We start from the raw sequence: 57,671 nt of genomic DNA on the forward strand, positions 1-57,671 counted from the left end.
ACATTGGCATTAGAAGATACACCGAATAAACCAGAGTTTGTAGAAATCGGATTTGAAGCAGGAGTACCGACTACTTTAAATGGCACTGCATATTCACTTGCAGAATTAATTAAAACGTTAAATGCGCTTGCTGGAAAACACGGCGTTGGACGTATTGATCACGTAGAAAATCGTCTTGTCGGTATTAAATCTCGTGAAGTATACGAATGCCCAGCAGCAATGACGTTAATCACTGCGCATAAAGAGTTGGAAGATTTAACACACGTAAAAGAAGTAGCGCATTTTAAACCAGTGATTGAACAGAAAATAACAGAACTTATTTATAACGGTTTATGGTTCTCACCTTTAAAACAAGCGCTTCATGCATTTTTACAAGAAACGCAAAAGAATGTAACAGGTACAGTGCGTGTGAAATTATTTAAAGGTCATGCGATTGTAGAAGGACGTAAATCTGAATACTCTTTATACGATGAAAAATTAGCAACATATACTGCTCAAGATGAATTTAATCATGATGCAGCAGTTGGATTCATTTCATTATTTGGTTTACCGACGAAAGTATACAGCCAAGTGAATCAAAAGAAGGTGGAAGCGTGAGCAAACTTTGGGGCGGACGTTTTACAGAAGAAGCGGAAGCATGGGTTGAAGAGTTCGGAGCATCCATCTCCTTCGATCAACAATTAGTAAATCAAGATATAAATGGGAGTATTGCACACGTAACGATGCTAGCAAAGCAAGGCATCGTTACGAAAGAAGAAGCAGAGAAAATAAAGATAGGTCTTCAATATTTATTGAAAGAAGCAAAAGAGAATAAGCTACAATTTTCAGTAGAAGCAGAAGATATTCATTTAAACATCGAAAAGATGCTAATTGAACAAATTGGCGAAGTAGGAGGAAAACTTCACACTGGCCGAAGTCGTAATGATCAAGTAGCGACAGATATGCATTTGTATTTAAAAGAAAAGGTAGAACATATTATAAAAGCTATAAAACAATTGCAAACTGTTCTTGTTCATCAAGCAGAAAATAACATTGAGACAATTATGCCTGGCTATACGCATTTGCAACGTGCTCAGCCGATTTCATTTGCTCATCATATTCTCGCTTACTTTTGGATGTTAGAGCGTGATGTAAATCGTTATGAAGATTCGTTAAAGCGTATTAATATCTCCCCATTAGGAGCAGGAGCGTTAGCTGGAACGACATTCCCGATCGACCGAGAGTATAGTGCGGAGCTTCTTGGATTTAATGGAATCTATGAAAATAGTTTAGATGCAGTAAGTGATCGTGATTTTATCCTGGAGTTTTTAAGTAACTCATCTATGCTTATAATGCACTTATCGCGCTTTTGTGAAGAACTTATTTTATGGAGTAGCCAAGAGTTTCAATTTATTGAAATGAGCGATCAATACGCAACTGGAAGCAGCATTATGCCGCAAAAGAAAAATCCGGATATGGCGGAACTAATCCGTGGTAAAACAGGCAGAGTATACGGTAATTTATTTAGTTTACTTACAGTAATGAAAGGATTACCACTCGCTTACAATAAAGATTTGCAAGAAGATAAAGAAGGAATGTTCGATACAGTAAAAACAGTAGAAGGATGCCTTCATATTATGGCAGGCATGCTAGAGACGATGACTGTAAACAAAGAAAAAATGGGGCAAGCTGTGACGCAAGATTTCTCCAACGCAACAGAAATTGCTGACTATTTAGCGAACAAAGGACTACCATTCCGTCAAGCTCATGAAATTGTTGGAAAGTTAGTGCTACATTGCACACAAAAAGGAATTTATTTATTAGATGTCTCTCTTGAAACATATAAAGAAATGAGCTCCTTATTTGAAGAAGATTTGTATGAAGTGCTGTCACCATATGCAGCTGTAAAGCGTCGTAACAGTGCTGGCGGGACTGGGTTTGAACAAATCAAAAACGCTTTGGAGAAGGCGAAGGGGTTAACGAAAGAAGTTATTAAGAGTTGAGTTGGGAAGTACGCTAGTCTATTAAAGTCTGGCGTACTTTATTTTTTACTAGCATTTAAGTTACAATGTAGTAAAAAATAACAATTTAGGGGAAGTCTATGAAAAAAATAGTGTTGATCATTGTACTGTTAATTAGCTTAATTGCAAATGCTAAAGTGTTTCTTTTGGACAAATATATGTATGTTGGTGAAAAAGAAAAGCGAGAAGAAGCGGTTATCGCAACGATGTGGCATTTGCAAGATAAAGGATATAAAGAAAGTGATATTTTATATATAAAACCGGCCTTTTATAGCAAAATGGATTCGTATGGTATGAATGTACAGTTTAAAGATGAACCAAATGAATCATATACATATAGAGTTTTAAAAGATGCGAAAACAAATAAACTAACTGTACACCAAGATAGCAATGAGCCAGGTGGTATGGGCGGGAAGCATCAAGAGCTTAAATAAAGAAAGAAAACGACTGATGGCATTCGCCTGCAGTCGTTTTCTTTTAATTATACTTATGTCGATCTTCCGTAATTCGAATATACTCTATATCCATCAAATCACGAAGTAATGCACCATTACTTAGTTCAACGCCGTGCTTCTCTTTAAAATGAGTGCGAATCGTATCTAGCATTTCAATTTCTTTGCCGTTCACATCTAAAATAATGCGTTCAGAATCATCCATATAGCATCCTCCTTTTTTACACATATATATATTTTGTCCGTCTATTTCTAAAAAATGTATGTTAACGTAATGTTAGGAAATAAGAAAGGGATGGAAAATGAGACGTATTTATTTTATAGGACTAATTTTGTACACATTCATTGTATTACATGTTGCATTCCCAAATATCTTTTCATTTGAGGATTTAGAAACAGTACACGTTGCGATATTTACTTTTGCTCTATTTGTAGTAGATTGCTTTATTTCTATATGGCTTTCGAAAAGAAAAGATATACAAGGCAAAAAAGAAATGGAACGGAAAAAGAGAAAACGTTCCTTTTGGATGATGACATACTGTTTGTCTTTAGTGCTTACTGCTGCTTTTTTTAGTGAACATATTCCATTAGAAAGAGTAAATATTGGATTTGGAGCATTCGTATTCGCATACTATTTTTTTATGCACTTTCTTCCTTATATGAAAGAAAGGCGAGGAGAAGAGGAAAATTCGCTTGTAGAAGAAGCGAAAGAACAAGAGCATAAGAGAATAGAAGGGGATATAAAGAAACTTGGAGAACAAAAGTGGTATTTAAAATCAAAAATCATATACGTTCTTTGCTTTATTACACCGCCAATTGGTTATTTGTACGTTTTCTTATTTCGTAAAAAAATGACAGAAGGTGCAAGGCGAACTTACTTAACGGTTGCGACGATTATGATGGCATTATGGTCTTTGAAGTTTCTTCCGCCTTATGTGTTGGCAATTACCGTTGTTGTCGTAGCGTGTCTTGTGTTTATAGTGAAGTTTATAAAATGAAAAACACCAAGCCTATGTGGACTTGGTGTTTTATCTATAAATTAAAGCTCACCTTGCTCTTCATCACCACGAACAACAAGGACATCGCATTTCGCATAGCGAATAATATGTTCAGAGACGCTACCAATTAGGAAACGCTCAACAGCATTTAAACCAGTCGCACCACACATAATTAAATCTACTTTATGGTTTGGAGCGATTTCTTTTGAAATTTTTGATTTAGGATTACCGAATTCTAATACAGTTTCAATTTTTTCAAGACCAGCTTCAAGCGCAGTTTTTTTGTAGTCTTCTAATAGGTCTTCTGCAAATAGATTTGCACGTTCCGCAATTGCACGGCTATAGGCTTCTACTGCTGAGTATGCTTTTACATCAACGATATGAGCAATTGTTAATGTTGCATTGTTGCGCTTTGCGACTTGAATTGCTTTTTTAAAGGCTTTTTCTGCTTCTTTAGAACCATCCACCGCGATTAAAATATTTGTATATGTATTATTCATAGTAAATTCCTCCCAATCTGTTTTATAACTGTTTACAACTTAATTATAAAACAAATTTTGGTAACGTGCTTGCCAGAAACGTTACAGAATTTTGAAAACTCTGTTTCAATTCATTTTAGTTGTAATTGGAGCGAGAACTTGTTACATATGAAGTATAGCAATTTAAAAGGGGGCAGTTTTGTGAGACATGCGCTCATTACAGCCGGTACGAAAGGTTTAGGAAAGCAAGTAACAGAAAAGTTATTGGCTAAAGGCTATTCAGTAACAGTAACGTACCATAGCGATATCATGGCTATGGAAACGATGAAAGAAACATATAAAGATGTGGAAGAGCGTCTACAATTCGTGCAAGCAGATGTCACGAAAAAGGAAGATTTACATAAAATAGTAGAAGAAGCGATGAGCCGTTTTGGCAAAATTGACTTTTTAATTAATAATGCTGGTCCATATGTATTTGAACGAAAAAAGTTAGTTGATTATGAAGAAGATGAATGGAATGAAATGATTCAGGGAAATTTAACAGCGGTATTTCATTTATTAAAACTTGTCGTTCCGGTCATGAGAAAACAGAACTTTGGCCGTATTATTAATTACGGATTTCAAGGGGCGGATAGTGCACCGGGATGGATTTATCGTTCAGCTTTTGCCGCAGCGAAAGTAGGACTTGTTTCATTAACGAAAACAGTTGCTTATGAAGAAGCGGAGTATGGTATTACTGCGAACATGGTATGTCCTGGTGATATTATAGGCGATATGAAAGAGGCAACTATTCAAGAAGCACGTCAGCTGAAAGAGCATAACACACCGATTGGTAGATCTGGAACAGGTGAAGATATTGCAAGAACCATTTCGTTTTTATGTGAGGACGATTCCGATATGATTACCGGTACAATTATTGAAGTGACTGGTGCAGTGGATGTTATTCATAGACATCGATAGAATAAAATAAGATGAAGTTTCGAATAATTGGACAGTTTATCCATTGTGCTGAGAGGTGCGGATAATACTGTCCTTTAATATAAAATTAAATCTATCGGAAAACTCGTGTTATTTTTTTGTCAAATATTGAGATATTATGTTAAAATATAAGAGCGTAGAAAGCGCTTTAAAAAATGATTCAGGGGTCATTTCATAACTCAAGGGGGAACTAATCATGCGTATCGGTATTCCAACAGAAATTAAGAACAATGAAAACCGTGTGGCAATGACGCCAGCGGGAGCAGTACATTTAGTACAAAATGGTCACGAAGTTTTTGTTCAAAAAGGAGCAGGTTTAGGATCTGGCTTTACAGATGAAGAATACGTACAAGCGGGTGCGAAACTTGTAGAAACTGCTGAAGAAGCATGGAATCAAGATATGGTTATGAAGGTAAAAGAGCCAGTAGCAAGTGAATACGGCTATTTCCGTGAAGGCTTAATCTTATTCACATACTTACACTTAGCTCCAGAACCAGAATTAACGAAAGCATTAATCGATAACAAAGTTGCATCAATCGCATACGAAACAGTACAATTAGACAATCGTTCTTTACCATTACTTGCACCTATGAGTGAAGTGGCTGGTCGTATGTCTGCACAAATCGGTGCACAATTCCTTGAGAAAAACAAAGGCGGTAAAGGTATTTTACTTGCAGGCGTTCCAGGGGTAAAACGCGGCAAAGTAACAATCATCGGCGGTGGTCAAGCTGGTACAAACGCAGCTAAGATTGCAGTAGGTTTAGGTGCAGATGTAACAATCATTGACTTAAGTGCAGAACGTCTTCGTCAATTAGATGATATTTTCGGTAACCAAGTAAAAACATTAATGTCTAATCCATACAACATTGCAGAAGCTGTTAAAGAATCTGACCTTGTTATTGGAGCGGTATTAATTCCGGGTGCAAAAGCGCCAAAACTTGTAACTGAAGAAATGATTCAATCAATGGAACCAGGTTCTGTCGTTGTAGATATCGCGATTGACCAAGGTGGTATTTTCGAAACAACTGATCGTATTACAACTCATGACAACCCAACTTACGAAAAACATGGCGTTGTTCATTATGCAGTTGCTAATATGCCAGGTGCAGTTCCACGTACGTCAACTCTTGCATTAACAAACGTAACAGTACCATATGCAGTACAAATTGCTAACAAGGGCTACAAAGAAGCTTGCTTAGGCAACACTGCATTATTAAAAGGTATTAACACATTAGATGGTTATGTAACATTCGAAGCAGTTGCGGAAGCTCACGGCTTACAATACGCTGATGCAAAAGAGCTTCTTGAAAAAGCTCCTGCTTTATCATAATAGAAATACATTTGAGACCTTCCTTTTCGTGAGGAGGGTCTTTTTTATATGGAGAAATAACATGTGAATAATTGTTATTTATTGGTGTAAAAAAATTTTTATTATGATAATTTAGAATTATATAATAAAAAGAGGGGATTCGATGGGGAGCAAAAAGAAGAAGAAAAAACAGGCAAAGAGACAAAGGTATATAAAGAAAAAACAGGAACAGAACATACCTTTTTCACAAAAAGTAGTCATTACGATAGAGAAAACATTTCGGTATATTTGTATGTTCTTGTATGTGATTTTTTGCTTGTATTTATGTGGGATATTTAAAAGTTTGGGGATAACCCCCAATGTTATTGAAAGTACCTTAGGCGTTCTACTTGTTATGGTAGAAGGAATCTTATTCTTTATATTATTTGATAAAGTATGGCCTAGTCATGAAAGTAAAAAAGATAGAAAAAGAAGCAAAAAACCTTCATACGCTTCAAGCTCATCAGGTGGATTCGGTGACTACAGTAGCAATGACTGTAGTAGCTCAAGTGATGGTGGAGGAGATTGCGGAGGTGGTGGAGATTAAGTTAGTTTTTTAGAAGAACGACTAATGAAAGGATGGGACGAAAGATGGAGACTGTGAACTTAATAGAATTAACAAAGGATATTAAAGATCAACATAAAAACTTCGTCGTTTCAAATATAAACAGTCATTGCTTACGAATCGCTGTATTTACTGGTGAATATGATTGGCACTATCATTCTAATTCGGATGAATTATTTATTGTGCTAGAGGGAGAGTTACTTATTGATTTTGAAGATGGAGAAACGGCGGTTTTAAAGCCAAATGATTCTATTTTAATTCCAGCATGTACGATTCATAGAACGAGAGCATTAAAGAGAACGGTAAATCTTTGTTTTGAACATATAGAGGCTGATACGATTATAGTGGAGCAATTATGAAAAAATTATCTGTAGCCGAGTATAGAAAAGTTCTTCCGGTTTTAGAAGGTAATACAAGAACGATGACATTTGCTTATGCGGTATGTGATCAAGTGGTAGATGGTGAGGTTTTTGTAAACGGGCAATTAACAGCAGGATTAATTATTACAGCTAACGGTATCTATTATTTATTTGGTGATACTGATGATCAAAATTATAACGAAGAGTTATTTTCATATTTAAAAACGGCTATTGAAAAAACAGAGAAGAGATTTACACTCTTTACTTCAAGTGAAGAGTGGGAAATGATGTTAGAAGAGCGTTTTAGTAATACACTTCGGAACATCCCGCGAATGAAATTTCAAAGGGTAACCTTTGAGGAGAGAAAACGAGATTTTAACAAAAATACATATGAAGTGAAGCGTATTGATAGAAGAGATATAGAGCGAAGCAGTGAATTTAAAGAGGAGTACTATAAAGAATATTGGGGATCAAAAGAAACGTTTTTGAATAGTGGTTTTGGATTTTGTATAGAACAAGATGGGATAATTGTAGCTGAATGTGTCTCAATATTTAGCGGGAATGGTTATGCTGAAATAGATATTGCAACACATGAAGCGTATCAAGGGAAAGGATTAGCTCAAGCTGTTGCAACACGGTTCATTGAACATTGCATGCAAAATGATATTATACCGAGCTGGGATTGTTATGTAGACAATATTCCTTCGCGAAAATTAGCTAGTAAATTAAGTTTTTATCATCCAATAGAATATAGTTTGTTTGTACGTAAGAAAACGTGGGAAGAAAAATGAATGTAGAATTAACGAGATTTAAAGTTAAGCCTGGTAAGAGTCATCGAGTAGATGAATGGATGCAACTTCTTAATGACAATATGAAAGAAGTACTTTTGACATTAAACGACGAAAAGATGTATGTTGAGACAATTTTCCGGGAAATAAGAGATGGAGAAGAGTACTTATATTGGTATTCTGTGCAAGGAGAAGGCGGGGCTCTTGTCGAAAATTCTCATTATGAAATCGATAAAAAGCACTTAGCGTTTTGGTATGAATGTATCGATGAAGAAGCACCGTCTATTGATATGAAAACAGAAGTTGTTATGATTCAAGATGTTGTGAAGGAAGCGATGAAATAATAGAATAGTATTTCAGAGAAAAGCGCATCAAAATGGATGTGCTTTTTATTATGAAAAAATTGATAAAAGCTATATTTGGATATCTTTAAGTGAAAATAAGGAGGGATATCGAGAATATTTTAGGATAAACTATAAAGTGAAACTTTAATCAGTGGGGGGCATCCCCCACTGATTATCAGCCCTCACCAATCGGGCTTTTACGGGCAGTTCGACCCCAACCTAACTTCTTTGCTTCCGCTGAGTTTTGATGTGGGGTCTTACTGCCCGTTAATGCGGGATAAAGAAATAAAAAACACAAAACCAAAAAACTTACCAATATAAGGTGTATTCGTAACAGGAAAAACAGAGGATTTACAAAGTTTACAAGGGTCACCGTATATTAAGGCTGCTGTAAGAGGTGTAACAGTTGAGAAATATTGATTACAAGTAATTAATGTGAATAATCAGAAAATTTATGTTATAATATGGGAAAAGGAGGTTTATATGAGGCAAATACATGGAGCAATTTATATTTACATAACAATGTTTTTCGTGGCGGTATCCTATGGATTGGGGCACGTGTATTCGCATCCTATACTAACTTTTTTAAGCGGAGCATGTATGGCGTTTGCGCTTCTTGTCCACCTTTTCTCGGTTTGGATCGTGAAATTTCAATTAAATATTAGTGAAATAGAAGAAGGCACTTTTTGAGTGGCCTTCTTTTTTAGTAATATTGGCGAAGCCCTGGTAGCAATTTTTCAATTTCACATTCGGTTTCTTTACATATGGAAAGTGTACGTAGTCTGAAAAATAAGCTACGTAAGAAAGATTTTATATTTCCGTATAAAAATTCGTATGATTCAATATGTAGCGTGGATTTTTTTACTTGTAATTGAGCTACTAAATCATGAAGGGCTAATATGAGTACTTCTTCCTTTAGGTCATTTTGCAGCATTGCGACAATCGGATAAACGATACGTTCATCTTCTTCATATTTGTAGTAAATAGAATGAACACAAACTTTGTTTAATAAAGTTTGTAATATTTCTTCGTAATATAAAGTTTCTAGTTTAGGACTATTCACAAGCGCCTCAAATGTATCGGAAGCATGAGCGATACTATGTGCCCAGCCGTGGTCTTGGACATATCCACGGAAATCATGCTCGTTGTTCATATATAGAATTAATTGATCTTTTACAGTTAAAATATCATTCTGTGATAAGAAATTATGATTTGTATCTGCATCTATAATGAGGGCAATTAATAATGTTGTAAATGCTCGGGTAAATACGGCATCTTCGTCATCCGAATGAATCTTATACAATAAATATTTTTCACTAATGCTTTCTAATAATAATTTCTGTAAGTGTGTATGTGAAATGTAGTCTTTTTTGATGAGATGATAAAAAGTAGATTAAATAAGTTTGTCTCTTAAATAGCTATCGGTAACACCGATGTGCTCAAGCATATTGGAACTTAAAGAATCAATGTTAATTGTGTTGTCCAGTATGTAATTATTATTACGAATTTCTTCTAACTGTTGTTGTAACATATAAACCTCCTGTTTTAGAAAATTCTGTATTTTTATAATATAATAAGAGGAAGAAATAGACAATAAATAAGTGCATTTGAATGGAGGGGGCATTATGAAGAGAGCATTATTCTTTTTCATTAGTATTTTCTTTTTAGGAAGCTGTTCCATTTCGTATGTTACTTTTTCTAGCGAGAGCAAAAGTTGGACTGGACAATATAAAGGGCATATTAAGGATGACAGTGAAGATGGGATGTTTACGTTTCAATATAAGGGCGGGGATGGAAAGACAGAATTTAAAAACTTAGAGATTGCTATTAATGGAGCCTTTAGTACAATGACACAAACGTCAGAAGTTCATAGAGGAGCAAAGGTTGAAATGAAGTCTTCTTGTGTAAGTTGCGCGCCTATCTCTAAAGATGAACCAATAGAGATTGTGATTAAATGGGATGATAAGTATGAGGAGAAGATGGTGCTAAATTTGAAATAGCCTAGAGTAAGGAGTTAAAAATGAATAGGCATATGAAAATTGTTATGTTTTTAAGTGTATTTCTAGTCGTATTATCAGCGTGTGATACAAAACAAGTAGAGCAAGTAACGGTAAAAGAAGTACCTAAAGAAGGGTATATCATATTAAGAAATGACACGGTGTTTTTTGCCGATGATAAAACGTTTGAAACAAAAGTAGAGTTGCAACATTATATAGAACAACAAATGAATAAAGAGCATCCAGCACATATAGTCTTGAGCTTTAAGGACAAAGACACATATAAACAGTTAAAAACAGGGGATAAAATAAAAGTATGGTTTTCTCAAATACTTGAAAGTTATCCAGCAAAAATGATTGTAGAGAAATTTGAAATAGTAGGGAAATAGAAAAAGGCAGCACTCCCGCTGCCTTTTTTATTATTTTACAAATTGTAACTCTTTCGGGAATTTCGTTAAAATTTCTGATCCGTCTTTTGTGATGTAAATATCATCTTCAATACGAACGCCACCTACGTTTGGTACGTAAATACCAGGTTCGATTGTGAAGACCATACCTTCTTTTAATGGAGACTCGTTACCAGCTTTTACATCTGGATATTCGTGTACGCTAATTCCAAGTCCATGACCAAGTCGGTGCGGGAAGAAGTCTCCGTAACCTGCATCTGTGATAACAGAACGAGCAGCATTATCGATTGCGCCAAGTGTAACACCTGGTTTACATGCTTCAACTGCTTGTAGTTGTCCAGCAAGTACAGTGTTGTAAATACGAGTTTGCTCTTCAGAAATCTCACCGAATGCTACTGTACGTGTAATATCAGAGCAATAACCATCAATGATTACGCCTAAATCAAATAGTACGAAATCGCCGCGTTTCATTTTGTTTGCGCCAGGAATACCGTGTGGAAGAGCTGAGTTCGCACCTGCTAATACCATCGTATCAAATGACATTTTATGTATGCCTTTTGTTTTTAATTCGTGTTCAATAATTGCTAATACTTCTAGTTCACTACGATCTTCTTTAATTGCATTTACACCAACTTCAACAGCATAGTCCGCCATTTTAGCTGCTTCGCGTAAAATAGAAAGTTCTTTTTCATCTTTAATTAAACGAAGTTCGCGAACTTTCTCCTCAGCTGATTTGAAAGCTGCATTTGGGAATAATTTCGTTAATTCTTCGTAGCGCTCTACGTTTAAATGTTCTTTTTCAATTGCAACTGCATTTGCATTGATGCCGCGGTCTTTAATTGCTTTTGCAATCATATCCCATGGTCTGTCAGTATCAGTAAATCCGATAATTTCATGTGCCCAGCCAGCGTTACGTGCTTGACCTTCTTCCATTTTAGGGCAAATTAAAATAGGTTCTTTTTCTTGGAATACAAACATACCAAGTAATCTTTCGTGTGGTTCACAGTGGAAGTTTGTCATGTAGAAGACGTTTGGTGTAGAAGTTAAGAACGCAGCTTCTACGTTTTTTTCTTTTAGCCATTGCATTAAATTTTCTAATCTAGCATTCATCGATTGGCACCCCCGAGATATTTAATTACAAATATAACTTTAACTCGGAAGAAAGCGTTATGACAAGTAAATAGATGTTAGAAAAGACAGGGAATTGAAAAATCATGTAGAATACAAAGTGAGAATGTGAACAGGGGAGGAATGTAATAATGAAAGTATCTTATCATGGACATTCAGTTGTGAAAATTGAGGCGAATGGAAAAGTTATTTTAATTGACCCGTTTTTAACAGGTAATCCGAAAACAGATTTAAAAACTGAAGATGTAAAAGTGGATGCAATTCTTTTATCGCATGGACACGGTGATCATGTTGGAGATACAGTAGAACTTGCGAAGAAAAATAATGCAGTTGTTGTAGCGCCATTTGAACTAGCAACATTTTTAAGTTGGCAAGGTGTAAATACACACCCGATGCATATTGGTGGTTCACATGAATTTGACTTCGGAAAAGTGAAGTTTACACAAGCATTCCACGGCTCTAGTTATATTGATGAAGAAAATAAGACGATTACATATACAGGTATGCCAGCAGGTATTTTATTTACAGCAGAAGAGAAAACTGTATACCACGCAGGAGATACTGCACTATTCTCTGATATGAAGTTAATTGGGGAATTAAATAAAGTTGATCTAGCATTTTTACCAATTGGTGATAATTTCACAATGGGACCAGAAGATGCTGTACTAGCGGCAAAATGGATTAATGCGAAAACTGTTGTACCGATGCATTACAATACGTTCCCAGTTATTGAACAAGATCCATATCAATTTGTAGAAAAGCTACAAAATTGTACAGGGAAAGTATTAGAAGCTGGAGAAAGTATTACACTATAGAAAAGAAACCCTTCATTTGAAAAGAAAAGTGAAGGGTTTTTTACGTGTGTAGGACAGCTTTTAATGCTTGTATTTGTTTTGGTGATTCTTTTCTTTTGGTACGTGGTTGTTCAGGTGTTTCATTCAATTCCATTGCAACTTTTTTCCCATCTACGAAAGCTAAAAATACAGCACCTACAACCTCTAAAAATTTTTTCATCATGTGTTCGCTCCTTTGTTTTATTTCTTGTCTTAATTGTATAGGCAATTAAGTGGACGAACTATCGAATGAGATGACAATAGCATTACATTGTTGTAATAGAATGACTGGTGGAATGTAAGAGTCATTTTGTTATAAAAAAAATAGTACAGGTATGCAAAGAGAGAGTGTAACAGTTTTGAAAATATAGTATACTGAAAGTACAACACATGAAGAATTTAGGGAAAAGAAAGTATGGTGAAACCATTTGGCTACCAAGCATAACCAAATTTTAGAACATATTAATAGCCTGCCAGTAGGCCATAAAATTTCTGTAAGACAAATTGCGAAAGATTTGAGTGTAAGTGAAGGGACCGCTTACCGTGCAATTAAAGATGCAGAAAATAAAGGATATGTTAGTACAATTGAACGTGTCGGAACAATTCGAATTGAACAAAAGAAGAAAGAGAATATCGAAAAACTGACATATGCAGAAGTCGTTAACATTGTCGACGGTCAAGTACTTGGGGGCAGAGAAGGACTACATAAAACATTAAATAAATTCGTAATCGGAGCTATGAAGTTAGAAGCGATGATGCGCTATACAGAAGCTGGGAATTTACTCATTATTGGTAACCGTACCAATGCACATGAATTAGCGCTAGAAACTGGAGCCGCTGTATTAATTACGGGCGGCTTTGATACGGAAGATCATGTGAAGAAATTAGCAGACGAATTAAAGCTGCCGATCATTTCAAGTAGCTACGATACATTTACGGTCGCAACGTTAATTAATCGTGCAATTTATGACCAACTTATTAAGAAAGAAATTGTACTCGTTGAAGATATTTTAACGCCAATTGAAGAAACGTTATATTTAAAGCCGAGTGATACAGTACAGCAATGGCATGCATATAACGAAGAGACAATGCACGGAAGATATCCAATTGTCGATGAAAGTAACAAAGTACTAGGAATCGTAACTTCAAAAGATATGATCGGAGTAGCGAAAGAAACACCAATTGATAAAGTAATGACAAAACACCCAATTACAGTGAACGGTAAAATGTCTGTCGCAGCTGCGGCACGTATGATGGTGTGGGAAGGAATTGAATTACTTCCTGTCGTTGAGGAAGGAAACAAACTGCAAGGTATTATTAGCCGTCAAGATGTACTTCAGGCACTGCAAATGATTCAACGTCAGCCACAAGTTGGAGAAACCATTGATGATATTGTAACGAATCAATTTATGACACCAAAAGAAGCGAAGAATGAGCATCTATATCAATTTTCGGTGACGCCGCAAATGACGAACTCAATCGGGACGTTATCGTACGGTGTATTTGCAACAATTGTGACAGAAGCGACAAATCGCGTCATTCGTGCGCAAAAGAAAAGCGATTTAATTGTTGAAAACTTAACGATTTATTTCGTAAAGCCGGTTCAAATTGATAATGTTGTATCTGTTCATCCGAAAGTATTAGAAATTGGACGTAAATTTGGTAAGGTCGATGTAGAGGTGCATCATGAAGGTAATGTTGTTGGAAAAGCATTACTTATGGTTCAGTTAATCGATAAATAAAAAGATGGAACAAATCGTTTTGATTTGTTCCATCTTTTTTTGTTGTTTTAAATTTGAAAGGCATGATTTTAGATGGGAGTTTTAGTGAAATATGTATGGGATGGAGTGGAAAAGTAATGTGAGAAAAGACGGAATAATAATTCAATTCAGTTGTATATTGTGTTATGATTATATTGTAAGAAAATGGAATCGTGAGAGGTGGTATGCATTATGTCGTCAGCCGTACTCTTTTTTGGTAGTATCGCACTATTTTACTTTCTTGTAATGATACCGATTCAATATTTATATTTACAAGGTTTACATGAAAAAAAGGAAAAGACAGGATTATCTCAGCGAGAGCTATATGAAAAAATGTCTTTTGGAGAAGAACAATTACATTTTCACGTACAAGGGAACCCATTTAATATACCATCTGCGTTTGTTGCGTATATGATTTTGAAAGTTAAGGGACGTAAAAAAGCATCACAATATTGATGCTTTTTTACGTTGCTTCATAGACTTCAGCTTCTTTAACTGCTAATGGCAAGAAATGTTTGTATTGGCGAAACCCGTTAAATACACTTGCACTACCAAATAGAACGAATAAAACACCAACGATAATACGAGCGGTTGAAAGTTCTAAAAAGAATTGGTTTATCCCGAAAAATAAAACGAATGAACCGAGTGCCATTGCGGATTTTCCTGAGAGCCAACCTTTCTCCATTGGGCGGTTTGTACGAAAGTATTTTGTTTTGTAAAAGAGGTACAACATAAATGAGACGATAATACAGAAGACTAATACTGGCATAATGAACACTCCCATCGCTTTGTGAAAAATAATAGAAAAGAAAAAGAAATATCTAAACTTTCTAACTTTTATTATAAAGCAATTGTTCGCATGTATGAAATACTTTCCGTTATAATGGAGGATAAAGTGAAGAAGTTGATTAAAAAGGAGATTATACATATGCATGAGCAAATTTTAGGAGCAATTAAAGAGTTTGATACAATTATTATTCATCGCCACGTGCGTCCGGATCCAGATGCGTTAGGTTCACAGGGGGGTCTTGGTACAATTCTACAAGAATCGTTTCCAGAGAAAAATATTTATACGGTTGGGTACAATGAACCGTCACTAGCATACTTACGAGTAATGGATGATATTGAAGATAGTGTATACGAAAATGCGCTTGTTATTGTTTGTGATACTGCGAATCAAGAACGTGTTGACGATCAACGCTATACAAAAGGGAAGATGTTAATTAAAATTGATCATCATCCAAATGAAGATCCATATGGAGATATTACGTGGGTAGATACGACAGCGAGTTCTACAAGTGAAATGATTTATGAGTTTTATAACTATGGAAAAGATAAAGGATTAAAAATAACAAAAGAAGCAGCCCGCCTTATTTTAGCAGGAATTGTTGGAGATACAGGTCGTTTCTTATTCCCGAATACGACAGCAAAAACACTTCGTTACGTAAGTGAGCTTGTTGACATGGGTGTGAAATTCACAGATTTATACAATGAGATGTATAAGACAAAAGAAAAAATTGCTCGTTTAAACGGTTATATTTTACAAAACTTTACGATGGTAGAAGAAGGAGCAGCTTACATTAAATTAACGAAAGAAGTATTAGAAGAGTTTGATGTACTTCCTTCTGAAGCATCTGGTGTTGTTGGAGCGCTTGGCAATATTGATGGATTAAAGGCGTGGGTTCTATTTTTAGAGGAAGACGACGTAATTCGTGTTCGTCTTCGTTCAAAAGGACCAGTTATAAACAAATTAGCAATGCAATATAACGGCGGGGGGCATCCGATGGCTTCTGGTGCGAAGGCATCTTCTTGGGAAGAAGCGGATCGTCTTTTTGCTGATTTACGTGAGATTTGTAAATAAGAGACTATATGTTAGAACGAAAAGAAGGAGCGGCGCTAAAGCCCTCCTTCTTTATTTTTCTTTCTCTATAGTAATGCTAATTTCAAGCACTGTATCAAAAGATATTGTATCGACTTTAAAACGGTATAGCCGATCGTAATGTTTGTACGTTTTATTTTCGATTACCTTTTTAAGTAGGTCTTTATTTTTTGCGATACTTTGAATGTTTTTCGTTAAAAGATGTTGGAGGTCATTATGGATAGATGTAGTCATATTTTCGAGTGTGAGATTGTCTAAATCGTATTTTTCTCGATTGATAAGTTTTATTTTAATCTCTTGAATGGTTAAGAGCCGTTTATTTTCAGTGTTCAATTTTTCTTGATCTTCGAGAAGGACGTGGAGCTTTGCTTCTTGTTTTTCTATAATTTCTCTTTGTTCTGCTATTTTACTAGCTTGTTCTTCTTGAAAAACACCGTATATGTACAAAAAAATAAACCAGCTCAACACGCCTCCAACAGCAGCCCCAGCTAATACTAAGTACCATCTTTTTGCTGTATTGGCACTTGGTACTCTCATACATGTTCCTGCGTTAGCCATTTAATAATAATGAGACCTGTTTGCATACCACCAGTTGCGAAAAAAATAAGGAGAATTTGCTTTACGATATCTTTCATATCTCCGCCAAAGAAACTTCTTTCAAAGCTATAAAAGGTATCGAATGTTCCGCCGATTGCTGCAACGAGTGCCCAAATTCTTAAATTTTGGGCGAATTGATTAATGTAAGTTAGAGCTGGTTTTCCGATAAGAAACGCACCAAATCCACCAATTAATGAACCGCCAAGTATAACCCCAAAGGCAATAAAATAACTAATAATAAGCAGAGAGAAAAAAGTATGTTCTCTTACATCCATCGTCATTCCCCTTTCTTCTTCATATATATGGACAAAGTATAAGAAGTATGTTTTGATTTCCGCTTTCCTCATCACCTATAATAAAAGTAGTCAAATAGGTAAAGAGAGGGTACAACAGTGAAGTTTGTGCATTTACAATGTCAAACCGTTTTTAGTTTATTAAAAAGTGCTTGTAAAATTGATGAGCTTGTAGTCAGGGCGAAAGAACTCGGTTTTTCATCGCTGGCTATTACGGATGAAAATGTTATGTATGGCGTTATTCCGTTTTATAAAGCATGTAAGAAACATGGTATACAGCCTGTTATTGGATTAACCGCTTCTATTTTTAGTGAAGAAGAAGAAAGGTCTTATCCGCTTGTATTACTTGCTGAGAATGAAATAGGCTACCAAAATTTATTAAAGATTTCTAGCAGTATTATGACAAAGTCCAAAGAAGGTATTCCTAAGAAGTGGCTTGCGCATTATGCGAAAGGATTAATTGCAATTTCACCAGGTAAAGATGGCGAAATTGAGCAATTATTACTAGAAGACAATGAGAGTCAGGCTGAAGAAGTAGCTCGCACGTATCAAAATATGTTTGGCCATTTTTATATGAGTTTGCAGCATCATGCGATTCAAGATGAGTTGCTTTTACAAGAGAAACTACCTGAATTTATTAGTAGGGTTAATATTCCGGTCGTTGCAACAAACGATGTGCGCTATATCAATCAAAGTGACGCGCTTGTTCACGAATGTTTACTATCTGTTGAAAGTGGAACGAAAATGACTGATCCAGATAGGCCGAGGCTGAAAACAGATCAGTATTATTTAAAGTCATCGGATGAAATGGAAGCACTATTTTCCCACGCGCCGGAAGCAATCCAAAATACAATAAAAATTGCAGAGCGTTGCCAAGTAGAAATACCGTTCCATGTAAATCAACTTCCGAAATTTCCTGTTCCGTCTAATGAAACGAGTGATATATATTTGCGTCGTGTTTGTGAAGAAGGTTTGCGGAAACGATATGGTGAACCGAAAGAAGTGCATATAAAGCGTTTGGATCATGAATTAAATGTTATTTCTCGTATGGGATTTAGTGATTATTTCCTCATCGTATGGGATTTTATGAAGTATGCACATGAAAATCATATTCTAACAGGACCAGGTCGTGGATCGGCAGCTGGTTCACTCGTTTCATACGTATTAGAAATTACAGATATTGATCCAATTGAATACGATCTATTATTTGAAAGGTTTTTAAATCCTGAACGTGTGACGCTTCCCGATATTGATATTGATTTTCCAGACGTAAGACGTGATGAGATGATTCGCTATGTGAAAGATAAATACGGTCAGCTCCGTGTTGCGCAAATTGTAACGTTTGGTACGCTTGCAGCAAAAGCGGCAATTAGAGACATTGCCCGCGTAATGGGGCTTCCGCCGCGAGATATTGATATATTTTCAAAACTTATCCCATCAAAGCTTGGTATAACGTTAAAAGATGCATATGAAGAATCACAATCACTTCGTGAGTTTATACAAGGGAATCTTCTGCATGAGCGTGTATTTGAAATCGCAAAACGTGTAGAAGGTTTACCACGTCATACGTCTATTCATGCGGCTGGTGTTATTATGAGTCAAGAACCGCTAACAGGAAGTGTAGCAATTCAAGAAGGACATAACGATGTTTATGTTACGCAATATCCAGCCGATGCGCTAGAAGAACTTGGTTTGCTTAAGATGGACTTTTTAGGATTACGTAATTTAACGTTACTTGAAAATATTATAAAATTTATCGCGAACAAAACAGGGAAAGAAATCGATATAAGAAACTTACCTCTTCAAGATGAAAAGACGTTCCAATTATTAGGGAGAGGGGATACAACAGGTGTATTCCAGCTTGAGTCGGGTGGTATGCGAAATGTACTTCGCGGGTTAAAACCGAATGAGTTTGAAGATATCGTAGCTGTTAACTCGTTATACAGACCAGGACCGATGGAACAGATACCGACTTTTATTGAATCGAAACATGGAAAAAGAAAAATTGAATATTTACATCCGGATTTAAAGCCAATTTTAGAAAGAACATACGGCGTCATTGTATACCAAGAACAAATTATGCAAATTGCATCGAAGTTAGCTGGTTTTTCGCTCGGAGAAGCAGATTTACTGCGCCGTGCGGTGAGTAAAAAAAATCGTGATATTTTAGATCAGGAACGTAAGCATTTCGTCCAAGGATGTTTGCGAAATGGTTATGATGAGACATCCGCAGAGAAAATTTATGATTTAATTGTAAGATTTGCGAATTACGGTTTTAACCGAAGTCACGCTGTAGCTTACAGTATGATCGGATATCAGCTTGCCTATTTGAAAGCGAATTATACGCTGGAATTTATGACGGCATTATTATCAAGCGCAATTGGAAATGAAGATAAGATTGTACAGTATATACGAGAAACGAAGCGGAAAGGTTTTCACGTTTTGCCACCGTCTCTTCAGAGGAGTGGCTACAACTTCCAAATAGAAGGGAATGCGATACGTTACAGTTTACTTTCGATCCGAAATATTGGAATGGCTACAGTGACGGCATTATTAGAAGAACGAGAGAAAAAAATGTTCGAAGATTTATTTGAATTTTGTCTTCGTATGCCGTCAAAGTTCGTAACGGAGCGTAATTTAGAAGCTTTCGTCTGGTCGGGATGTTTTGACGATTTTGGTGTTTCGAGAACGAATTTATGGAAAAGTATTAAAGGGGCGTTAGAGTACGCGAATCTCGCACGTGATTTAGGAGATGCTGTTCCAAAATCAAAATATGTACAAGGAGAAGAGTTATCTTTTATTGAACAACTAAATAAAGAGAAGGAAGCGCTTGGCTTTTATTTATCAAGTTATCCGACAGCGCAATATGTGAAGTTAGCAAAAGAATTAGAAATTCCATCTCTCGCTCAGGCGATGCGACACAAGAAAAAAGTACAAAGAGCTATTGTGTATATAACAAGTGTGAGAGTGATTCGTACGAAAAAGTTTCAAAAGATGGCATTTATTACATTCTGTGATCAAAATGATGAAATGGAAGCAGTCCTCTTCCCGGAAACGTATATACATTTCTCGGATAAGTTGCAAGAAGGAGCAATTGTTTTAGTTGACGGTACGATTGAGCTAAGAAATCATAAGCTGCAATGGATTGTAAATGGACTATATCCGCTAGAGGAAATGGATGTTTATGAAGAAAAGAAAGACGCATCTGTTTACGTGAAATTGCCGTCTCAGTATGAGAAAAAGCTTTTAAATCAGGTTACGAAAATATTGTTCGACTATTCAGGTTTTGCGAAAGTACTAATTTATTATGAAAAGGAACATAAAATGGTACAATTATCTCGGAGTTTATCGATTCATCCAAGTGAAGAATGTTTAGGAGCACTTCGTGAAATTGTCGGGGAAGAAAATGTAGTTGTGAAAATATAATGGACAATTTCCCTACACTTCGATTATTATAGTAGTAGTGTTCGTGGTCAGACCACTTGGAGAAATTGATATCAGCAAGAATAATTTGAGGAGAGTGGATAGTTTGTCAACACTTCGTGAAGAAGCACTTCACATGCATAAAGTGCATCAAGGAAAATTAGAAACTGTATCAAAAGTAAAAGTAGAAAATGCAAAAGATTTAAGTCTTGCATATTCTCCAGGGGTTGCAGAACCTTGTAAAGAAATTTATGACGATAAAAGTAAGGTATATGAATATACGATGAAGGGAAATATGGTAGCAGTTGTGACAGATGGAACAGCTGTACTTGGTCTTGGTAACATTGGACCTGAAGCATCTCTTCCAGTAATGGAAGGTAAAGCTGTATTATTCAAGAGCTTTGCTGGTGTAGATGCATTCCCAATTGCCTTAAATACAAACGATGTAGATAAAATTGTTGAAACTGTAAAATTAATGGAGCCAACTTTTGGCGGCGTTAACTTAGAAGATATCGCAGCACCAAACTGCTTCATTATTGAAGAGCGTTTGAAAAAAGAAACAAATATTCCTATCTTCCATGATGATCAACACGGAACAGCTATTGTAACAGTAGCAGGTCTTGTAAATGCACTGAAATTAGTTGGAAAGAAAATGTCTGACATTAAAGTTGTCGCAAATGGCGCAGGTGCAGCAGGTATTGCAATTATTAAACTTTTATATCGCTATGGTGTACGCGACATTATTATGTGTGACCGTAAAGGCGCAATCTATGATGGTCGTCCTACAGGTATGAATCCGGTGAAGGATGAAGTTGCAAAATATACAAATAAGAATCGTATAGAAGGTTCTTTAGCTGATGTTGTACAAGGTGCGGACGTATTCATTGGTGTATCTGCAGAAGGTGCATTAACAGAAGAGATGGTTCGTACAATGAATGACGATGCGATTATTTTTGCAATGGCGAATCCAGTTCCAGAAATTATGCCAGAATTGGCAAAAGCAGCGGGCGCAGCTGTTGTTGGAACAGGTCGTTCTGACTTCCCGAACCAAGTAAATAATGTACTGGCGTTCCCTGGTATTTTCCGCGGTGCACTTGACGTACATGCGACACAAATTAACGAAGAAATGAAGATGGCAGCTGTACAGGCTATTGCTGAGCTTGTAGCAGAAGATGAGTTAAATGCAGACTATATCATTCCGGCACCATTTGACGCGCGTGTAGCGCCTCAAGTAGCGGCTTACGTTGCAAAAGCAGCAATGGAGACAGGAGTAGCTCGCCGTCAAGTAGATCCAAATGAGATCGCTGAAAAAACAAAACAATTAGCGCTGATTGGTAAAGAATAAGCGAGGAATTTCCATTGACATCATCAAATACAAAAGTATATCTCGAAATTGTAAAAAAAATCCGTTCCATTATGGAAGAGGATGGTTTGGTGGCGGGGGATCGTTTGCCGTCTGAGCGTGAGTTAAGTTCACGCTTAAACGTAGGACGTTCCTCTGTAAGAGAAGCATTGCGTGCTTTAGAACTGGTAGGATTGATTGAAACGAGACGTGGTGAAGGGACGTTTATTCGAAACTTTTATGATAACGGTCTTGTACAATTAATTGCTCCGTTCTTATTGCAAGATGAGAAAACAATTCGTGATTTATTACAAACGAAACGATTACTTGAGAAAGATATGATTCGAATTGTATGTAATTTACCGAAAGAAACGTTTTCTAAAGTACTAAGTAGATTACACCAAGTACTTGAAGGAAATGAAAGCTCAGTCCCAACGCTTCATCAAACGTTCTTTAAAACACTTATTGAACAAGTCGATAATTATTTACTATATCGCATTTGGATGATCGTAAATGATTACGTAGCAACTCTTTCTTGTAAAGTTTCAAGAGATTCTATCGATATGTATAGAAAGCTTTATGCTACTTTGGAAGAAAAACAAGAAAATGATGCACTAAAAATTTACGATGAATTAGTAGAGAATATACAGTTTCACTCGTAATGTATAAAATTTGTCGAAATGACCATGACACGTTATGACAAACATTCTACCGCGTAGCGGTTAAAGTTAAACGTAAAGAGTGAGGTTATTAGACAGATTGAGAAGATAAGGCTAACATCAAACTTTGGTGTTAGCCCCATTTTCTTCTTACGCTAACCTTAGCTCTCAACGAAGGGGGTCAAATTGTGCTAAGAGATTTATTCGTGAAAAAGAAAAAGTACGCTGCAATACCTTCAGAACAAGTACGAAAAGATGTACCAGATGGCGTTATGACAAAATGTCCGGAATGTAAAAAAATCATGTATACGAAAGAACTTCTAAAAAATTTAAAAGTATGTGTGAATTGTGGATATCATCATCCTATGAATGCATGGGAACGTCTTGATAGTATATTGGACGAAGGGTCATTCCGTGAGTATGACAAAGAAATGGTTTCATTAAATCCACTCGAGTTTCCAGGTTATGAAGAGAAACTAGAGAGCGATCGTAAGAAGACTGAATTGAACGAAGCGGTTGTAACTGGTGAAGGAACAATTGATGACATGCTTGTTGTTGTTGCAGTAATGGATTCTCGTTTTCGAATGGGGAGCATGGGCTCTGTAGTAGGAGAAAAAATCGCCCGTGCGGTTGAAAAGGCGTACGACTTACAAGTTCCATTTATTATCTTTACTGCTTCGGGTGGTGCCCGTATGCAAGAAGGGATATTAAGTTTAATGCAAATGGCAAAAACAAGCGTAGCTTTGAAAAAGCATAGTAATGCAGGAGGGTTATTTATTTCTGTTATGACTCACCCAACGACGGGCGGGGTTTCAGCGAGTTTCGCTTCACTTGGTGATTATAATCTTGCAGAACCAGGTGCACTTATCGGATTTGCTGGTAGACGTGTAATTGAACAAACGGTGCGTGAGAAACTACCGGAAGATTTCCAAACGGCAGAATTCTTACTAGATCATGGTCAATTAGATGCGGTGGTGCATCGTGATGATATGAGAGAATCGCTTCGCAAGATTTTAGAAGTTCATCAAGGAGGGGAATTGGCTGTATGGCAGAGCTAGAATTTGAAAAACCAGTTGTTGAGCTAAGAAATAAGATTCGTGAACTGAAAGACTATACGAAAAACAGCCAGATGGACTTCAGTGAGGAGATTCGTATTTTGGAAGAAAAGCTAGAAAATTTAGAGGAAGATATATACGGCAATCTAAAAGTATGGGACCGTGTTCAAATTGCTCGTCATGCAGAACGACCGACAACGCTCGATTATATTGAGCACTTATTTACTGATTTTTTCGAATGTCATGGAGACCGTCTATTTGGCGATGATGCAGCGATTGTCGGCGGCATTGCGAAATATAAAGGGATGCCTGTAACTGTAATTGGGCATCAGCGCGGAAAAGATACGAAAGAAAATATTCGCCGTAACTTTGGAATGCCTCATCCAGAAGGATATCGAAAAGCACTGCGTCTCATGAAACAAGCGGAAAAGTTTAATCGTCCTATTATTTGTTTCATCGATACGAAGGGAGCTTATCCTGGTAAAGCAGCTGAAGAACGTGGACAAAGTGAAGCTATTGCCCGCAACCTATTTGAGATGGCAGGTTTAACGGTACCAGTTATTTGTATCGTTATCGGTGAAGGCGGTAGTGGTGGTGCGCTAGGTCTTGGAGTAGGAGATTACATTCATATGCTAGAAAATTCCACTTATTCTGTTATTACACCAGAGGGTGCAGCGGCAATTCTTTGGAAAGATGCAGGAAAAGCAAAGGAAGCTGCAGAAGCAATGAAAATTACAGCAGCAGATTTGAAAGAATTAGGTGTAATTGATGAAATTATTCCAGAGGCAAGAGGCGGAGCTCACCGTAATCTTTTAAAACAGTCAGAAAATATAGACTTAATGATTAGAAAAACTTTTGAACAATTAAACGGAATTTCGAAAGATGAATTAATCGAAAAACGTTATGAAAAATATATGAAAATTGGGCAAGTTTCGTTTTCAAACGCTTCCATTGGGATAAAATAAGAAAAGCGTGCGTTCCTCTTCGCGAATGCACGTTTTTATTATGAAAAGACACATCTTCTCCATTGTGTTTTTATATTTTTTCGTGTTATTTTATTATAAGGCAAATAATCTTTATGAGGTGAGTACAAATGAAACGTATTGGTGTATTAACAAGTGGTGGAGATTCACCTGGTATGAATGCTGCCATTCGTGCAGTTGTTCGTAAAGCGATTTTCCATGATATTGAAGTATATGGTATTTACCATGGATACGCTGGATTAATTTCTGGTCACATTGAAAAATTAGAACTTGGTTCTGTTGGCGATATTATCCACCGCGGTGGTACGAAATTATATACAGCAAGATGTCCTGAGTTTAAAGACCCAGAAGTACGACTAAAAGGTATCGAGCAATTAAAGAAACATGGTATCGAAGGACTTGTTGTTATTGGTGGAGATGGTTCTTACCAAGGCGCTAAAAAATTAACTGAACAAGGATTCCCATGTGTTGGTGTACCAGGTACAATCGACAATGATATCCCTGGAACAGACTTCACAATTGGTTTCGATACAGCTTTAAACACTGTTATTGATGCAATTGATAAAATCCGTGACACAGCTACATCTCATGAACGTACATATGTTATCGAAGTAATGGGACGTCACGCTGGTGATATCGCATTATGGGCTGGTTTAGCTGATGGTGCAGAAACAATCTTAATTCCAGAAGAAGAGTATGACATGGATGATGTTATCGCTCGTCTGAAGCGCGGTAGTGAACGTGGTAAAAAACACAGTATTATCGTTGTAGCTGAAGGTGTTGGAAGTGCAATTGACATCGGTAAGCACATTGAAGAAGCAACAAACTTTGATACTCGTGTAACTGTATTAGGTCACGTACAACGTGGCGGATCACCAAGTGCACAAGACCGTGTATTAGCAAGTCGTCTTGGCGCAAGAGCAGTTGAATTATTAATTGCTGGTAGAGGTGGACGTTGTGTAGGTATTCAAGATAACAAACTTGTTGATCATGATATTATCGAAGCGTTAGCTCAAAAGCATACAATCGATAAAGATATGTATCAATTATCTAAAGAATTATCCATCTAATCGGCGTAATGTCAGATATTTGGGAACGGTTTCATAATTTTCGGAGGTGCAATATGCGTAAAACTAAAATTGTATGTACAATAGGTCCTGCTAGTGAAAGTATTGAAAAATTAGAGCAATTAATTGAAGCAGGTATGAACGTTGCTCGTTTAAACTTCTCTCATGGTAGCCATGAAGAGCACGGAGCTCGTATTAAAAACATTCGTGAAGCTTCAAAGAAAACTGGTAAAACAGTTGGTATCTTACTTGATACAAAAGGTCCAGAAATCCGTACTCACGACTTCGTAGACGGACAAGCTGAGCTTGTAACAGGTGCAGAAGTAGTTCTTTCTACTGAGCAAGTATTAGGTACTGCAGAGAAGTTCTCTGTATCTTATGCTGGTCTTTATGACGATGTAGACCCAGGTTCTCGCATTCTAATCGATGACGGTCTTATCGAACTAGAAGTAATCGAAAAAGCTGATGGAAACATCCGTACAAAAGTTCTTAACAGTGGAACTGTAAAAAACAAAAAAGGTGTTAACGTACCAAACGTAAGCATTAAGCTTCCTGGTATCACTGAAAAAGACGTAAAAGATATCATCTTCGGTATCGAGCAAAAAGTTGATTTCATCGCAGCTTCATTCGTACGTAAAGCTTCTGACGTATTAGAAATCCGTGAATTATTAGAAGAGCATGGTGCTCAATACATCCAAATCGTACCGAAAATCGAAAACCAAGAAGGTATCGACAACATCGATTCAATCTTAGAAGTTTCTGACGGTTTAATGGTAGCTCGTGGTGATATGGGTGTAGAAATTCCACCAGAAGAAGTACCATTAGTACAAAAACGTCTAATCAAAAAATGTAACGTGTTAGGTAAACCAGTTATTACTGCGACACAAATGTTAGACTCTATGCAACGTAACCCACGTCCAACTCGTGCGGAAGCAAGTGACGTAGCTAACGCAATCTTCGATGGTACAGATGCAATCATGCTTTCAGGTGAAACAGCTGCTGGTCAATATCCGGTAGAAGCAGTAACAATGATGGCTAACATTGCAGTACGTGTTGAAAAATCATTACAATACGAAGATATGTTCAAAAAACGTATTAAAGAGTTCACTCCAACAATTACAGATGCAATTAGCCAATCTGTTGCGCATACAGCACTTGCTCTTGATGTAGCTGCAATCGTAGCTCCAACAGAAAGTGGACATACTGCGAAAATGATCTCTAAATACCGTCCAAAATCTCCAATCGTAGCTGTAACATCTGACGAGCAAGTAGGACGTCGTCTTGCACTTGTTTGGGGTGTACAAGCATTTATGGCTGAGAAGCGCGCAGCTTCAACTGACGAAATGTTAGATACAGCAATTCAAACAGGTATGGATGCAGGTCTAATCGGCCTTGGAGATACTGTAGTAATTACTGCTGGTGTTCCAGTTGCTGAAACTGGTACAACAAACTTAATGAAAATCCACGTTGTTGGTGAAGAAGTTGCTAAAGGACAAGGAATCGGTCGTAAAGCTGCAAAAGGTAAAGTAGTTGTAGCAAAAACAGCTGCTGAAGCTGTAGCGAACGTAAACGAAGGTGATATTCTTGTTACAACAAGCACTGATAAAGATATGATTCCTGCAATCGAAAAAGCTGCTGCTTTAGTTGTAGAAGAAGGTGGCTTAACAAGCCATGCTGCTGTTGTGGGCGTATCAATCGGTATTCCTGTTATCGTTGGTGTAAACGGTGTAACAGCAACTTTAAAAAATGGCCAAGAAGTAACAGTTGATGCAGCACGCGGAATTGTTTATAATGGACATGCGGAAGTGCTATAAGTAATACGGAGAGAAGGATCGGAGTCCTTCTCTTTTTTTTACACAAAAACGAGATAAAATTAGCTTAAAGCGCCTAGAATTGCTTTTAAAAGCTGTTTGTTATGGGTTTTAATATGAAAGGGTATCTATATTTCATATGATGTATATAGGCATTGTGAGGGCGTTAAAAGTGAGATGTGAGAGAGGTGTAGAACTATGAAGTGGTTACTATTCTTGTTTATTTTAATACCGGCGATTGAGATTACGGTCTTAATTGGATCAAGTCATGTAATAGGTTTATGGTCTACGTTCGCTATGATTGTATTTACAGGTGTTGTAGGTGTGTATTTGGCGAAAAGACAAGGGTTTAAAGTGCTTGGAGAGATTCAATCTAAGTTGAATAGAGGGGAAATGCCAGGTGAGGCGGTACTAGATGGTATTTTTGTATTTGTAGGAGGTATTCTCTTAGTGCTTCCTGGGTATGTGACAGATATGCTAGGGTTTATCTGCGTGATCCCTATTACGAGAGCTTTATTGAAGCCGCTTGTTATGAAGTGGATGGAATGGAAATTTAGAAAGAATTCTACTATTATTATTCAGAAATAGCACTTAGATTGTAGAAATCTAAGTGCTATTTTTTTTGTCTTGTAAGAGGAGAGGTATTTTCTGATTGAAGCTTTGCTTTACCGCGCTATTTGTGGGGTGGAATTTCTATCTCAAAGCTGGGCTGCTCGTAAGTGTCTGATGTGGGGCGAATGATGAGTGGGGATGAACAAAACGTTCGCTTATTATATTTGCTATATAATTTTCGTTTGAACTCTTGTGTGTACTTCGATTAAACTTGTGATTTTTTAGTGCTATTAATTTAGATGAATAAGATGGAGGGAAACGCTGCTAAATTAAAGTTTTGCTTTCTTATATAGAGGAACGATTGGTGTAAAAAATTCATATAAAAAGGCGGAGATTGTTAGTTGAAGTCTTATTTTATGCTATTTTGTATATTTATTCATTTACATAAAAAGTAATAAATGTAAATGATAATTATAAAATAAATAGAATAAATATGTAAAGACACCACGGAATATGCGTTTTTCATGCAAAAAAACAAGAGAATTATCTTTTTTGAGTGCAATTCTCTTGTTTTATGTAATAAGTATGAAAAATAAGTACAAGGAATAATCAGTGGGAATTTCCCACTGATTACAGGTAAGTTTTTTGTTGTGTATGAATTAGAAACTATTATTTTGAAGGTGAACCTTTAATATATTTCCACAAGTCATGGAAGACATTAGCTTTGTGTAATGTATTAAGTAGTACTAAGGTGACTGGGCCGATGATTAATCCTAAAAAGCCAAAAAGTTTAAAGCCGACAAATAGAGCGACGAGTGTTGCTAATGGATCGAGACCGATGTTAGATGAAAGTACTTTCGGCTCCATAATTTGTCTTTGGACAATCACGACGATGTATAAAATGAGAAGACCAATGGCGAATGCGGTATCGCCAGTGAAAAATACGTATATAACCCATGGAACAAAGACTGCGCCTGTTCCTAAATATGGTAGTAAATCTACAACCCCTGTAATAATCGCGATAGTAATGGCGTATGGTACGCGTAATATTAAAAGCCCGATTAGTACAATGACAGTTGTCATAGATACGAGTGTAAGTTGTGCTTTCACAAAACCAAACAAAGCTTTTCTTAAGTCGACAAAAATAGTTTTTCCATAGCCATGTACACGATTCGGTAGCAATTTTCTTGCTTTCTGAGCAAGACGGTGCCAATCGTAACTAATGAAGAAAGTGGCTAATAAAATGAATACAAGGACAGTTAAAGTTGTTGGCAGTGCACTAATGAAATTCGTTAACCCGCTTATAATGGCGGTTAAAAGTTCTTTCATTTGTGTTGTTGCCTCTGTTCCTAAGTTTTGAATGTTTTGTGTAATTGTATAGCGCTGTGGTTCTCCAAGATGATTAAATTTAGAGATTAAATCATCGTAGAGAGGCATAATATGATTAAGTGCAAATTGCTGAGCGAATGTAACGATATCTGGAAACTTTACTGTAACAAGTTGTAGTAAGTATGTTGTGGCAGATATTGCTTCAGTCACAAGATATGTAACAAGTCCAACGATAGCTCCAAATACGAGAATTAAGCTAACGAGTACTGCTAGTGCGCGAGGAAATTGTAGTTTTTGATTAAGGAAATTGACGACAGGATTAATCAAATAAGCAAATGCAAAAGCGATAATAAAAGGATAGATAAGCCCTGACATGTATAGTAATACATAGAACCCAGCTACCGTTGCTACAATGACAAATATGAGTCGCAATATCATATATAGTAAGTTTCGGTTCAAAGATGTATACCTCCCATTCCAATTTGGATTATCCTAATTCGTTCAACTTATAACGAGTGTGCCCCACTGATTAAAGTTTCACTTTACCCCGCATTAACGGGCAGTAAATCTCCTACCCGAAGTGCGGCTGGATCAAAGGAGTTAGCTGGAGATAAACTGCCCGTAAAAGCCCGATTGGTTCAACTAATAATCAGTGGAAAATGCCCCACTGATTAAAGTTTCACTTTATGTTATAGTGGAATGATGGATTTTTCCTGCTTTTTCAGTATGTGAGTGACTGTGAAAGCTTGGTGTTGATGCTTCTACTATATGGTAAAAACTTCATTTTCTCTTCTTTTTATTTTACCTGTTTCTAATTAGAAAAGAAAGAAGAGACGCCCGTTTTTTAAAATGTATACACGCTTAAATTTTGATGGTGAAAGTCTCAGTTTGTCATTTTAAAATACATAAAAAATGAAGTGATTCATGTTGAATAGGCATCGATATAGCATGTATAACGATAGGTTTAAAGGTATTTTTGTTTGGAAATGAGTTCATTATTTTCAGAAAGGAAGTGCAAACATGATTAGTCAGTCAACGTTATTTTTATTCATACTACTTATTATAGGACTTATTGCTAAAAACCAATCGCTTACTGTGGCTATTGGTGTGTTATTTTTATTGAAGTTTACGTTTTTAGGAGATAAGGTCTTTCCTTATTTACAAACGAAAGGAATTAACCTAGGTGTAACGGTCATTACAATAGCGGTTCTCGTACCAATTGCGACGGGGGAAATAGGTTTTAAACAACTTGGAGAAGCGGCAAAATCTTATTATGCGTGGATTGCTTTAGCTTCAGGTGTAGCGGTCGCTTTGTTAGCGAAAGGCGGCGTACAATTGTTGACAACGGATCCTCACATTACAACTGCGCTTGTTTTTGGGACAATTATAGCGGTTGCGCTATTTAATGGGGTTGCTGTTGGTCCGTTAATTGGGGCTGGAATTGCCTATGCGGTTATGAGTATTATACAAATGTTTAAATAAGGAATTTTATAGTAATATAAAATTTTTGAATTCTTTCTGTTCACAAAAGTCAGATAATTGTTTATAATAGGATTAGAAACTTTGAAAAGTTACATAACAGCAGAGACTTTACACCAGATAAAATAAAAATAACATAAAACAATTTTATAATGATATTGTTTTATGTTGTTTTTATCATAAAACTCTTCGGAATGTATTTTCCTCACTAACTTGTTGTTTTGAGCGTGAGGATTCGGGGAGACATTCACGCTCATGCTTTCCATGTAGACAATGGACAATAAGAGGGGAACATCGCAACAAATTTGCATGATCGTGCATTTTGCTTGCCTAAAGAGTGAACGGGCGTTCATAATTCATAAGGGGAGCAAATAGATATAAGGAGCAAGGTTGGGAGAATTTTCAGGAAAAGGAGAGAATGTCATGACTGTTATTCGAGGTTTAGAAGGGGTAGTAGCAACAACATCATCTGTGAGCTCTATTATTGATGATACATTAACTTATGTTGGGTATAATATTGATGATTTAGCTGAGAATGCTACGTTTGAAGAAGTAGTGTACTTATTATGGCACCGCAAGCTTCCTAATGAAAAAGAACTAGCGGAATTTAATGAAATTGTATCAGAATACTATAAAGTTCCAGGTGAGATTTTAACATATTTGAAACAAGTAGATTTAAAAATTGCACATCCGATGTCTGTTTTACGAACTGCAATTTCCATGCTATCATTATACGATGAGAGCGCTGAAATTATGGATGAAAAGTCTAATTATTTGAAAGCGGTTAAATTACAGGCGCAAGTCGGAACTTTAGTTGCTGCTTACGCGAGAATCCGTAAAGGTTTAGATATTGTTGAGCCAAGAAAGGATTTATCATTAGCTGCAAACTTCTTGTACATGTTAAATGATCGCGAGCCAAATGAAGTTGAAATTGAAGCTTTTGATAAGGCGCTTGTACTTCATGCAGATCATGAGTTAAACGCTTCTACATTTACTGCACGTGTTTGCGTAGCTACACTTTCAGATGTATATTCTGGTATTACAGCAGCAATCGGTGCATTAAAAGGTCCTCTTCACGGTGGGGCAAATGAGAATGTAATGAAGATGTTAACTGAGATTGGTGAAGAAGAAAATGTAGAGTCATATATTCATAATGCTCTTCAAAATAAAGTGAAAATCATGGGCTTTGGCCACCGTGTGTATGAGCAGGGTGATCCACGTGCAAAACACTTACGTGAAATGTCTAAGAGATTATGCGTGCTTTTAGGAGAAGAGAAATGGTATAATATGTCTATCAAAATTGAAGACATTGTAACAAAAGAAAAAGGTCTTCCACCAAATGTTGATTTCTATTCAGCTTCTGTATACCATTGTTTAGGAATTGACCATGACTTATTTACACCTATTTTTGCAATTAGCCGTATGTCAGGCTGGTTAGCTCATATTCTAGAACAATATGAAAACAACCGTTTAATTCGTCCGCGTGCTGATTATAATGGACCAACGCATCAAGTGTATGTTCCAATTGCACAACGATAAGCGAATAACACTATTTTGATAGTGAAAATACGCTTTCAAAAGTCTGATTTTTTCGGAAAGATGTAATGATTAGAATATTTTAATTTGACTAACGGTTTGAACTGAGGGGTTATTCCCTCAGTTTCATACATATGAAATTTCAAACATGGGGGTTATCACATTGACGACAGGTGAAAAAATTACTGTAACTAATGGTGTTATGAATGTACCAAACAATCCGATTATTCCGTTTATCGAGGGAGATGGAATTGGTCCTGATATTTGGGCAGCTGCATCTCGCGTACTAGAAGCAGCAGTTGAAAAAGCTTATGATGGTGAGAAGAAAATCGTTTGGAAAGAAGTGCTTGCAGGGGAAAAAGCATTCAACCAAACAGGCGAGTGGTTACCAGAAGAAACTTTAAACTTAATTCGTGAATATTTAATCGCGATTAAAGGTCCACTTACAACTCCAGTTGGCGGTGGTATTCGTTCTCTAAACGTAGCACTTCGTCAAGAATTAGATTTATATGTATGTCTACGTCCAGTTCGTTATTTTGAAGGTGTTCCTTCACCTGTAAAACGTCCGGAAGATACTGATATGGTTATTTTCCGTGAAAATACAGAAGACATTTATGCTGGAATTGAATATGCGCAAGGATCTCCAGAAGCAGAAAAAGTTCTTGCTTTCTTAAAAGAAGCAATGGGTGTTAATAAAATCCGCTTCCCAGAAACATCTGGTATTGGTATTAAGCCAATTTCAGAAGAAGGGACAAAGCGTCTTGTTCGTGCTGCAATTCAATATGCAATTAACGAAAAACGCTCTTCTGTTACATTAGTTCATAAAGGAAACATTATGAAATTTACAGAAGGTGCTTTCAAAAACTGGGGTTACGAAGTAGCGGAACAAGAATTCGGCGACAAAGTATTTACTTGGGCTGAATACGATCGTATCGTTGAAAAAGATGGTAAAGATGCAGCGAATAAAGCGATGGCAGACGCTGAAGTGGCTGGAAAAATCATCGTAAAAGATTCTATTGCAGACATCTTCTTACAACAAATTTTAACTCGTCCACGTGAGTTCGATGTTGTTGCAACAATGAACTTAAATGGTGACTATATCTCTGATGCACTTGCTGCACAAGTAGGTGGAATTGGTATTGCACCTGGTGCAAACATTAACTATGTGACTGGACATGCTATCTTTGAAGCTACACACGGTACAGCTCCAAAATATGCAGGTTTAGATAAAGTAAACCCATCTTCAGTTCTTCTTTCAGGTGTATTATTATTAGAACACTTAGGATGGAACGAAGCTGCGAAATTAGTAACTGCTTCTGTTGAGAAAACAATTGCTTCAAAAGTAGTAACTTATGATTTCGCACGCTTAATGGAAGGTGCAACAGAAGTGAAATGTTCTGAGTTCGCTAATGAACTTATTAAAAACATGGATGTAGCGATAATCAAAAACGCATAATTAAAGCGGGGGGTAAATTATGACAATCAAACGCAAGAAGGTTTCAGTCATCGGTGCAGGATTTACAGGAGCAACAACGGCATTCTTATTAGCACAAAAAGAACTTGCAGATGTTGTATTAGTGGACATTCCACAACTGGAAAATCCAACAAAAGGGAAAGCGTTAGATATGTTAGAAGCGAGCCCAGTACAAGGTTTTGATGCTAACATTATTGGAACATCTGATTACGCAGATACTGCTGATTCTGACGTTGTCGTTATTACAGCAGGTATTGCACGTAAGCCTGGTATGAGCCGTGATGACTTAGTAGCAACAAACTCTAAAATTATGAAAAGTATTACGCGCGACATTGCAAAACATTCACCAAATGCAATTATTGTTGTGTTAACAAATCCAGTTGATGCAATGACATATTCTGTATTTAAAGAAGCAGGATTCCCGAAAGAGCGTGTAATCGGCCAATCGGGTGTATTAGATACAGCTCGTTTCCGTACATTCATCGCACAAGAATTAAATCTTTCTGTAAAAGACATTACAGGATTTGTTCTTGGCGGACACGGTGACGACATGGTACCTCTTGTGCGTTATTCTTATGCAGGCGGTATTCCGTTAGAAACGTTAATTCCGAAAGAGCGTTTAGAAGCAATCGTAGAACGTACACGTAAAGGTGGCGGTGAGATTGTAGGCTTATTAGGAAACGGTAGTGCATATTACGCACCAGCAGCTTCTTTAGTTGAAATGACAGAAGCAATCTTAAAAGATCAACGCCGTGTATTACCAGCTATTGCGTACCTTGAAGGTGAGTATGGTTATAGTGACCTTTACTTAGGGGTGCCAGTAATTCTAGGTGGTAACGGAATTGAAAAAATTATTGAATTAGAACTTCTTGCAGATGAAAAAGAAGCGTTAGATCGCTCTGTAGAATCTGTACGTAACGTAATGAAAGTTCTTGTTTAATAATTGAATAGTAGTGAAAAAGATTCGGGATTCCGAATCTTTTTCTACTATTTACCGAATTGTTTTTTTGAAATAATATGAAAACGCTATCATTTGTAATATCCTATAATGAAACTGTAGATTTATACTATACATTGCCCTCATCATAGTAAATTTCGGATAAGGTATCGCTTTTAGTAGGATAATAAGGTGAAAAAATCGGAGGGGGTTGTAACATGTTAAAGAAAAAAGTTCAAATTGGTCGTAAAATGGATGAAATTACAGTAGGAGAGAAATTATCTATCACTGAAAAAATTGAGGATAAAGATTTGTTATTGTACTTAGGGTTAACGAATGATGCCAATCCATTATATATTCAGCATGATTACGCATCCCAAACTCCGTATGAAAAGCCGATTGTACCAAGCATTATGCTAACGGGAATGATTACAACGGCGGTTACGAAATATTTACCGGGTCCAGGAAGTCATATTACGAGAAAGGACCTTACATTCGTGAAACATGTTCACCATTATGAAACGTTACAAATCCACTTTGAAGTTGTGGCTGTTTCTGAGGAGGAACATACAATTGATATGCTTGTATCTGCTCATGATGAAAAAGGAGAAACTGTTGTGAAAGGTTCATTAACAGTAACGCCACCTTTTAAATCTGTTTCTATTATGGAAAAAGCATTAGATAATTTTTAAAAGATGAAAATATGAATAGTGCTAGCATACCTTTCATAAGGATGCTAGCGCTATTTTTAGTTGAAGAACCCTTCTTTGAACCCTTCAGCAAATTCTGAGCACCCCGTTTTAATCGTATCCCAGCTCGGAGCGTTAAAAGCAAGGATACATGTGACTGCTAAAGATAGAATAGATAGTATTAGTCGCATAATAGACCTCCATATATTGTTAATTCGTATATTAAGATTAATGATATAATCATCGGTAATTGAAGTCAATTAAATGAGTGGTTTTTTAGGTAAGGTGGAAAAGAGAAGACGTGATCTTTGAAACGGTAAGAGAAGCTGAAGTGTGGGCAGACCGGGTTGCGAATGAAATGTACGGGAGAGTATTTGATGGATATGAAACACCAGATTATAAAATAGCGCATGCTCTTTCGTTTTTCCTAGCACAAAATCAAGATTTTATAGTTCATACGGAAGTGAGCTTTAAAGAAGAGAGGGCAATCTATAAAGTTTGGCGAAATCCTGTGTAGTTGCAGGTGAATTGTAATTACTTCTATTTTCTCAATTCTACACAAACGATCTCCATGAATAGACAATTATATTGAGAGGGACCTTGTTTTCTAGTATGATGAGAATAACGGGGAAAATACTAGGATGAAGAAGGTTTCAAGTCTATAACTTGGAGGAAAAGAATGAACAATCGTATTTTAGTAGTTGATGATGAGGAATTTATCTTAACTTTAATCGAATTTAATTTACAACAAGCTGGGTTTGAAGTTATAACAGCGATGGATGGAGAAATGGCGCTTCAAAAAGCGACAACAGAACGCCCAGATTTAATTATATTAGATTTAATGCTTCCGAAAATGGATGGTATGGAAGTGTGTAAAGAATTACGATTGCAGCGCGTTATGACGCCGATTTTAATGTTAACGGCAAAAGATGATGAGTTTGATAAGGTGCTAGGCCTTGAACTTGGGGCAGATGATTATATGACGAAGCCATTTAGTCCAAGAGAAGTTGTTGCTCGTGTGAAGGCGATTTTGCGCCGTACGAAATTACAACAAGAAGAACAAGTTGCAGAAGCGCCAGATGAAGATAGCATCACAATTGCAGAACTTAAAATTTTACCGGAGTTTTATGAGGCTTATTTCCAAGGAAGAAAGCTTGAATTAACACCAAAAGAATTTGAACTACTTGTGTATCTTGCGAAAAATAAAAGTCGCGTGTTGACACGTGATCAATTATTAAGTGCTGTATGGAATTACGATTTTGCTGGTGATACACGAATTGTTGATGTTCATATTAGCCATTTGCGCGATAAAATTGAACAAAATACGAAAAAACCGACGTACATTAAAACGATACGTGGTTTAGGATATAAATTAGAGGAGCCAAAAGGGAATGAATAAATTTCGTTCCAGGCTTCTTTTTACATTTGTTTCTCTTATTGTATTTATTTTAGTTGGACTAGGTTTATTACTAGAAACTGTGTTTGAAAACTACTATATAGATCATGCTAAAGAGAGAATGGTAAAAGAGACAGAGTATGTTGCGACGTTAGCAGAAGAGCAAGGTTTTGATAATGTCTTAAAAAATCCATACGTATTTGAAAAGTTAGAAGAAAAAATATCAGCTTCTATCGTATTTTTGGATGAAAAAAAGAAAGTTCAATATAGAAAAGGACAAGAATTGGCATTTAGTCCAGAGACGATTAAAGAACTTTCTTCGGAAGTGGCAAAACAACGAAGTAAAGTAATTACGAAAGAAACGGATCGAAAGAATGAATTTTATCATGCGGTGTTCGTTCAAGATGTAGAAGGAAAACAAGGATACATTTTGGTGAAAAGTATAATTGATCCTTTAAGAGACGTACATCAAAAAACGTGGGGATTATTAATTATCGGATTTGTCATTGCTTGTCTCGTAGTTGTATTTTTAGGTATGAAAATTACAGGGCAATATATTAGGCCAATTGAATCGGTTACGAAAGTTGCAATTGAATTGGCAAAGGGTAATTATAAAGCACGTGCATACGAAAGTCATTCGGATGAAACAGGAATGCTGAGTAAAGCGATTAATATTTTAGCACGAAATTTACAAGAGATGACACTTGAACAAGAAATGCAGCAAGATCGTCTGCACACGTTAATTGAAAATATGGGAAGTGGAATGATTTTAATTGATAGCCGAGGATATATAAACCTTGTAAACCGCTCTTATAAGGAAACTTTCCACGTAACAGATGAAGAATATTTAGATCGCTTATATTATGAATCGTTTCATCATACAGAAATTATTGAGCTTGTAGAAGAAATCTTTATGACAGAAGTGAAAGTGCGTAAACAAATGTTATTGCCACTTGGAATTGAACGGAAGCATTTCGAAGTATATGGAGCGCCGATTATCGGGACAAACCATGAATGGAAAGGGATTGTTCTCGTATTCCATGACATAACAGAGTTAAAGAAATTAGAACAAATGAGAAAAGACTTTTTAGCGAATGTTTCTCATGAATTAAAGACACCGATTACTTCTATTAAAGGTTTTTCAGAAACACTCTTAGACGGAGCGATGGATAATAAAAAATTCTGCGAACATTTCTTGCACATTATTTTAAAAGAAAGTGAGCGCATGCAAGGATTAATTGAAGATTTATTAGATTTGTCGAAGATCGAACAACAAGGATTTAAATTAAATATGGGAACCGTTGATATGAAGGGGCTGCTTGAAGATATTCATATGGTACTTGATAATAAAGCAGGAGAAAAAGAAATCTCTTTACAAGTGAATGTATTAAAACGTGCCTCTGTTATTGGAGATCCAAGTCGTTTGAAACAAATCTTTATTAATTTAATTAATAACGCAATCGTATATACACCGGCTGGAGGCGTTGTTTCAGTAGAGTTAGCGGAAGATAAATATAATGCTTATATAAAAGTATCGGATACTGGAATTGGTATTAGTAAAGAGGAAATTCCGCGTATTTTTGAACGTTTCTACCGGGTGGATAAAGCAAGAAGTAGAAATACTGGTGGTACCGGCCTTGGATTGTCGATTGTAAAGCATTTAGTTGAGGCGCATCAAGGTACGATTACAGTAGATAGTGAAGTTGGAGAAGGGACAACGTTTACAGTTGTTTTACCGAAATCAGCAACTGAAAAATAGGATGAAGGATGTTTACAATATATTAACAATGGCTTAATTAAATATTAATAAAGCTCTGTTAATATAATACATGAAAACCCCTTCATCCAAGGAGTAATTTTGGACGAGAATAGTTAAGCTGTTCTCGTCACTTCCCTTTATGCCAATATAAGTCTGTTTTATATATGAAAGAAAATAGCCGTTATTTTTCTTCTCTCTATTAGTCATGTTAATATAGAGAGAGGAAAGGAACGGTTTTTTTCTGTGAAAAAAATCATTTCAAATTTGTATGGGGAGGTTTCAATTTTGGAAAAAAAGGTCGTATTAGTAGATGGTAATAATATCGCGTATCGTGCTTTCTTTGCACTACCGCTTTTAAATAACGACAAAGGTATACATACGAACGCAATTTACGGTTTTACAATGATGTTAATGAGAATATTAGAGGAAGAAAAGCCAACTCATATGTTAGTGGCGTTTGATGCAGGCAAAACAACGTTCCGTCATAAAACGTATAGTGAGTATAAAGGAGGACGTCAAAAGACTCCACCTGAATTATCAGAGCAGTTCCCGTTTATTCGTGAGATGCTGGATGCGTTCAATGTACCGCGTTATGAATTAGAAAATTATGAAGCGGATGACATCATGGGAACGTTAGCGAAAGAAGCGAGTGAGCAAGGGGCAAGTGTAAAAGTTATTTCAGGAGATAAAGATTTACTTCAACTTGTTTCTGATAACACGCTTGTATGTATTCCGCGAAAAGGGATTACAGAAGTGGATGAATATACGAAAGAAGCTTTATTTGAAAAATACAGCTTATCACCAAAGCAAATTATCGATATGAAAGGTTTAATGGGAGACCAGTCAGATAATATACCGGGTGTACCAGGAGTTGGTGAAAAAACGGCAATTAAATTGTTAACACAGTTTGGAACGGTTGAAGCGGTGTATGAAAATATAGATCAAGTAAGTGGGAAGAAATTAAAAGAAAAACTGGAAGAAAATAAAGAACAAGCTCTTATGAGTAAGGATCTTGCAACTATTATTACAGATGCGCCGATTACAGTTCATGTGGATGATATGGTGTATAAAGGATATGAAGCAAGTGATGTCATTCCAATGTTCGAGAGTTTAGGATTTACATCTCTTTTAAATAAATTAGGCGTTACGCCAGAAGAAACAGCTCCAGCTGAATTAGATGATATTACATTTGATATTGTGGAAGAAGTTACAGAAGAAATGCTTCAGCAAGATAGTGCGCTTATCGTTGAAGTACAAGAAGATAACTATCATAAAGCAGACATTCAAGGTTTCGGTATTCAAAATGAAAATGGATGTTACTTTATTCAGACAGACATTGCTCTTAAGTCAGATGCTTTTAAAGAGTGGCTTGCAGATGGAGAAATGAGAAAGCATACATTTGATGCGAAGCGTGCAATCGTTGCACTGAAATGGAATGGGATAGATATGCAAGGGATTGACTTTGATCTATTAATCGCTGCTTATTTACTTGACCCGGCTGATACAGATAAAGATTTCCGTACTGTAGCGAAAATGAAAGAAACGCATGCTGTGAAATCAGATGAAGAAGTTTACGGAAAAGGTGCGAAGCGTGCGGTTCCAGAGTTAGAGGTAGTCGCGGAGCATGTGGCTCGTAAAGTGCATGTATTATATGATGTAAAGCAAACATTCGTTGAAGAGTTAAAGAAGAATGAGCAATATGAACTGTTTACAGAATTAGAATTGCCGCTTGCACGTGTATTAGCTGATATGGAAGTAAAGGGTGTAAAAGTTGATACAGAGCGTCTTCGTAATATGGGAGAAGAACTTGCGGGTAGATTAAAGGAAATGGAACAGGAAATTTATAAGCTTGCGGGAACAGAATTTAATATTAATTCACCGAAGCAGCTTGGTGTTATTCTGTTTGAGAACTTAAACTTACCGGTTATTAAAAAGACGAAAACAGGTTATTCTACGTCAGCTGATGTACTAGATAAGCTTATGAATCACCATGAAATCATTCCAAATATTTTACATTATCGTCAATTAGGGAAGCTAAATTCAACTTACATTGAAGGTTTACTGAAAGTTGTACATGAAGATTCATCTAAAATTCATACTCGCTTTAATCAAGTGTTAACGCAAACAGGTCGATTAAGTTCAACGGATCCGAACTTGCAAAATATCCCGATTCGATTAGAAGAAGGAAGAAAGATTCGTCAGGCATTTGTTCCATCAGAAGAAGGATGGATTATGTATGCGGCTGATTATTCACAAATCGAACTGCGTGTATTAGCTCATATTGCAAATGATAAAGGGCTAGTTGAAGCGTTCCAACATGACATGGATATTCATACGAAAACAGCTATGGATGTATTTGGCGTTGAAAAAGATGAAGTAACTTCAAATATGAGACGACAAGCGAAAGCTGTTAACTTCGGAATTGTGTATGGTATTAGTGATTATGGTCTTTCACAAAACTTAGGAATTACAAGAAAAGCAGCAGCGGAATTTATTGAAAAGTATTTAGAAAGTTTCCCTGGTGTACAAGAATACATGGAGGACATCGTAAAAGATGCGAAACAAAAAGGATATGTAGCTACATTATTAAATCGTCGCCGTTATATTCCAGAAATTACGAGTCGTAATTTTAACTTGCGTAGCTTCGCTGAGCGTACAGCGATGAATACACCAATTCAAGGTACTGCAGCAGATATTATTAAAAAAGCGATGATTATTATGGCAGATCGTTTAGAAGAAGAAGGATTACAAGCGCGTCTTCTTCTGCAAGTACACGATGAATTAATATTTGAAGCACCAAAAGAAGAAATCGAAAAATTAGAGCAGCTTGTACCTGAAGTAATGGAACATGCGATTGAACTTGCAGTTCCGCTGAAAGTTGATTATTCTTACGGTCCAACTTGGTACGACGCAAAATAAGGAAGTGATGAAATGCCTGAATTACCAGAGGTTGAAAACGTCAGACGGACACTTGAAAATCTTGTAACAGGAAAAACGATTGAAGATGTTATTGTTACTTATCCAAAAATAGTGAAACGACCGGATGATGCAGAAATCTTTAAAGAAATGCTAAAAGGCGAGAAGATTGAAAATATAAAGCGAAGAGGAAAGTTTTTGCTTTTATATGTAACGAATTATGTCATTGTTTCACATTTGCGTATGGAAGGTAAGTTTTTACTGCATCAAGAGGATGAGCCGATTGATAAACATACGCACGTCCGTTTCTTATTTACAGATGGAACGGAATTACATTATAAAGATGTGAGAAAGTTTGGTACGATGCATCTCTTTAAGAAAGGTGAAGAAATGAACCAAATGCCTCTTGCTGACTTAGGTCCGGAGCCATTTGATGCTGAAATGACACCGCAGTATTTACAAGAAAGATTACAAAAGACAAATCGTAAAATAAAAGTTGTGCTACTGGACCAGCGTCTTTTAGTAGGGCTTGGAAATATATATGTAGATGAAGTTTTATTCCGTTCTCAAATTCATCCAGAACGAGAAGCTTCGTCTTTAACAGTAGAAGAAATTGAGCGAATTTATGAGGCTACCGTTACAACGCTAGGCGAAGCAGTAAAGCGTGGCGGAAGTACAATTCGGACGTATATCAACTCACAAGGGCAAATTGGTTCGTTCCAAGAACTCCTAAATGTATATGGGAAAAAGGGAGAGCCGTGCGTAACTTGTGGCACGATATTAGAAAAAACAGTTGTTGGCGGGCGAGGAACGCATTACTGCCCAATTTGTCAGCCTAGAATATAGAAAAGAGATAACATCGGATAGGCATTTGTCATATACATACAGCAGAGCTATGTATAAGGGAGGAGCTTACCGATGTACCTTTATTTATCTCTTATTTTATTAGCTTTTACATTAAGCTTAGATAGCTGTAGTGTAGGGCTAACATATGGTTTAAGAAGCGTAAGAATTCCACTAAGATCAATTATAATTATCGGAATGTGTTCAGCGGCTGTTATGCTTGTTTCAATGGGAATTGGACATATGATCGCGAAAGTATTTTCACCTGTTATCGCAACGCGTATCGGTGGGCTTGTTCTTATTGGAATAGGGATTTGGGTATTATATCAATTTTTTCGAAGTGAGAAAAAAGAAGAACCGAAGCAAGAGGAGAAGGTCTGGAAATTAGAGATTGCCTCGCTAGGCCTAGTGATTCAAATTTTACGGAAACCGACTGTTGCAGATTTTGATAAATCAGGCACCATTTCTGCAGGAGAAGCATTACTTCTTGGTATAGCTCTTTCTGTAGATTCATTTGGTGCCGGAATTGGTGCATCTTTATTAGGGTATGCACCCGCTATGATGGCGATATTAGTTGCAGTTATGAGTTCTTTGTTTTTATTTATTGGAATGAAACTTGGAACGGTTTTATCAAATATGAAGTGGTTACAAAAATTTACATTCCTGCCTGGAGTATTACTCATCATTATTGGAATTTGGAAAATGTAAGTATGGGCGTGGAACATTAGTTTCGCGCCTTTTATTATGAGGAGGATTATTATGACAGTAGTAATTGGATTAACGGGAGGCATTGCAAGCGGAAAAAGTACGGTATCAGAAATGTTTCGTGAACTGAGCATACCAGTTATTGATGCAGATATTATCGCAAGAGAAGTTGTAGAGCGAGGAAAACCAGCATATAACAAAATAGTAGAAGTATTTGGAACGGAAGTGTTACAAGGAGATGGAGAATTAGATCGTCCAAAACTAGGAAGTGTCGTTTTCTATAATGAAGAAAAACGATTGCAGTTAAATAAAATTGTTCATCCTGCAGTGCGTGAGGAAATGAATAGGCAAAAGGAAATGTACATAAAAGAAGGTATGCAAGCGGTTGTGTTAGATATTCCTCTCTTATTTGAAAGCAAATTAACAAGTCTCGTTGACCGCATTTTAGTTGTAGCGGTTAAGCCGCATACGCAATTAGAACGTTTAATGAAACGAAATAACTTTTCAGAAGAAGAAGCAACAGCTCGTATTCAATCTCAAATGCCGTTAGAAGAAAAAGTGGAAAATGCAGATGAAGTGATAAATAATGATGGCACAATTATGGGAACGAAAACACAATTGCAGGTAATTTTAAAGAAGTGGAACATTATTGACTAAAAAATTGTGAAATTAATGAAAATGCTTAGTGACATATCCCCTTTTTGTGTTATACTATTATTGGGATTGGAGATAAATAGTATAACGCATTCAAGGGGGATAACATATTATGACTCGTGTGGCAATTAATGGATTTGGACGTATTGGGAGAATGGTATTTCGTCAAGCAATAAAAGAAAGCGCATTCGAAATTGTAGCAATCAATGCAAGCTATCCATCTGAAACGTTAGCACACTTAATTAAATATGATACAGTTCATGGCAAGTTTGACGGAACAGTAGAAGCATTTGAAGATCACTTATTAGTTGATGGAAAAATGATTCGCCTTTTAAACAACCGCGATCCAAAGGAATTGCCTTGGACAGATTTAGGTGTTGAAGTTGTAATTGAAGCAACTGGTAAATTTAATTCAAAAGAAAAAGCAATTCTTCACGTTGAAGCTGGAGCGAAAAAAGTTATTTTAACAGCGCCTGGTAAAAATGAAGATGTAACAATTGTAGTTGGTGTGAACGAAGACCAATTAGATATTACAAAACATACTGTTATTTCAAATGCATCTTGTACAACAAATTGTTTAGCGCCTGTTGTGAAGGTGTTAGATGAGCAGTTTGGAATTGAAAACGGTTTAATGACGACAGTTCACGCTTATACAAATGACCAAAAAAATATTGATAACCCACATAAAGATTTAAGAAGAGCACGTGCTTGCGGACAATCAATCATTCCGACAACGACAGGTGCTGCGAAAGCGCTAGCAAAAGTTCTTCCACATTTAAACGGAAAACTTCATGGTATGGCACTTCGTGTACCAACACCAAACGTGTCTCTTGTTGATTTAGTAGTAGATGTAAAACGCGATGTGACAGTTGAAGCTATTAACGATGCATTCAAAACTGTTGCAAACGGTGCGTTAAAAGGTATTGTAGAATTCAGCGAAGAGCCTTTAGTATCTATCGACTTTAATACAAATACACACTCAGCTATTATCGATGGTTTATCTACAATGGTAATGGGTGATCGTAAAGTGAAAGTACTTGCTTGGTATGATAACGAGTGGGGCTACTCTCGTCGTGTTGTAGATCTTGTAACGTTAGTTGTTCAAGAGTTAGCGAAACAAGAAAATGTGCAACACATTTAAGGGAATAAGGGAGGAGAGGGCAAGGCAATATTTGCCCTCTTTTTTTAATTTTTTCTGAAAAGGAAAAAAATTATATAAGTATATTTTAAAAAGTGGACATACCACGAAACGTTGTGATTACTGCATTTGTGAATCGTTTATTTTTTTTAGGGAAAAGTAAAGAGGAAAATATGACAGAAAATCGAAAAAACTGTTGTTGCAAAATGAAAATAAACAAAGTATACTAACACTCGTAAACTTAAGAGCTGAGGTACGTAGTCACTACTTAAAGGGTTAGGACCTCTCTGGACTAACTTTCCCCCGTGGTAGTGGAGCAAGCCAAATTGCAAATTAGTTTTCAATTCGAACAGTTAGAATAAATTTACAAGGGGGAACTGTAGAATGGATACTATGGATACGATGGGTCGTCACGTGATCGCTGAACTTTGGGATTGCGATTTCGACAAGCTTAATGACATGCCGTATATTGAACAATTATTTGTGGATGCAGCACTAAGAGCTGGTGCTGAAGTGCGTGAGGTTGCTTTCCATAAATTTGCACCACAAGGTGTAAGTGGAGTAGTAATTATCTCAGAATCACATTTAACAATTCATAGCTTTCCGGAGCACGGTTACGCAAGTATTGATGTTTATACTTGTGGGGATCGTATTGATCCAAATGTTGCTGCAGAATATATTGCAGAGGGTTTAAACGCGAAAACGCGTGAGAGCATCGAGCTTCCTCGAGGCACTGGTAGCTTCGAAATTAAGCAGAGAGAAACAAAAGCTCTTTAAAAAAGAACATAATTGATTTAAAATGTAAAGAGGTGTATAATGCACCTCTTTTTTAGTTTATAAAAAAGGGAAAATATAACGTACTCGTTAGTTGAATAAATTGGACTCTTGCAAATGAGGTAGTGCCCTATATACCATCTTATTTTTAAGGATGAGATGATAAAGTGATGCGCTGGAACTTAAAGTGGTAAGAGAGTTAGAATGAGTTATATAATATTGTATATATATTTTAGGTGAAGTGAGTAGAGAAAAATAAAGAGTATAGTGTAAAGGAGTGAATGAATTGCGTTGTCCATCCTGTTCTCATAATGGTACAAGAGTGTTAGATTCGCGTCCGGTAGACGAGGGGCGCTCTATTCGAAGAAGGAGAGAGTGTGAAAGCTGCTTAAGTCGCTTTACGACCTTTGAAAGGGTAGAAGAGTCACCTCTTATCGTTGTAAAAAAAGAAGGCACACGAGAAGAGTTTAATAAAGAAAAGATTTTACGCGGTTTAATTAAAGCGTGTGAAAAAAGACCAGTATCTTTAAGACAATTAGAAGAAGTAACACAAAGCGTGGAACGTGAACTGCGTAATTTAGGTATATCAGAAGTGAAAAGTGATATGATTGGTGAAATTGTTATGGAAGAACTTCGCGATATTGATGATGTTGCTTACGTACGTTTTGCTTCTGTATATCGTCAATTTAAAGATTTAAATGTATTTATTGAAGAATTAAAAGATATACTGCAAAAAGAAAGAGAGTAGAAGTTGTATTTTATTCTCTTTACATACCGTAAGTAATAGGATAAGAGAGCTAGAAGCGCAAGCTAATAGCTCTTTTTCACTAAGAATTTATATAATGAAGATAGAACGAATGAAGTAGAGGATAGATTGGATGAGAGAAAGGAAAAGCAAGAATGGAAAAACAGTCATGGATGGAGCTATTGCCGATTGATCGTTATAAAGTAAGTGCGAAAGGACTACTGCACAATTACGACCGAAAAGTGTTAACGATGTTGTATCAGCCGTTAATAGGTAGTAGAGCTTTTAGCTTATACATGACACTATGGGGAGAGCTTGAGCAAGATCGTGTATTTGGAAAAGAGAATACGCATCATTCCCTTATGGTGACTATGCAAATGCAACTTCCTGAAGTATATGAGGAACGAGTAAAGTTAGAGGCAATTGGGCTTTTGAAGGTATATATTAAGAAAGAAAAAGATATTCGAATGTTCATATATGAGTTGCAACCACCTTTATCTCCGAAGCAGTTTTTTGATGATATTGTTTTAAGTATCTTTTTATACAATCGATTGAGCAGGACAAAATATAATCAAGTAAAGCAATATTTCTTAGAAGAAGAATTTGATTTTGCTTCTTATGAAAATGTTACGCGTTCTTTCAATGATGTGTTTGGTTCGTTTAATCCAGGACAGCTTGAGCATGCGCAAGAAGACCTTCGTATTCCAAAAACGACAACTATGCCAAGTAACGAGAAGGGAGACGCTCCGAAAGTTTGGAATGATTTCTTTGATTTCTCTTTATTTATAGATGGATTGTCCGCTCTTGTTCCTAAAAAGGCGATTACAGATCAAGTGAGAGACTGCGTTATAACACTTGCTTACGTGTATGGTGTAGATGTGTTATCGATGCAAAATATCGTTCTTGGTGCAGTGACAGAGATGCAAACAATTGATATGGAGAGGCTTAGAAAAGGAGCGCGCGATTGGTATCAATTTGAAAATGGTCAAGCATTACCGGTATTAAGTGAAAGAGTACAGCCTCATGCTGCACGTACGATGAAAGAGAAAGAGCCTTCATCGCAAGAGGAGATGCTAATAAAGCAACTAGAGGAAATCTCACCAAAACAACTATTGAAAGAGATTTCTGGTGGTGCAGAGGCAACGAAAGCGGACTTGCAGATCGTTGAAGATGTCATGATTAATCAAAAATTGACACCAGGAGTTGTGAATGTACTTATTTATTACGTTATGCTACGCTCAGATATGAAACTTGCGAAAACGTATGTCGAGAAGATTGCTGGGCATTGGGCACGTAAAAAGGTCGGTACAGTAGCGGACGCGATGGCGTTAGCGAAAGAAGAGAACCGTCAGTATCAAGAGTGGGCTGAGACGAAGAAAAAAGGCCGTACGGCGAAGAAAACGGTGCGGAAAGAAATGGTGCCAGATTGGCTTAAGGAAGAAGAGCCGAAAGAACAAGAGAAAGAAACAGAGAAGAAAGATGTAAGTGTAGAAAAAGATGCAAGTACGCTAGAAGATGAAAGAAAACGACTAGAAGAAGTGTTAAAAAAATATAAGCGTGATTAATAGAAGAGAATGAACGCTCTTTGAGGTGAGAAAATGGAGCATATTCAAAATTCATTTGCAAAATTAATGGAAAATGAAAACTTTAAAAATAGATATGAAGTATTAAAGGCAGAAGTAATGGCGCATCCGCGTGTGAAAGAATTTATAGACGAACATAAGGGTGAAGTAACGACTTCTATGATTGAGCGCAGTCTTGTGAAGTTATATGAATATATTGGACAAAGTGTAGGTTGCGTGGATTGTCCGGATTTAGGCTCATGTAAAAATATGCTACAAGGGTACGAGCCAAAGCTTGTTATTCAAGGGAAGATGATTGATATTCAATACGATCGCTGCGTTAGAAAAGTAGCGCATGACGAGAGAAAGAAATATGAAAAACTTGTTCAAAGTGTATATATGCCAACGGATATTTTACAGGCAACTATGGAAAACTTAGATCCTTCTGATTTAAATGCACGTATAGATGCGATTGGTGCAGCGAATGAATTTTTAAGTACATATGAACCAGGTAAAAAAGCACAAGGTTTATATTTGTACGGTAAATTTGGTGTAGGAAAAACGTATTTGTTAGGAGCAATAGCGAACGAGCTTGCTCGAAAGAAAATAAGTTCGATGCTCGTATACTTCCCGGAATTTTTACGTGAAATTAAAAGTTCAATTCAAGATAATTCGATTGGTGAGAAGATTGATGCGGTTAAACGCGTACAAGTTTTAATGTTAGATGATATTGGGGCAGAAGCGATGTCAAGCTTTGTCCGTGACGATGTACTCGGTGCAATCTTACAATTCCGTATGTTAGAAAACTTACCGACGTTCTTTACGTCTAATTTTGATTTTAAACAACTGGAACACCATTTAACGTATACGCAGCGTGGCGAGGCTGAAGAAATGAAGGCAGCACGTATTATGGAACGAATTAAATATTTAGCGAAACCAATTCCGATTGGTGGGAAAAACCGTCGTCATAAGTAAAAGAGCAAGCTGAGAAGCTTGCTCTTTTGTATTATAGTGATATTTTCTTTTCAAATATGAGGTCGAAATATTCAGGTTGTCCAGAACTGCCAATCGTAGGGGCAACAATCTGTACGAACCTCCAGCCATTTCTAGCATGTTCTTGAATAATTTCTTGGTAGTCTTCAGCTGGTTTTGAGCGAGTGAACCCCCAATGTAGTTCGACTTTTACGAATTTATATTCAAACATTCGGATAACCCCTTTTATTGATAAGTAAAGTATACAATAAAAATTCATAGTAGCTTGTATCATTTTTTTCTCCCTCCCTTAATATATATAAAATTAGCAAGCCATATTGAGTGGATTTTCTAACGATAGGAAATGTAATTCTACTAAGAGTGAACTTCACGTGGAACGGACTCTTATAGGATTTGTAACGTATAGATACAGTCCTTTAGAGCGGGGATAAAAGGGGGGACAAAAGTGATTGAAATTTGCTTCGAAGAAAAAAATGATGCTATGCACGTATATAGACAATTGCTGAAAAGAGCGGAAGTGTTATATAAGGAAACGAGTGTGTATTTACAGGAACAAAAAGTGGTGATTCACATACCAGTACGTGAATCGAATTATATTGAAAAGATCTTATTGCCAGTAATGGTGTATTTCATTGTGAATGTGAAACAAAATGAGTGGATTTATACGATTTTAAAAGAAAAGTTTTTTTATGAAGAACAAGAAGAGTGTCATCAAATATTGCACATGGCACATGAGATTTTAAAGGGAAAAAGAAAAGGTGTAGCTCAGGATTTAACGCGTAACGCATTTGAGTCATATATTAAGTCTTCTTTAAATAATTGGCTTTGTGATCCGCTCTCATTCTCGTTTTCATCATATATCCGTTTTCGTCTTCGTACATATAGGGAAATGGTGGCTAAACTTGCGGAAGTGGCAATTGATGAATATAAGATGGAGCAAGAATACCAAATGTTCATTGAGACGCTTCGGCAACAAGTAAGTAGCCGTAAATCACGTTTGTCTTGCGTGCATCTTATTTTTGATGAAAGCTTTATCTTTTATGATGATAAAGGTAGACGTTTAAAACAGGAGAAGTTGGTCCAATATATAGATGAGGAATTATTAAAGCAAAATGATGTATATATTGATACGAAAGTAATTGCGCCGCTTCTTTCTATTTCGCCCAAAAAGATTTATTTATATACGAAAGAACAAGACCATAATATGATAATTACTTTGCGAAATGTGTTCCAAGAACGGGTCCAATTACATGGATTACATGATTTTGAGCGCAATGTGAAAAATTTAAAAAATAAAGGTAACGCCCTTGATTTTCTAAGTTTTTGAGCATATAATTACCTACATAAATGAAATATATTGAAATGTCATGATGAGGACATGAGTAGTTTTCTACGATTTTCAGAGAGGGAAGCCTTAGGGTGTGAGCTTCCTAGTACGGGATTATTACTTACCACCTCTAAACTTTAGCAGTGAACGGTTTTCTAGTAATTGCTAACGGACAACACCGTTATGTTGAACTTGAGCAATTAACAATTATGTTAATTGGAACAAGGGTGGAACCACGAATTCAACACTCGTCCCTTTTTACGGGATGAGTGTTTTTTATTTTGAGAAAAAGAGGAGTGACCAGTGATGGCAGATGTAGTTAAAATTACTTTCCCTGATGGAGCTGTGAAGGAGTTTCCAAAAGGCGTAACAACTGAAGAAATCGCAGCTTCTATTAGCCCAGGCTTAAAGAAAAAAGCTGTAGCTGGAAAATTAAACGATGAGATGATCGATCTTGTTACACCAATCGAAGAAGATGGTGCAGTTTCTATCATTACATTAGATTCTGAAGATGGCCTATATATTTTACGCCATTCAACAGCCCACCTTTTAGCACAAGCGTTAAAACGTTTATATAAAGATGTTAAGGTTGAGCTCGGCATTGGTCCAGTAATTGAAAATGGCTTCTACTACGATATTGATATGGAAGAAGCAATTACAGTTGAAGACTTCAAGAAAATCGAAAAAGAAATGCAAAAAATTGTGAACGAGAACTTAGAAATCGTTCGTCATGAAGTACCACGTGCAGAAGCAATTCGTCGCTTTGAAGAAATCGGCGATGAGTTAAAATTAGATTTAATTAACGATCTTCCAGAAGATGCAGTTATTTCAATCTATGAGCAAGGCGAATTCTTCGACCTTTGCCGTGGTGTTCACCTTCCATCTACAGGGAAAATTAAAGTATTTAAATTATTAAGCGTTGCGGGTGCTTACTGGCGCGGCGATAGCAATAATAAAATGCTACAACGTATTTACGGTACTGCATTTGTTAAGAAAGCGGAATTAGATGAGCACTTACGTATGCTTGAAGAAGCGAAAGAGCGCGATCACCGTAAATTAGGTAAAGAATTAAAACTATTTACTAATAGCCAAAAAGTAGGACAAGGTTTACCACTTTGGTTACCAAAGGGTGCAACAATTCGTCGTATTATCGAGCGTTATATCGTTGATAAAGAAGCAAGCTTAGGCTATGATCACGTATATACTCCAGTACTAGGAAGCAGAGAGCTTTATGAAACTTCTGGTCACTGGAACCACTACCGTGATGGCATGTTCCCATCAATGGAAATGGATAACGAAGAATTAGTTCTTCGTCCAATGAACTGTCCTCATCATATGATGGTTTATAAAAATGATATTCACAGCTACCGTGAATTACCAATCCGTATTGCGGAACTTGGAACAATGCACCGTTATGAAATGTCAGGTGCGTTATCTGGATTACAACGTGTACGCGGAATGACTTTAAACGATGCGCATATTTTCGTTCGTCCAGATCAAATTAAAGAAGAGTTAAAACGTGTTGTAAACTTAACTCTAGAAGTGTACAAAGATTTCGGTTTAGAGAACTACTCATTCCGTCTATCTTACCGCGACCCAGCAGATACTAAAAAGTATTATGCGGATGATGAGATGTGGGAAAAAGCACAAGGTATGTTAAAAGAAGCTATGGATGAAATGGGTCTTGATTACTATGAAGCTGAAGGTGAAGCGGCATTCTACGGTCCAAAACTTGACGTTCAAGTTCGTACTGCTCTTGGAAAAGACGAAACACTTTCAACTGTACAATTAGACTTCTTGCTTCCAGAACGCTTTGAATTATCATACGTTGGTGAAGACGGTAAACAACATCGTCCAGTTGTAATTCACCGTGGTGTTGTATCAACTATGGAACGTTTTGTAGCCTTCTTAATTGAAGAATACAAAGGTGCATTCCCAACATGGTTAGCTCCAGTTCAAGTACAAGTAATTCCAGTTTCTCCGCAAGTACATTTAGACTATGCGAAGAAAGTACAAGACGAATTGCGTCGTGCTGGTATCCGTGTTGAATTAGACACTCGTGAAGAGAAAATCGGTTACAAAATCCGTGAAGCACAAATGCAAAAAATTCCGTACATGCTTGTAGTAGGTGACAATGAAGTAACTGAAAACGGCGTAAACGTACGTAAATATGGTGAACAAAAATCAGAAACAATCGCATTAGATGCTTTTGTTGACATGATTAAAGTAGAAGGAAAACGATAAGAAAAAGCCGCGGTATACCGCGGCTTTTTTATGTAATATACTTGAGAAAAATTAGAAAAAATAACCATGTAACACTTATCATAAAAAAGTATTGCAAGTATGTTAGTTGTTTGTTACAATATTTCTTGTTGTTAGTAAAACACATCGCGTCTTCTTGACAGACGTCATGTCCTATGATAAACTCATCAAGGATAATAGAATATTGTTTTGTGGAACAAGTAGAAGCACCCGCTTCTCACCTGATGGACGCATTCGCAGTTAACAGGTAAATGTATTTCTTACTTAAGATTTTACAAGTGTGGGTGTCGTATGCCCGCACTTTTTTTGTTCGGGTTCTATGACTACAAAATATGTTCTGAGAAAACCTTGGAGGTGGCTTACTATTAGCAAGGATATGATGATTAACGAGCAAATTCGTGCACGTGAAGTACGTTTAGTTGGCGCAAATGGCGATCAACTTGGAATCAAGTCTCGTAATGACGCTTTAGACTTAGCTGCAAATCTTAATCTTGATTTAGTATTAGTTGCTCCAAATGCGAAACCGCCAGTATGCCGCATTATGGACTACGGTAAATTCCGCTTTGAGCAACAGAAGAAAGAAAAAGAGCAGCGCAAAAATCAAAAAGTAATTAGCATGAAAGAAGTTCGTTTAAGTCCAACAATTGATGAACACGACTTTAACACAAAACTTCGTAATGCTATCAAGTTTTTAGAGAAAGGCGACAAGGTTAAAGCGTCAATTCGCTTTAAAGGACGCGCCATTACTCATAAAGAAATCGGTCAACGTGTTTTAGATCGCTTCTCAGAAGCTTGTGCTGAAGTTAGTACAGTTGAATCTAAGCCTAAAATGGAAGGACGCAGTATGTTCTTAGTTTTAGCACCGAAAAACGATAAGTAATAGATAGAGGAGGAAATACCTATGCCTAAACAAAAAACTCATCGCGGCGCTGCAAAGCGTTTCAAAAAGACTGGATCAGGTAAACTGAAACGTTCTCACGCTTACACAAGCCATTTATTCGCTAACAAATCTACAAAAGCTAAACGTAAACTACGTAAAGCTGGTGTAGTAAGCGCTGGTGACTTCAAACGCATTCGTCAAATGCTTGACAACTTAAAATAAGTTCGGCTGATATATAGAACAATTAGGAGGTAATATTATGCCAAGAGTAAAAGGTGGTACAGTTACTCGTCAACGTCGTAAAAAAGTAATTAAATTAGCAAAAGGTTACTACGGTTCAAAAAATACATTATTCAAGGTTGCTAACCAACAGGTTATGAAATCTCTAATGTATGCATTCCGTGACCGCCGTCAAAAGAAACGTGACTTCCGTAAATTATGGATTACACGTATCAACGCAGCAGCTCGTATGAATGGTCTTTCTTACAGCCGCTTAATGCACGGTCTTAAAAATGCTGGCATCGAAGTTAACCGCAAGATGCTTGCTGACTTAGCTGTTCATGACGAAAAAGCTTTCGCTGAATTAGCAACAGTTGCAAAAAACAACATTAACTAATTAATTAGTTGAAACCTTAGAAGAATTTTCTTCTAAGGTTTTTTTATTTGTATTCAAATAGAAGTTAGAAGTGAAAGAAATTATAAAGATTAACGGCTATGTTGTTATCAATATGACAAAATCAATATAAAAGTTATAGCAGTATAGAAGAATATACATATGAAGTCAGGAGAATACTCCTGGCTTTTTTCAATTCTGCCCGTTTGGAAAGAAGAGTATCTTTCCTAGCTGAAACGACACTGCTATAATGGAAAGATGATATGGAACTTTCATCAGATGAACAATTTAAGAGCGATGACTGAAACGTATTTGTAAATTAAGGACAAGCTATTTTATAAAGAGTTAGATAGCTGACTTATTCATAAGAACTGAAACATAATAATGAACTTTGAGATGAAACAACATTGTTGCGTAAAATGCGATGTTGGAGGAGGACAATAGAATGGACTTACTACAACTATTTAAATTACAAAAAGAATTAGATGACCGTATTGCAAAAGAACATGACTTACAACCGAAAAAATTATTAAAAGAAAAAATGTTAGCTCTTCTTGTAGAAATTGGAGAACTTGCAAATGAAACACGTTGTTTTAAATATTGGAGCAACAAACCAGCATCAGAACGTGAAGTAATATTAGAAGAATACGTAGATGGTTTGCATTTTATTTTATCAATCGGAATTGATTTAGGTATTGATAAAAACTTCCTATTCTATAAATGTGCACAGACGAATAAAACACAAGTGGAAATTTTCTTAGACACATATGCGAAAGTAATTCGTTTTACAGATCAACCATCTATTACAAATTATATTGAATTATTTACGAGCTATCTTCGACTTGGACAAGCACTTGAATTTGAACAAGAAGAGATTGAAAAAGCATATTTAGATAAAAATGAAGTAAATCATCAGCGTCAAACACAAGGATACTAATTTAATTTTTGAATATTTCAATTTAATTATTGTATAATGAATTGACTGAAGAAAAAGGAGGGTGTTGGCAATGACAAAATTAGACGCGACATTGACAATGCTAAAAGAATTAACAGATGCACGTGGTATTGCTGGTAACGAGCGTGAACCACGTGAAGTAATGAAGAAATATATCGAGCCGTTTGCGGACGAACTTTCTACTGATAATTTAGGGAGTTTAGTTGCGAAAAAAGTAGGGGAAGAAAACGGCCCGAAAATTATGGTTGCAGGTCATTTAGATGAAGTTGGATTTATGATTACACAAATCGATGACAAAGGTTTCCTTCGCTTCCAAACGGTTGGTGGCTGGTGGTCACAAGTTATGCTTGCGCAACGCGTGACGATTGTAACGCGTAAAGGAGATGTAACAGGTGTAATTGGTTCAAAACCACCGCACATTTTACCTCCAGAAGCTCGTAAAAAGCCAGTTGAAATTAAAGACATGTTCATCGATATCGGTGCTTCTAGCCAAGAAGAAGCGATGGAGTGGGGCGTACGACCAGGAGATCAAGTTGTACCTTACTTTGAATTCCAAGTGATGAAGAATGAAAAAATGTTACTTGCAAAAGCATGGGATAACCGAATCGGTTGTGCAATTGCAATTGACGTATTAAAACAATTAAAAGATGAAAAGCATCCAAACGTTGTATATGGCGTTGGAACTGTACAAGAAGAAGTTGGTCTTCGTGGCGCAAAAACATCTGCGAATTATATTAAACCAGATATCGCGTTCGCAGTAGATGTTGGTATCGCTGGAGATACACCGGGTGTAACGTCAAAAGAAGCACAAAGTAAAATGGGCGATGGACCACAAATCATTTTATATGATGCTTCTGTTATTGGACATACAGGTTTACGTGATTTCGTAGTTGATGTTGCTGATGAATTACAAATCCCGTATCAATATGATTCAGTAGCAGGCGGAGGAACGGATGCGGGTGCGATTCACATTGCTGTAAATGGTATTCCTTCTATGGCAATTACAATTGCAACGCGCTATATCCATTCTCATGCGGCAATGTTACATCGTGATGATTATGAAAATGCAGTGAAGTTAATTGTAGAAGTTATTAAACGTCTTGATAAAGAGGCTGTACATAACATTACATTTAATTAATAGAAAAAGCGAAGGAGCTTCTCCTTCGCTTTTTATGTTTTAAAAAGGCCGTTCTAATCCCGCTGCAGTATGAGCACCTAAAATAATTAAACGAGTTAATTGCATCGCCATAAAATGTGGGGTATATATCATTCCTTTTTTTAACCATGACATAATCATTCCGATGTGAGCCCCTGTCACATAACTAATCAAAATATCACGAGGAACCATAAGATCTTCATCATCTGGTTGTGAAATAGACAAGCTTAATGTTAAATGCACTTGTATTGTTTTCATCATTTTATAAGAGTAGTTTCCGGCAGCTTTATCCCCAAGCATAACGTTATAAAAGTTTACATTTTCTGCGATATGTTCGAATAAAGCCAAAAATGTAGGATGAGGTGAATCAAATGTAAGTTGAAAATCCTCTTTATTTCTATTTTTCGGTTTAATTACTTCTGCTAGCTTCTCTAACATTTCTTCAATGCTTTTGTCTAATAGGTCATATTTATCATGGTAATGGCTATAAAATGTAGCGCGATTTACAGGAGCGCGTTCTGCGATATGTTGAACAGTTACATTTTCAAAGCCTTTTTCGCCTACTAAAGCGACAAAAGCATCCTGAATGAGTTGTCTCGTTCGCTTTACACGTGGATCATTTGTATTTTTAATAGACATTTTCCTTCTCCTCGTTTAATTTTCTATACTTAAACAACATATTGGTATTATATTGTTGTTTAAGCAACATTTCATACGTAAATTGTCGGTTGTAGATTCAAAATAATTATTTATAATTATAAACGATAGTCCTTCAGAAATCAGCACCGCTCGCAGGTAGATAAGTTTCGATTTACGCTGCAGATGGTGTGATTTTTTTGTTAAAAGGTTAATATAATTAACAATTAAACAATCTAAACAATAAGGACATAAATAGTTTAGAAAAAAATTATATGCGATATAAGGAGAGGAATGCAATGAATCAGTTTCGGAGAATGGTAATTATCAACATTATCACATTAATTGTACTAGTTGGCGGCGGTATTGGCGGTTATTACTATTACAATCAAACGGAAAATTACTTAAAAACAGACAATGCAAAGATTGATGGAAAGGTAATTCCGGTTGCTTCACCAGTAGCAGGTAAACTAACTGACTGGAAAGCTGAAGTAGGAAAAAATTATAATGAGAACGATAAATTAGGTACTGTTACTGTAGCGGCAGCTAATGGAGAACAAACAGTAGATGTAACAATTCCACAAAATGCAACAGTTGTACAATCAAACGCGACAACAAATGCTTTCGTTGGAGCAGGTAGCCCGATTGCTTATGCATTTGATATGAACAATTTATGGGTAACAGCAAACATTGAAGAAACAGATGTTGATGATGTTCAAAAAGGTCAAGATGTAGATGTGTATGTAGATGCATACCCAGATACAACGTTAACAGGAAAAGTAGAACAAGTTGGCTTAACAACAGCGAATACATTCT

General features: G+C 36.5%; 61 protein-coding genes, 1 pseudogene and 2 other annotated features (2 of these 64 cut by a window edge). Of the genes and pseudogenes, 50 read left to right on the plus strand and 12 right to left on the minus strand.

Going from position 1 to position 57,671, the window contains the following annotated elements; translation table 11 throughout:
• From ACZDYH_RS00310 to ACZDYH_RS00320, 3 genes are all read left to right on the plus strand, one after another.
• On the plus strand, positions 1–597 hold the end of the coding sequence (locus ACZDYH_RS00310) for an argininosuccinate synthase (RefSeq protein WP_000412315.1). Its footprint begins 609 nt before the window's first position; 597 of the gene's 1,206 nt are visible here — the last part of the coding sequence; its start codon lies off the left edge, out of view; the stop codon is at positions 595–597.
• Positions 594–1,982 (plus strand): argininosuccinate lyase, encoded by a 1,389-nt coding sequence (gene argH / locus ACZDYH_RS00315; RefSeq protein WP_166694777.1) that lies wholly within the window; start codon positions 594–596, stop codon positions 1,980–1,982. The genes ACZDYH_RS00310 and argH overlap by 4 nt, the downstream gene beginning before the upstream one ends.
• A 98-nt stretch (positions 1,983–2,080) precedes the next feature.
• A complete protein-coding gene (locus ACZDYH_RS00320; RefSeq protein WP_000725031.1) occupies positions 2,081–2,434 on the plus strand; it encodes a DUF3139 domain-containing protein in 354 nt (117 codons plus the stop codon).
• Positions 2,435–2,477: 43 nt separating this feature from the next.
• Here the strand turns inward: ACZDYH_RS00320 and ACZDYH_RS00325 are convergent, their stop codons facing one another.
• Positions 2,478–2,657 (minus strand): hypothetical protein, encoded by a 180-nt coding sequence (locus ACZDYH_RS00325; RefSeq protein ID WP_000342761.1) that lies wholly within the window; start codon positions 2,655–2,657, stop codon positions 2,478–2,480.
• A gap of 97 nt (positions 2,658–2,754) precedes the next feature.
• Here ACZDYH_RS00325 and ACZDYH_RS00330 point away from each other — a divergent pair, with 97 nt between their 5' ends.
• Positions 2,755–3,450 (plus strand): hypothetical protein, encoded by a 696-nt coding sequence (locus tag ACZDYH_RS00330; RefSeq protein ID WP_049106982.1) that lies wholly within the window; start codon positions 2,755–2,757, stop codon positions 3,448–3,450.
• A 41-nt stretch (positions 3,451–3,491) separates the two neighbouring features.
• Here ACZDYH_RS00330 and ACZDYH_RS00335 read toward each other — a convergent pair whose 3' ends face one another.
• Positions 3,492–3,950 (minus strand): universal stress protein, encoded by a 459-nt coding sequence (locus ACZDYH_RS00335; protein WP_001066673.1) that lies wholly within the window; start codon positions 3,948–3,950, stop codon positions 3,492–3,494.
• 147 nt (positions 3,951–4,097) lie between these two features.
• On the opposite strand from ACZDYH_RS00335, the gene ACZDYH_RS00340 reads away from it, so the two are divergent.
• From ACZDYH_RS00340 to ACZDYH_RS00370, 7 genes are all read left to right on the plus strand, one after another.
• Entirely contained in the window at positions 4,098–4,889 is a 792-nt protein-coding gene (locus ACZDYH_RS00340) for an SDR family oxidoreductase (RefSeq protein WP_033692775.1), read from the plus strand.
• A 214-nt stretch (positions 4,890–5,103) separates the two neighbouring features.
• Positions 5,104–6,237, plus strand: coding sequence for an alanine dehydrogenase (gene ald / locus ACZDYH_RS00345; RefSeq protein WP_001219403.1), 1,134 nt, complete (start codon positions 5,104–5,106; stop codon positions 6,235–6,237).
• A 142-nt stretch (positions 6,238–6,379) separates the two neighbouring features.
• A complete protein-coding gene (locus tag ACZDYH_RS00350; RefSeq protein WP_166694775.1) occupies positions 6,380–6,802 on the plus strand; it encodes a hypothetical protein in 423 nt (140 codons plus the stop codon).
• A gap of 44 nt (positions 6,803–6,846) precedes the next feature.
• A complete protein-coding gene (locus tag ACZDYH_RS00355; RefSeq protein WP_000450926.1) occupies positions 6,847–7,179 on the plus strand; it encodes a cupin domain-containing protein in 333 nt (110 codons plus the stop codon).
• Positions 7,176–7,970, plus strand: coding sequence for a GNAT family N-acetyltransferase (locus ACZDYH_RS00360; protein ID WP_086389539.1), 795 nt, complete (start codon positions 7,176–7,178; stop codon positions 7,968–7,970). The genes ACZDYH_RS00355 and ACZDYH_RS00360 overlap by 4 nt, the downstream gene beginning before the upstream one ends.
• Positions 7,967–8,311, plus strand: coding sequence for a DUF6176 family protein (locus ACZDYH_RS00365; RefSeq protein ID WP_001100209.1), 345 nt, complete (start codon positions 7,967–7,969; stop codon positions 8,309–8,311). Before ACZDYH_RS00360 ends, ACZDYH_RS00365 begins: the two co-directional genes overlap by 4 nt.
• Positions 8,312–8,794: 483 nt before the next feature.
• On the plus strand, positions 8,795–9,001 hold the full coding sequence (locus ACZDYH_RS00370) for a hypothetical protein (protein ID WP_001248908.1): 207 nt from the start codon (positions 8,795–8,797) through the stop codon (positions 8,999–9,001).
• Between the two features lie 13 nt (positions 9,002–9,014).
• On the opposite strand, the pseudogene ACZDYH_RS00375 reads toward ACZDYH_RS00370, so the two are convergent.
• Positions 9,015–9,842, minus strand: a pseudogene (locus ACZDYH_RS00375) (DUF2785 domain-containing protein).
• A 94-nt stretch (positions 9,843–9,936) separates the two neighbouring features.
• Between ACZDYH_RS00375 and ACZDYH_RS00380 the strand changes: the two are divergent.
• Together ACZDYH_RS00380 and ACZDYH_RS00385 are read left to right on the plus strand one after the other, a co-directional pair.
• On the plus strand, positions 9,937–10,311 hold the full coding sequence (locus tag ACZDYH_RS00380; protein ID WP_000816709.1) for a hypothetical protein: 375 nt from the start codon (positions 9,937–9,939) through the stop codon (positions 10,309–10,311).
• A gap of 20 nt (positions 10,312–10,331) precedes the next feature.
• Entirely contained in the window at positions 10,332–10,697 is a 366-nt protein-coding gene (locus tag ACZDYH_RS00385) for a DUF3221 domain-containing protein (protein WP_001079378.1), read from the plus strand.
• A 30-nt stretch (positions 10,698–10,727) separates the two neighbouring features.
• On the opposite strand, the gene pepQ is transcribed toward ACZDYH_RS00385, so the two are convergent.
• Positions 10,728–11,825 (minus strand): Xaa-Pro dipeptidase, encoded by a 1,098-nt coding sequence (gene pepQ, locus ACZDYH_RS00390; protein ID WP_000994027.1) that lies wholly within the window; start codon positions 11,823–11,825, stop codon positions 10,728–10,730.
• Between the two features lie 149 nt (positions 11,826–11,974).
• Between pepQ and ACZDYH_RS00395 the strand changes: the two genes are divergently transcribed.
• Positions 11,975–12,658 carry a metal-dependent hydrolase gene (locus tag ACZDYH_RS00395; protein WP_000868927.1) on the plus strand — a complete coding sequence of 228 codons (684 nt, stop codon included), beginning with the start codon at positions 11,975–11,977 and terminating at the stop codon, positions 12,656–12,658.
• A 40-nt stretch (positions 12,659–12,698) separates the two neighbouring features.
• On the opposite strand, the gene ACZDYH_RS00400 is transcribed toward ACZDYH_RS00395, so the two are convergent.
• The gene (locus tag ACZDYH_RS00400; protein WP_000976017.1) at positions 12,699–12,860 is read right to left on the minus strand and encodes a hypothetical protein; all 162 of its coding nucleotides are present in this window, start codon (positions 12,858–12,860) and stop codon (positions 12,699–12,701) included.
• 244 nt (positions 12,861–13,104) lie between these two features.
• Between ACZDYH_RS00400 and ACZDYH_RS00405 the strand changes: the two genes are divergently transcribed.
• Both ACZDYH_RS00405 and ACZDYH_RS00410 read left to right on the plus strand, forming a co-directional pair.
• Positions 13,105–14,418 carry a CBS domain-containing protein gene (locus tag ACZDYH_RS00405; protein WP_000201572.1) on the plus strand — a complete coding sequence of 438 codons (1,314 nt, stop codon included), beginning with the start codon at positions 13,105–13,107 and terminating at the stop codon, positions 14,416–14,418.
• Positions 14,419–14,628: 210 nt separating this feature from the next.
• Positions 14,629–14,892 (plus strand): DUF3949 domain-containing protein, encoded by a 264-nt coding sequence (locus ACZDYH_RS00410; protein WP_000093045.1) that lies wholly within the window; start codon positions 14,629–14,631, stop codon positions 14,890–14,892.
• Between the two features lie 7 nt (positions 14,893–14,899).
• Here the strand turns inward: ACZDYH_RS00410 and ACZDYH_RS00415 are convergent, their stop codons facing one another.
• Positions 14,900–15,205, minus strand: coding sequence for a YtpI family protein (locus ACZDYH_RS00415; protein ID WP_001144776.1), 306 nt, complete (start codon positions 15,203–15,205; stop codon positions 14,900–14,902).
• Positions 15,206–15,364: 159 nt separating this feature from the next.
• Here ACZDYH_RS00415 and ACZDYH_RS00420 point away from each other — a divergent pair, with 159 nt between their 5' ends.
• Positions 15,365–16,297, plus strand: a complete 933-nt coding sequence (locus ACZDYH_RS00420; RefSeq protein ID WP_000545136.1) for a DHH family phosphoesterase — start codon at positions 15,365–15,367, stop codon at positions 16,295–16,297.
• A gap of 51 nt (positions 16,298–16,348) precedes the next feature.
• On the opposite strand, the gene ytrI is transcribed toward ACZDYH_RS00420, so the two are convergent.
• Both ytrI and ACZDYH_RS00430 read right to left on the minus strand, forming a co-directional pair.
• The gene (gene ytrI, locus ACZDYH_RS00425) at positions 16,349–16,852 is read right to left on the minus strand and encodes a sporulation membrane protein YtrI (protein ID WP_001265736.1); all 504 of its coding nucleotides are present in this window, start codon (positions 16,850–16,852) and stop codon (positions 16,349–16,351) included.
• Positions 16,849–17,262: a YtrH family sporulation protein gene (locus ACZDYH_RS00430; RefSeq protein WP_002005839.1), complete on the minus strand. Its 414-nt coding sequence runs from the start codon at positions 17,260–17,262 to the stop codon at positions 16,849–16,851. The genes ytrI and ACZDYH_RS00430 overlap by 4 nt, the downstream gene beginning before the upstream one ends.
• Positions 17,263–17,304: 42 nt before the next feature.
• On the opposite strand from ACZDYH_RS00430, the gene dnaE reads away from it, so the two are divergent.
• The 8 genes from dnaE (at position 17,305) to ACZDYH_RS00470 (ending at position 28,133) form a co-directional block, all read left to right on the plus strand.
• Positions 17,305–20,631 (plus strand): DNA polymerase III subunit alpha, encoded by a 3,327-nt coding sequence (gene dnaE / locus ACZDYH_RS00435; RefSeq protein WP_000673728.1) that lies wholly within the window; start codon positions 17,305–17,307, stop codon positions 20,629–20,631.
• A gap of 133 nt (positions 20,632–20,764) precedes the next feature.
• Positions 20,765–21,973: an NADP-dependent malic enzyme gene (ystJ, locus tag ACZDYH_RS00440; RefSeq protein WP_161508111.1), complete on the plus strand. Its 1,209-nt coding sequence runs from the start codon at positions 20,765–20,767 to the stop codon at positions 21,971–21,973.
• 14 nt (positions 21,974–21,987) lie between these two features.
• Positions 21,988–22,632: a FadR/GntR family transcriptional regulator gene (locus ACZDYH_RS00445; RefSeq protein WP_000204448.1), complete on the plus strand. Its 645-nt coding sequence runs from the start codon at positions 21,988–21,990 to the stop codon at positions 22,630–22,632.
• Between the two features lie 185 nt (positions 22,633–22,817).
• A complete protein-coding gene (gene accD, locus ACZDYH_RS00450) occupies positions 22,818–23,687 on the plus strand; it encodes an acetyl-CoA carboxylase, carboxyltransferase subunit beta (protein ID WP_000942855.1) in 870 nt (289 codons plus the stop codon).
• Positions 23,675–24,649 (plus strand): acetyl-CoA carboxylase carboxyl transferase subunit alpha, encoded by a 975-nt coding sequence (accA, locus tag ACZDYH_RS00455; protein ID WP_102956004.1) that lies wholly within the window; start codon positions 23,675–23,677, stop codon positions 24,647–24,649. The genes accD and accA overlap by 13 nt, the downstream gene beginning before the upstream one ends.
• 128 nt (positions 24,650–24,777) lie before the next feature.
• Positions 24,778–25,737, plus strand: a complete 960-nt coding sequence (gene pfkA / locus ACZDYH_RS00460) for a 6-phosphofructokinase (protein ID WP_000821158.1) — start codon at positions 24,778–24,780, stop codon at positions 25,735–25,737.
• 53 nt (positions 25,738–25,790) lie between these two features.
• Complete coding sequence (gene pyk / locus ACZDYH_RS00465; protein ID WP_001232667.1) at positions 25,791–27,548, plus strand: pyruvate kinase; 1,758 nt, start codon at positions 25,791–25,793, stop codon at positions 27,546–27,548.
• Between the two features lie 195 nt (positions 27,549–27,743).
• Positions 27,744–28,133, plus strand: coding sequence for an FxsA family protein (locus tag ACZDYH_RS00470; protein WP_000871628.1), 390 nt, complete (start codon positions 27,744–27,746; stop codon positions 28,131–28,133).
• 633 nt (positions 28,134–28,766) lie between these two features.
• Here ACZDYH_RS00470 and ytvI read toward each other — a convergent pair.
• Positions 28,767–29,885 carry a sporulation integral membrane protein YtvI gene (gene ytvI, locus ACZDYH_RS00475; RefSeq protein WP_001081388.1) on the minus strand — a complete coding sequence of 373 codons (1,119 nt, stop codon included), beginning with the start codon at positions 29,883–29,885 and terminating at the stop codon, positions 28,767–28,769.
• 561 nt (positions 29,886–30,446) lie between these two features.
• Between ytvI and ACZDYH_RS00480 the strand changes: the two genes are divergently transcribed.
• The 5 genes from ACZDYH_RS00480 to ACZDYH_RS00500 all read left to right on the plus strand — a co-directional run bounded on the left by ACZDYH_RS00480 (position 30,447) and on the right by ACZDYH_RS00500 (position 35,544).
• Positions 30,447–30,908: a DUF441 domain-containing protein gene (locus ACZDYH_RS00480; protein ID WP_000625507.1), complete on the plus strand. Its 462-nt coding sequence runs from the start codon at positions 30,447–30,449 to the stop codon at positions 30,906–30,908.
• Between the two features lie 387 nt (positions 30,909–31,295).
• Entirely contained in the window at positions 31,296–32,444 is a 1,149-nt protein-coding gene (citZ, locus tag ACZDYH_RS00485) for a citrate synthase (RefSeq protein WP_000503652.1), read from the plus strand.
• Positions 32,445–32,604: 160 nt separating this feature from the next.
• Positions 32,605–33,897 (plus strand): NADP-dependent isocitrate dehydrogenase, encoded by a 1,293-nt coding sequence (gene icd / locus ACZDYH_RS00490; protein WP_000206898.1) that lies wholly within the window; start codon positions 32,605–32,607, stop codon positions 33,895–33,897.
• A gap of 19 nt (positions 33,898–33,916) precedes the next feature.
• Positions 33,917–34,855 carry a malate dehydrogenase gene (gene mdh / locus ACZDYH_RS00495; RefSeq protein WP_000153232.1) on the plus strand — a complete coding sequence of 313 codons (939 nt, stop codon included), beginning with the start codon at positions 33,917–33,919 and terminating at the stop codon, positions 34,853–34,855.
• 215 nt (positions 34,856–35,070) lie between these two features.
• Complete coding sequence (locus tag ACZDYH_RS00500) at positions 35,071–35,544, plus strand: MaoC family dehydratase (RefSeq protein ID WP_000914180.1); 474 nt, start codon at positions 35,071–35,073, stop codon at positions 35,542–35,544.
• A 56-nt stretch (positions 35,545–35,600) separates the two neighbouring features.
• On the opposite strand, the gene ACZDYH_RS00505 is transcribed toward ACZDYH_RS00500, so the two are convergent.
• Complete coding sequence (locus ACZDYH_RS00505) at positions 35,601–35,732, minus strand: hypothetical protein (protein WP_001237022.1); 132 nt, start codon at positions 35,730–35,732, stop codon at positions 35,601–35,603.
• Positions 35,733–35,842: 110 nt separating this feature from the next.
• Between ACZDYH_RS00505 and ACZDYH_RS00510 the strand changes: the two genes are divergently transcribed.
• From ACZDYH_RS00510 to dnaI, 12 genes are all read left to right on the plus strand, one after another.
• Complete coding sequence (locus ACZDYH_RS00510) at positions 35,843–36,058, plus strand: hypothetical protein (protein WP_166694774.1); 216 nt, start codon at positions 35,843–35,845, stop codon at positions 36,056–36,058.
• Between the two features lie 162 nt (positions 36,059–36,220).
• Positions 36,221–36,940 carry a two-component system response regulator PhoP gene (phoP, locus tag ACZDYH_RS00515; RefSeq protein ID WP_001065220.1) on the plus strand — a complete coding sequence of 240 codons (720 nt, stop codon included), beginning with the start codon at positions 36,221–36,223 and terminating at the stop codon, positions 36,938–36,940.
• Positions 36,933–38,696 carry a sensory box histidine kinase PhoR gene (phoR, locus tag ACZDYH_RS00520; RefSeq protein WP_016123438.1) on the plus strand — a complete coding sequence of 588 codons (1,764 nt, stop codon included), beginning with the start codon at positions 36,933–36,935 and terminating at the stop codon, positions 38,694–38,696. The genes phoP and phoR overlap by 8 nt, the downstream gene beginning before the upstream one ends.
• A 285-nt stretch (positions 38,697–38,981) precedes the next feature.
• Entirely contained in the window at positions 38,982–41,615 is a 2,634-nt protein-coding gene (gene polA / locus ACZDYH_RS00525) for a DNA polymerase I (RefSeq protein WP_000412806.1), read from the plus strand.
• 12 nt (positions 41,616–41,627) lie between these two features.
• Positions 41,628–42,458 carry a DNA-formamidopyrimidine glycosylase gene (mutM, locus tag ACZDYH_RS00530; protein WP_001114478.1) on the plus strand — a complete coding sequence of 277 codons (831 nt, stop codon included), beginning with the start codon at positions 41,628–41,630 and terminating at the stop codon, positions 42,456–42,458.
• Positions 42,459–42,530: 72 nt separating this feature from the next.
• A complete protein-coding gene (gene ytaF / locus ACZDYH_RS00535) occupies positions 42,531–43,163 on the plus strand; it encodes a sporulation membrane protein YtaF (RefSeq protein ID WP_000281744.1) in 633 nt (210 codons plus the stop codon).
• 51 nt (positions 43,164–43,214) lie between these two features.
• On the plus strand, positions 43,215–43,817 hold the full coding sequence (gene coaE, locus ACZDYH_RS00540) for a dephospho-CoA kinase (RefSeq protein ID WP_000219284.1): 603 nt from the start codon (positions 43,215–43,217) through the stop codon (positions 43,815–43,817).
• Between the two features lie 109 nt (positions 43,818–43,926).
• Positions 43,927–44,955, plus strand: coding sequence for a glyceraldehyde-3-phosphate dehydrogenase (locus ACZDYH_RS00545; protein WP_000198975.1), 1,029 nt, complete (start codon positions 43,927–43,929; stop codon positions 44,953–44,955).
• Between the two features lie 390 nt (positions 44,956–45,345).
• Positions 45,346–45,729, plus strand: coding sequence for an adenosylmethionine decarboxylase (gene speD / locus ACZDYH_RS00550; RefSeq protein ID WP_002003660.1), 384 nt, complete (start codon positions 45,346–45,348; stop codon positions 45,727–45,729).
• A 283-nt stretch (positions 45,730–46,012) separates the two neighbouring features.
• Entirely contained in the window at positions 46,013–46,474 is a 462-nt protein-coding gene (gene nrdR / locus ACZDYH_RS00555) for a transcriptional regulator NrdR (RefSeq protein ID WP_001203687.1), read from the plus strand.
• 152 nt (positions 46,475–46,626) lie between these two features.
• Positions 46,627–48,036 carry a replication initiation and membrane attachment family protein gene (locus ACZDYH_RS00560; RefSeq protein ID WP_000415048.1) on the plus strand — a complete coding sequence of 470 codons (1,410 nt, stop codon included), beginning with the start codon at positions 46,627–46,629 and terminating at the stop codon, positions 48,034–48,036.
• Between the two features lie 33 nt (positions 48,037–48,069).
• Positions 48,070–49,008, plus strand: coding sequence for a primosomal protein DnaI (gene dnaI, locus ACZDYH_RS00565; RefSeq protein WP_000400104.1), 939 nt, complete (start codon positions 48,070–48,072; stop codon positions 49,006–49,008).
• Positions 49,009–49,039: 31 nt separating this feature from the next.
• Here dnaI and ACZDYH_RS00570 read toward each other — a convergent pair whose 3' ends face one another.
• Positions 49,040–49,237: a DUF4177 domain-containing protein gene (locus ACZDYH_RS00570; protein ID WP_000464458.1), complete on the minus strand. Its 198-nt coding sequence runs from the start codon at positions 49,235–49,237 to the stop codon at positions 49,040–49,042.
• A 234-nt stretch (positions 49,238–49,471) separates the two neighbouring features.
• Here ACZDYH_RS00570 and ytxC point away from each other — a divergent pair, with 234 nt between their 5' ends.
• The 7 genes from ytxC (at position 49,472) to ACZDYH_RS00605 (ending at position 56,201) form a co-directional block, all read left to right on the plus strand.
• Complete coding sequence (gene ytxC / locus ACZDYH_RS00575) at positions 49,472–50,353, plus strand: putative sporulation protein YtxC (RefSeq protein ID WP_000569625.1); 882 nt, start codon at positions 49,472–49,474, stop codon at positions 50,351–50,353.
• Between the two features lie 31 nt (positions 50,354–50,384).
• Positions 50,385–50,612 (plus strand) — a binding site (T-box leader).
• A 47-nt stretch (positions 50,613–50,659) separates the two neighbouring features.
• Positions 50,660–52,597 (plus strand): threonine--tRNA ligase, encoded by a 1,938-nt coding sequence (thrS, locus tag ACZDYH_RS00580; RefSeq protein ID WP_000786083.1) that lies wholly within the window; start codon positions 50,660–50,662, stop codon positions 52,595–52,597.
• Positions 52,598–52,807: 210 nt separating this feature from the next.
• Positions 52,808–52,928, plus strand: a sequence feature (ribosomal protein L20 leader region).
• 63 nt (positions 52,929–52,991) lie between these two features.
• On the plus strand, positions 52,992–53,495 hold the full coding sequence (infC, locus tag ACZDYH_RS00585) for a translation initiation factor IF-3 (protein WP_000973215.1): 504 nt from the start codon (positions 52,992–52,994) through the stop codon (positions 53,493–53,495).
• Between the two features lie 21 nt (positions 53,496–53,516).
• Positions 53,517–53,717: a 50S ribosomal protein L35 gene (gene rpmI, locus ACZDYH_RS00590; RefSeq protein ID WP_001125945.1), complete on the plus strand. Its 201-nt coding sequence runs from the start codon at positions 53,517–53,519 to the stop codon at positions 53,715–53,717.
• A gap of 37 nt (positions 53,718–53,754) precedes the next feature.
• Complete coding sequence (gene rplT, locus ACZDYH_RS00595) at positions 53,755–54,111, plus strand: 50S ribosomal protein L20 (RefSeq protein WP_001138362.1); 357 nt, start codon at positions 53,755–53,757, stop codon at positions 54,109–54,111.
• 442 nt (positions 54,112–54,553) lie between these two features.
• Positions 54,554–55,045, plus strand: coding sequence for a dUTP diphosphatase (locus tag ACZDYH_RS00600; RefSeq protein WP_000365050.1), 492 nt, complete (start codon positions 54,554–54,556; stop codon positions 55,043–55,045).
• Positions 55,046–55,115: 70 nt separating this feature from the next.
• Positions 55,116–56,201 carry a M42 family metallopeptidase gene (locus ACZDYH_RS00605; RefSeq protein ID WP_000163555.1) on the plus strand — a complete coding sequence of 362 codons (1,086 nt, stop codon included), beginning with the start codon at positions 55,116–55,118 and terminating at the stop codon, positions 56,199–56,201.
• A 39-nt stretch (positions 56,202–56,240) separates the two neighbouring features.
• Here ACZDYH_RS00605 and ACZDYH_RS00610 read toward each other — a convergent pair whose 3' ends face one another.
• The gene (locus tag ACZDYH_RS00610) at positions 56,241–56,858 is read right to left on the minus strand and encodes a TetR/AcrR family transcriptional regulator (protein WP_000023660.1); all 618 of its coding nucleotides are present in this window, start codon (positions 56,856–56,858) and stop codon (positions 56,241–56,243) included.
• A gap of 296 nt (positions 56,859–57,154) precedes the next feature.
• On the opposite strand from ACZDYH_RS00610, the gene ACZDYH_RS00615 reads away from it, so the two are divergent.
• Positions 57,155–57,671, plus strand: the 5' portion of a protein-coding gene (locus ACZDYH_RS00615; protein ID WP_001071419.1) for an HlyD family secretion protein. Its footprint extends 137 nt past the window's final position; the window shows 517 of its 654 coding nt (coding positions 1–517); it begins with the start codon at positions 57,155–57,157; its stop codon lies beyond the right edge, outside the window.

This window comes from Bacillus sp. EB V-12 (genome assembly GCF_056158125.1).

What these genes read in the sequence shown, in the direction of transcription:
- phoP (WP_001065220.1), top strand. Translation starts at nt 36,221, where the DNA reads ATGAACAATCGTATTTTAGTAGTTGATGATGAGGAATTTATCTTAACT.
- ACZDYH_RS00400 (WP_000976017.1), bottom strand. Translation starts at nt 12,860, where the DNA reads ATGATGAAAAAATTTTTAGAGGTTGTAGGTGCTGTATTTTTAGCTTTC.
- ACZDYH_RS00325 (WP_000342761.1), bottom strand. Translation starts at nt 2,657, where the DNA reads ATGGATGATTCTGAACGCATTATTTTAGATGTGAACGGCAAAGAAATT.
- pfkA (WP_000821158.1), top strand. Translation starts at nt 24,778, where the DNA reads ATGAAACGTATTGGTGTATTAACAAGTGGTGGAGATTCACCTGGTATG.
- phoR (WP_016123438.1), top strand. Translation starts at nt 36,933, where the DNA reads ATGAATAAATTTCGTTCCAGGCTTCTTTTTACATTTGTTTCTCTTATT.
- ACZDYH_RS00605 (WP_000163555.1), top strand. Translation starts at nt 55,116, where the DNA reads ATGACAAAATTAGACGCGACATTGACAATGCTAAAAGAATTAACAGAT.
- ACZDYH_RS00470 (WP_000871628.1), top strand. Translation starts at nt 27,744, where the DNA reads ATGAAGTGGTTACTATTCTTGTTTATTTTAATACCGGCGATTGAGATT.
- ACZDYH_RS00360 (WP_086389539.1), top strand. Translation starts at nt 7,176, where the DNA reads ATGAAAAAATTATCTGTAGCCGAGTATAGAAAAGTTCTTCCGGTTTTA.
- ytaF (WP_000281744.1), top strand. Translation starts at nt 42,531, where the DNA reads ATGTACCTTTATTTATCTCTTATTTTATTAGCTTTTACATTAAGCTTA.
- ytrI (WP_001265736.1), bottom strand. Translation starts at nt 16,852, where the DNA reads ATGAGAGTACCAAGTGCCAATACAGCAAAAAGATGGTACTTAGTATTA.
- ACZDYH_RS00355 (WP_000450926.1), top strand. Translation starts at nt 6,847, where the DNA reads ATGGAGACTGTGAACTTAATAGAATTAACAAAGGATATTAAAGATCAA.
- ACZDYH_RS00330 (WP_049106982.1), top strand. Translation starts at nt 2,755, where the DNA reads ATGAGACGTATTTATTTTATAGGACTAATTTTGTACACATTCATTGTA.
- ACZDYH_RS00350 (WP_166694775.1), top strand. Translation starts at nt 6,380, where the DNA reads ATGGGGAGCAAAAAGAAGAAGAAAAAACAGGCAAAGAGACAAAGGTAT.
- dnaI (WP_000400104.1), top strand. Translation starts at nt 48,070, where the DNA reads ATGGAGCATATTCAAAATTCATTTGCAAAATTAATGGAAAATGAAAAC.
- ald (WP_001219403.1), top strand. Translation starts at nt 5,104, where the DNA reads ATGCGTATCGGTATTCCAACAGAAATTAAGAACAATGAAAACCGTGTG.
- ACZDYH_RS00505 (WP_001237022.1), bottom strand. Translation starts at nt 35,732, where the DNA reads ATGCGACTAATACTATCTATTCTATCTTTAGCAGTCACATGTATCCTT.
- ACZDYH_RS00410 (WP_000093045.1), top strand. Translation starts at nt 14,629, where the DNA reads ATGTCGTCAGCCGTACTCTTTTTTGGTAGTATCGCACTATTTTACTTT.
- coaE (WP_000219284.1), top strand. Translation starts at nt 43,215, where the DNA reads ATGACAGTAGTAATTGGATTAACGGGAGGCATTGCAAGCGGAAAAAGT.
- pyk (WP_001232667.1), top strand. Translation starts at nt 25,791, where the DNA reads ATGCGTAAAACTAAAATTGTATGTACAATAGGTCCTGCTAGTGAAAGT.
- ACZDYH_RS00335 (WP_001066673.1), bottom strand. Translation starts at nt 3,950, where the DNA reads ATGAATAATACATATACAAATATTTTAATCGCGGTGGATGGTTCTAAA.
- ACZDYH_RS00600 (WP_000365050.1), top strand. Translation starts at nt 54,554, where the DNA reads ATGGACTTACTACAACTATTTAAATTACAAAAAGAATTAGATGACCGT.
- ACZDYH_RS00370 (WP_001248908.1), top strand. Translation starts at nt 8,795, where the DNA reads ATGAGGCAAATACATGGAGCAATTTATATTTACATAACAATGTTTTTC.
- ACZDYH_RS00395 (WP_000868927.1), top strand. Translation starts at nt 11,975, where the DNA reads ATGAAAGTATCTTATCATGGACATTCAGTTGTGAAAATTGAGGCGAAT.
- mdh (WP_000153232.1), top strand. Translation starts at nt 33,917, where the DNA reads ATGACAATCAAACGCAAGAAGGTTTCAGTCATCGGTGCAGGATTTACA.
- ACZDYH_RS00340 (WP_033692775.1), top strand. Translation starts at nt 4,098, where the DNA reads ATGAAGTATAGCAATTTAAAAGGGGGCAGTTTTGTGAGACATGCGCTC.
- thrS (WP_000786083.1), top strand. Translation starts at nt 50,660, where the DNA reads ATGGCAGATGTAGTTAAAATTACTTTCCCTGATGGAGCTGTGAAGGAG.
- ACZDYH_RS00320 (WP_000725031.1), top strand. Translation starts at nt 2,081, where the DNA reads ATGAAAAAAATAGTGTTGATCATTGTACTGTTAATTAGCTTAATTGCA.
- rplT (WP_001138362.1), top strand. Translation starts at nt 53,755, where the DNA reads ATGCCAAGAGTAAAAGGTGGTACAGTTACTCGTCAACGTCGTAAAAAA.
- accA (WP_102956004.1), top strand. Translation starts at nt 23,675, where the DNA reads ATGGCAGAGCTAGAATTTGAAAAACCAGTTGTTGAGCTAAGAAATAAG.
- ACZDYH_RS00380 (WP_000816709.1), top strand. Translation starts at nt 9,937, where the DNA reads ATGAAGAGAGCATTATTCTTTTTCATTAGTATTTTCTTTTTAGGAAGC.
- rpmI (WP_001125945.1), top strand. Translation starts at nt 53,517, where the DNA reads ATGCCTAAACAAAAAACTCATCGCGGCGCTGCAAAGCGTTTCAAAAAG.
- ACZDYH_RS00480 (WP_000625507.1), top strand. Translation starts at nt 30,447, where the DNA reads ATGATTAGTCAGTCAACGTTATTTTTATTCATACTACTTATTATAGGA.
- ACZDYH_RS00545 (WP_000198975.1), top strand. Translation starts at nt 43,927, where the DNA reads ATGACTCGTGTGGCAATTAATGGATTTGGACGTATTGGGAGAATGGTA.
- ACZDYH_RS00500 (WP_000914180.1), top strand. Translation starts at nt 35,071, where the DNA reads ATGTTAAAGAAAAAAGTTCAAATTGGTCGTAAAATGGATGAAATTACA.
- ACZDYH_RS00415 (WP_001144776.1), bottom strand. Translation starts at nt 15,205, where the DNA reads ATGCCAGTATTAGTCTTCTGTATTATCGTCTCATTTATGTTGTACCTC.
- ystJ (WP_161508111.1), top strand. Translation starts at nt 20,765, where the DNA reads ATGCATAAAGTGCATCAAGGAAAATTAGAAACTGTATCAAAAGTAAAA.
- mutM (WP_001114478.1), top strand. Translation starts at nt 41,628, where the DNA reads ATGCCTGAATTACCAGAGGTTGAAAACGTCAGACGGACACTTGAAAAT.
- ACZDYH_RS00560 (WP_000415048.1), top strand. Translation starts at nt 46,627, where the DNA reads ATGGAAAAACAGTCATGGATGGAGCTATTGCCGATTGATCGTTATAAA.
- ACZDYH_RS00610 (WP_000023660.1), bottom strand. Translation starts at nt 56,858, where the DNA reads ATGTCTATTAAAAATACAAATGATCCACGTGTAAAGCGAACGAGACAA.
- infC (WP_000973215.1), top strand. Translation starts at nt 52,992, where the DNA reads ATGATGATTAACGAGCAAATTCGTGCACGTGAAGTACGTTTAGTTGGC.
- ACZDYH_RS00570 (WP_000464458.1), bottom strand. Translation starts at nt 49,237, where the DNA reads ATGTTTGAATATAAATTCGTAAAAGTCGAACTACATTGGGGGTTCACT.
- ACZDYH_RS00365 (WP_001100209.1), top strand. Translation starts at nt 7,967, where the DNA reads ATGAATGTAGAATTAACGAGATTTAAAGTTAAGCCTGGTAAGAGTCAT.
- ACZDYH_RS00420 (WP_000545136.1), top strand. Translation starts at nt 15,365, where the DNA reads ATGCATGAGCAAATTTTAGGAGCAATTAAAGAGTTTGATACAATTATT.
- speD (WP_002003660.1), top strand. Translation starts at nt 45,346, where the DNA reads ATGGATACGATGGGTCGTCACGTGATCGCTGAACTTTGGGATTGCGAT.
- pepQ (WP_000994027.1), bottom strand. Translation starts at nt 11,825, where the DNA reads ATGAATGCTAGATTAGAAAATTTAATGCAATGGCTAAAAGAAAAAAAC.
- ACZDYH_RS00385 (WP_001079378.1), top strand. Translation starts at nt 10,332, where the DNA reads ATGAATAGGCATATGAAAATTGTTATGTTTTTAAGTGTATTTCTAGTC.